The following is a 57,671-nucleotide window of genomic DNA, read 5'->3' on the forward strand; positions in this document are numbered from 1 at the left end:
CGCGTCGGACGGCAGCGACCTGTTCCGGCGGGACGCCACGTTCTGCGCCCAGCCCGGCGCCGGCGGGGTCCGGTTGGCGTCGGTCAACGAGCTGGGTGCCAGCGTGCGGCACTACGCGGAGGAGGTGTGGGTGGCGGTCAACGGCGGTGCTCACGTGTACGACAACCCGGTGTCCTACGACGCGGACGTGAGCTGGGCCGTGACCGCGCCCTGGGCGCCGTAGCGGGTCGGTGAGTCCTTTGTGGACCCGCACGGTGGTGCTGCTACCGTGCGGGTCCATGAAAGGTCCCGCCGTGCTCGGCACGGTGCTGCTGTGCGTCGTCGCGCCGATCGCCATCGGGTACGGGCTGACGGCGTTCACGCCGACGGGCAGTTGCGAGTACTCGGTGTCGGGGGTCTGCTCGTACGGCCGGGTGCCGATGATCGTGGCGGCGGGCGGCACCGCGCTGGTGTGGGCGGCGTCGGTGGTGTTGACGTGGGCCGGCACCCGCGGCCGGCCTCGGGTGTTCGTGCCCTACGCGGCGCTCGTGGTGATCGTGCTGTTGCTGTTCGCCGCCGGTCGCGTCGCCGGCGGGTAGACCGACAGGGCGAGCCACAGCAGCGCGCCGCCGATGACGACGTGCAGCGCGCTGGTCAGCGGGGTGTCCGGCAGCCGTGCGGCGAACGTGAAGACGGGCAGCGCGATGGCGTAGATCCACACCGGGATCGGCGGGTGGACGCGGGCCCTGATCATGCTGATCGCGAACAGCACGGTGCCGATGGCGAAGATCAGGGCGCTGGCCGACAGGACGGCCACGGTCGGCGCGGCGAGCACCGGTTCGTCGAGGTGGAACAGGACGATGTTCAACGCGTAGGCGGCCGCCCCGAACAGCCCGAGGCCCACGAAGTTCACCACGTACCCCACGACGCCCAACGTGGTCCTCGGCTGTTTCAGGTACAGCGCGGTGAGCAGCGGTGCGGCCAAGGCCGGCGACACCCCGATCACGAGGCTCGTGGCGGTCGTCTCCCCGACAAACCCCTCGACCGCTGCCGGCAGGGCGATGAACAGGCCCGACAGCGCGCCGCAGATGGCGCCGAATCGCAACAGAAACGTCATGCCGGGAACGCTAGGAGCGCGGCCGGCCCCACCGGGAGTGCCGACCGGCCACTTCCCGGGTGCCGATCGGCACGTGCCGCCCCCTGCCCCGGGTCTGGGGCGCGGAGGTGTTGGGCGGGATTGGTCTGGGCGGGAGGTGCGGGCGGTCGGGTGGTTGGGCGCGGCCTCGTTGTTCCAACCGACGTTTCGCATCGTCGATAACGACGTTTTCGGCATGGGTCTTTTCCGGATTCGCGAGATTCACCCGTTCGTGGAGACGTCCGGGGTTGAGCCCGTGGGTTCGGCGGATGGGGGTCCGGACCGCGATGTGCCACGTAGCCTGCGGGTGTGCGTCCTCTGTCGTGGTTGTCGCCCCTGCTGTGCGGGGCGGTGTTGGTGGCCGGTGGCTACGCGGGGGTCGCCGGGCTCGGGGAGACGCGGTGGGTGCCGTTCGTGCTCGGCCTCGCCGCCATCGTCTTCGTGGACGCGGTCGGATCGCGCTACCCGGCCGCCGCGGTCCTCTCCGTCCAAGCCCTGCTCGTCGTGCTGGTCGCGTTCTCCGACGGCTCCGGGATGGCGCGGGTGCTGTTCCTGCTCCTGCCGTTCGCCGCCTACTTCGCGTTCGGCCGGGTGGTCGCGGTGGGGGTCGGGGTGGCCAGTGCGGTCTTCCTGGTCGTCGCCTTCCAGCTCACCGTGCCGGGGTGGACGCGGTCCGTCGAGCACGTGTCCGACCTGCTGATGTTCGGCATCGGCCTGGTCCTCGCGCTGGCCATGGCGGAACTGTCGGCCGCCGCCGAGCGCAACCGGGTGGCACGTGACGTCCACGACGGCCTCGGCCACCACCTCACCGCCGTGTCGGTGCTGCTGGAGAAGGCTTCGGCGTTCCGCGACCGCGACCCGGAGACGGCCGACCGCGCGATCGAGGACGCCCGCGAGTCGGCGCGGCGGGCGTTGGAGGACGTGCGCACGTCGGTCCGCGCCCTGCGCGAGCCCTTCCGGTTGGCCGAGTCGCTGGCGCACCTCGCCCGCGGCCTGGGGGTGTCCGTCGCCTGCACGGGCGACGAGTCCCGCTACGCCCCCGGCGCCCTGCTGGCCCTCTACCGGGCCGCGCAGGAGGGCATCACCAACGCGATGCGCCACGCCGGAGGGTCACGGGTCACCGTCACCGTGCACTGCGGACCGCGTGAGGCACGGCTCGTCGTCGCCGACGACGGCCCGGGTTTCCCGCACGACCGCGAGGGCTTCGGGTTGCGCGGCATGCGGGAGCGGATCGCGCAGGCAGGGGGCTCCGTGCAGGTCGACGGCGACGCGGGCACCCGGCTCACCGTGGTCGTACCGAGGGCGACGCCATGAGCGACGTGCGCGTGGTCGTGGTGGACGACCAGCGGCTCATCCGGGAGAGCATCGCCGCCCTGCTCGACATCCAGGCGGGCATCGCGGTGGTCGGCACGGCCGGTGACGGCCAGGCCGCCGTCGACCTGGCCGTCGCGCAGGACCCGGACGTCGTCCTGATGGACGTGCGGATGCCGGTGCTGGACGGCATCGCCGCGCTCGCCCTCCTCCGCCGCCGCAACCCGCGCACCAGGGTCGTCATGCTCACCACGTTCGACGACGAGGAGTACGTGGTGCGCGCCCTGAAAGCGGGTGCGAGCGGCTACCTGCTCAAGGACCGGCCCGCCGCCGAACTCGCCGCCGCCGTCCGGCTCGCGCACTCGGGCGTGGTCCAGTTCGACCCGGCCGCGGCGGCCCGGCTGGCGACCGCGCTCGACCACGAACCCCCGCCGGGTCACGAACAACCGCCCGGTCCGGAACACCCGCCGGGCCACGAGCACCCGCCGGGCCACGAACGCCCGCCGGGGCTCGAAGGCCTCACCGACCGCGAGGTGGACGTGCTGCGGCTGGTCGCCACCGGCGCCACGAACCGGGAGATCGCCCGACGCCTGCACCTGAGCGAGGGCACGGTGAAGAACCACGTCTCCCGCATCCTCGGCCGGCTCGGCCTGCGCGACCGCACGCAGGCCGCCGTCCACGCCCGCGACCGCGGGCTGCGCTGACCTACACCGGGATCATCCCCATGAACAACAACAGGTTCGGCGACCCCGCGCCCGGGTTGGTGACCACACCCGCCGTGGCGTTGGCCCGCAGCGCGTTCGCCACGGCCACCGCCGAGTCACCCGGGAACCGGTGCCGCCACAGCGCCGCCACGCCCGCCGCGTGCGCCGACGCCGTGGAACCGCTGATGGTCGAGTACGCGGTGTCCGACGTGCCCCACGCCGAGGTGATGTTCACGCCCGGAGCCCACACGTCGATGCACGAGCCGTAGTTGGAGAAGCTCGCCTTCGCGTCGTTGGCGTCGGTCGCGCCCACGGTGGTGGCCAGCGGCGTGCTGCCGGGGGAGTAGTTGCACGCGTTGGCGTTCGAGCTGCCGGACACCACCGAGTAGTGCACGTCGGCGTTGATCGACCTGGTGATGGCGTCGTTGAACGGCTGGTTCAGCCCGCCGCCGAGGGGCATCAGCGCGACCGCCTTCCGGCCGCTCGCCGCCGCGTCGCGGGTCACCCAGTCGATCCCGGCGAGGATGTGCGAGTACGAGCCCGAGCCCTGGCAGTTGAGCACCCGCACGGACACCAGGGTCACGTCCTTGGCCACGCCGGTGGTGCGGCCGCCGACCGTGCCCGCCATGTGCGTGCCGTGGCCGTTGCAGTCGTTGCCGGGCGGTGTCATGCCGCCGACGGTGTCCAAGCCGGGCACGGCCGCGCCGTCGAACTCCTGGTGCGTGTACCGGATGCCGGTGCCGAAGACGTACGCCCGCACCGACGAGGCCGTGTTCGGGTAGGTGTAGTTGCGGTCCAGCGGCAGGTAGCGCTGGTCGATCCGGTCCAACCCCCACGACGGCGGGTTCGGCTGCACCGCGAGGGCCTGCGGCTCCAAGCGGACCCGCACGTCCTGCGCGACGTAGGCGACGCGCGGGTCGGCGGCGAGCCGGGCCGCCTGCGCGGCGCTCGCCCGGGTGGCGAACCCGGACAAGGCCGTCCGGTAGGTGAACGTGACACCCGGCGCGGCGGACCGGGCGGAGGCCAGGTCCTCATGCCGCTTGAGCACCACGATGTAGCTGCCCGCCACGGCGTCCGGGTGCCCTTGGTACAACACCGGGGCGGTGGCGTGAGCGGGTGTGGCGTGAGCGGGTGCGGCGACGAGCCCGGCTAACAGCGCGCTCGCCACCGCTATGCGTCCGATTCCCACAACTCCTCCAATTTCGTGCAGGGACTTGAACCACAGCACGACCACGCCCGCGACGACAGGTCCGATCAGAGTTCAACGATCAGTCGTCTGATGGTCAACTTTCAGTCTTCTCGGGGGTGAAGACTGCATTCGGTGGCCAATCGTTGGGCCGAATGGGTGAACGGGCGCGATATGGGCTAACACCTGATCGGGGGATCGCGACAGCAAGGCCACCGGCGCGCACACACAGGGGGTTTGCGCTCATGGTCAAGAAGAACAACGGTTTGCAGGCATCGCTGAGGCAGTTCGTGCGCACCAAGGGCGCCGATTACCTGCGTGACCCGAACGTGTCCTCGATCGGCATCGGCTACAAGGTCGCCGACGGCAAGCCGACCGACGAACTCGCCATCCAGTTCACCGTCCGGCAGAAGGCCGAGCCCGAGGCGCTGCGCGCGCTCGGCACCGCGCTGCTGCCCGGGACGATCGAGGTGGACGGCGTGGCCGTGCCCACCGACGTGCTGCAACGCGACTACCGGGTCGACTTCCACGTGGTGGAGGAGACCGTCAGCAACGTGCGCAAGACGCGCGTCGACCCCGTGGTGCCGGGGGTGAGCCTGGGTCACGTGCGCGTGTCCGCGGGCACCTTCGGCTGCGTCGTCTACGACCGGGTCGACGGCACCCCGTACGTGCTGAGCAACTGGCACGTCCTGCACGGACCGCACGGCGCCCTCGGTGAGGACGTGGTCCAGCCCGGCGTGCACGACGACAACCGCACCGACCGCAACCGGCTGGGCCGGCTCGTCCGGTCGCACCTGGGCGCGGCGGGCGACTGCGCCATCGCCACCATCGAGGACCGGCGGTTCGAGTCGGAGATCCTCGACCTCGGCGTGGCCGTGGACCGGCTCGGCGAGCCCGAGCTGGGCGACAAGGTCGTCAAGAGCGGCCGGACGACGGGCGTGACGCACGGCGTGGTCCGCCGCGTGGACACCCTCGTCAAGATCGACTACGGCCCCGGTGTCGGTCCGCGGCAGGTCGGCTGCTTCGAGATCGGGCCGGACCCGGCGCGCCCCGCCGCCGACGGCGAGATCAGCATGGGCGGCGACTCCGGCTCCGCGTGGGTGTTCAAGGCGTCCAACGGCAAGACCGGCAAGACCATGGCGGGCCTGCACTTCGCGGGCGAGGCCGGTGACAGCCCGGACGAGCACGCGCTGGCGTGCCTGCCCGGCTCGGTGTTCGAGAAGCTGGGCATCACGCTCAACCCGCCGCGGGAACTCCGGATGGCGGCGGCGCCGGTCGGGTTCGACGAGGACTTCCTCGGCACGCCGGTGGGCCTGCCGGAGCTGGGCGAGGCGGCGCGGGCCGACGCGGTCGAGCTGAACGGGTCCGTGGTGGTCGACTACACGCACTTCTCGCTGGCGCAGAGCAAGTCGCGCCGGTTCGCGTTCTGGGTGGCGTGGAACATCGACGGCGGCGACCTGAAGTCCATCAACCGCACCGGCATCCCGTTCGTGCTCGACCCGCGGCTCCCGGCGCGGTTCCAGGTCGGCGACGAGCTGTACCGGGGCAACCGCCTCGACCGCGGGCACGTGGCGCGGCGCGCGGACCTGCTGTGGGGTCCCAAGGCGGTGGCGGAGCAGGCGAACGTGGACTCGTTCTTCTTCACCAACATCACGCCCCAGATGGACGACTTCAACCAGAGCATGCGGCAGGGGCTGTGGGGTCGGCTGGAGGACGCGGTGCTGTCCGACGTGGACGTCGACGACCTGCGCGTGAGCGTCTACGGCGGCCCGGTGTTCCAGTCCGACGACCGCGTGTTCCGGGGCGTCGCGCTGCCGCGCGAGTACTGGAAGGTCATCGCGTTCGTCTCCGCCGGGACGCTGAAGGCGCGGGCGTTCGTGCTGACGCAGAACCTGAACCAGCTGGAGTCGCTGGACCTGGACGAGTTCCGGGTGTTCCAGGTGCGGTTGGGCGAGGTCGAGGAGAGGTGCGGCTTCACGTTCCCGGCGGCGCTGACTGCGGCGGACACGTTGGTCGTGCCCGAGTCGCTGGACGACCGCGCGCCGTTGGAGGCGTTGACCGACATCCAGTGGTGAGCGACGGGTCGCGGCCCGGGGCCGCCGGGCCGCGGGGCCTTCAGGCGACCGGCGCGTAGTCCTTGAGGACCACCGAGTCGTGCAGCCGCACGCCGTTGCCGTTCATCCTGGCCAGCGCCCGTCCCAGGGGCCGCGGCAGGCGGGGGAACAGTCGCATCGCCTGCCGCAGGACCCACAGCTCCCGCGTGCTCGCGGGGATGAGCCGCTTCGCCGTGCCCACCGCGAACGCCCGGCTGCGGCGCACGTAGTCGCCGATCTCGGCCTCGTACGCCGGGAACGCGACCGCCGGGTCGCCACCGGCCGCGGCCAGCTCGCCCGCCAGCACGTACGCGCCGACCACCGCGAGGCTCGTGCTGCCGCCGACCGCCGGACCGGGGCAGAACCCCGCGTCACCGACCAGGGTCACCCGGCCGCGCGACCACGTGTCCATGCGCAGCTGGGTGATCGAGTCGAAGTAGAACGTGCCGTCCAACCGCTCCAACCACCGCGGCACCTCGCCGCCCACGCCCGCGAACGCCTCGCGCAGCAGCTGCTTCTGCCGCGGCAGGTCCCGGTAGTGGTAGTCCAGCGGCCGCTCGGTGCGGAACAGGAACACCGCCCGCGCGTCCGGCAGGTGGTCGGCGCTGTAGATGGCGGCGATCCGGTCGACGTCGGAGTAGGCGATCGAGCTGTCCCGCAGGCCCAGGTAGTTCGGCAGCGACAGCACCGCCAGGTAGGCGCCGATGAACAGCTCCGGCACGTCGCCGAACACCAGCCGCCGCACGTTCGAGTGCAGTCCGTCCGCGCCGACGACCAGGTCGAACCTGCGCGGTGCGCCGTGCTCGAAGGTCACCTCGCCGTCGTCGCCGATGGACGTGATCGAGTCGCCGAACACGTACTCCACGTCGTCGCGCGTGGCGTCGTGGAACACCTCGGCTAGGTCGTCGCGCATGATCTCGACGTGCCGGTCGGACACGGCGCCGAACAGCCGGCCCAGGTCCACCTCGACCGGGCGCCTGCCCGGGGTGTGCACCACCATCCGGTCGGTGCCGGTGACCCGCTCCATGAGCCGGGGCAGCACGCCCATGCGTTCCACGACGTCCATCGCGGGCCGGAACAGGTCCACCGCGTGGCCGCCGGTCTTGCGCGGCTCGGGCGCCCGTTCGACCACCGTCACCTCGAACCCGTACCTGGCCAGCCAGTAGGCGAGCACCGGCCCGGCGACGCTGGCGCCGGAAATGAGAACCCCCATGACCATCCTCCTTACTTAACGGATGGTAAGTGCGTGGGCCGTCGTCGCGCAAGGGTCGACTGACCGGTCGTTAAGCTGGGCGGCATGGCCAGGGGATCCGACACGAAGGCGCGTGCCCAGGCGGTGGCGCGCGAGCTGTTCCTCCGGCAGGGCGTGCGGGCGACCAGCCTCCAGGAGATCGCGGACCGCCTCGGGGTCACCAAACCCGCGCTCTACTACCACTTCGCGTCACGCGAGGAGCTGGTGCGCAGCATCGTGCAGCCGTTGATCGACGACGGCGACGCGTTCGTGGCCGAGCTGGAGTCGCGCCCGCCGCAAGGGCCCCGGGCGTTGCTGGAGGGCTACTTCGACTTCCAGTTCAAGCACCGCGAGGTCGTCGCGCTGATGGTGCGCGAGCTGGTCGCGTTGGCCGACCTGGGCCTGGTCGACCGGGTGCTGGACTGGCGCCTGCGGCTGGCCGTGCTGCTGGTCGGCGACCAGCCGTCACTGGCGGACGCGACGCGTGCCACCGTGGCCCTGGGCGGCCTCGCCGACTGCGTGCTGGTGTTCGCCGACGAGCCGGTGGACGCCCTGCGCACGGCCGCCGTGGACGCCGCCCACGCCGTGTTGCGCTAGCCGCGGGCGGTTCGCTCGACGTACGTGCGGAGGTTGTTCAGGTGCAGCCGCCACCCCGCCCGGTGCTCCGCGGCCAGGGCCTCGCCACCCGGCAGCGCACCCCAGCCCGTGTGCCGCAGGCGGACCGCCGTCGTGCCTTCGGTCTCGGTGAGCCCCACCTCGACCCGCGTCGTCGCCGGCCAGTCCTCGTCCGCCCACGACAGCACCAGCAACCGGTCGGGGACGACCTCGGTGACCGTTCCGCTGGTGAGCACCTCCCGCCCGTCGCCGTCGGTCCAGGGCTCCTCGAACCGCCCGCCGACCGTGGCGTCGAGGTCCAGGTCACCCCACCAGCCGGCACGCAGCTCGGCGACGGCGATCGCCCGCCACACGTCCGCCGCCGGCTTGGCGATCGAGATGGATTCGTCGACTAACGGCTCGGGCTGCTGCTCGGTCACGAGCCCGGATCCTACTGACCACGGACGAAATCCGCTTCGGCGAAGTTGCGGCCCGTAACCACTTCACCCTGATGGGTGACGATCGTGCCGAGCACTGCCGAGCCGCTAGGCGTTCGCGCGGCGGAGGCGTTCGGCCGCCTGCGCGCGGACGGCCTCGCCGGACCACGGGGTGTCGCCGTGCAGGGCCTCCCAGCGGGCGTTGTGCGCCGCCGGCCACAGGCTGCCGGCCCACGCGAGCTCCTGCTCCTCCGAGGTGAACCGACGTCCCCGGAGGTCCTGGTAGGCGGCCAGGAACGCGGCGGAGCTCTCGATCGGCGCGAGGGTCGGCGGCGTGGTGCTCGGGAACGACCCGGAGGCCGCGCCCACCAGCGCCGCCTCCGGCTGCCACGCCAGGCTGTCCCAGTCGTGCACGGCCCACACGGCGCCGTCGCGCCAGCGGAGGTTCTGCGCCTCGAAGTCGGCGTGGCCCAGCACGCACGGCAGGTCGGTGGCCAGCAACCGCTTGCGGGCCCGTTCGGCCGTGTCGAGTACGTGCGCGGGCACGGCGGCCTGGTCCAGGTCGTCCAGCAGCGCGATCGCGGGCCACAACCCGGGATCCGCGTGGTCCCACCGCGCCCAGCGCGGATTCGGCAGCGGCGGCGCGACGGTCACGTCGGCCAGTTCGGCCATCAGCCGGGCGAACACCGCCGCGTAGCGCACCGCGACGTCCGGCGAGTCGCCACGCAGCAGCTCGCCGCCGGACCTCGACTCCTCGGCGTGCACGGCCAGCGCGCCGACACCGACCGCGGGCGTGAGTGGCCGGGCGCACGGGAAACCCCGTTGCGCCAACCGGGCCTGCGCGGCGACGCACGACGCGGCCCGACCGCCGTCCTCCCGCGCCTTCACCACGACGTCCCGCCCGCCGGCCAACCGCAGCCCGAACACCGCCGACATCTGCCGCAGCTCGAACAGCACGCCGACCGGCTCGTCACCCAGGTGCTCCGCGCACCAGGTCGGCAGCCAGTCCGGCAGGTCGTCCAACGGCACGGTGACGACTGTGCCAGGTGCGGTGGATCACCTCACCCCCCCCGGGCGGAATCCGGATGCGGCCGGTCCCGCGGTCGTCGTAACCTGGTCGTGTGATGCAGCCGCAGTTCTACCTCTGAGGGACGACGCCTCCGCCGGTACCGCGACACCGCGATACCGGACCTCGTCCTTCCTGCTCATCACTTCTCGTCGGAGGCAGTTCCTTCATGTCGTCCCACCTTTCGCCCGCCCTCGTGCGCGCGGCGCACGTCCGCATGTCCGATGTGCACGTCTCCTTCGGTGGCCGGCCCGTGCTCGCCGGGGTCGACCTCGTCGCCGCCGCCGGTGACCGGGTCGCCGTCGTCGGCGAGAACGGCCGCGGCAAGACCACCCTGCTCCGCGTGCTGGCGGGCGACCTGCCCGTCGACCGCGGCGAGGTGCACCGCGCGGGCTCGATCGGCGTGGCCGACCAGCAGATCCCGCTCGGCGCCACCGATACCGTCGGCGCCCTGATCGACCTCGAACTGGCCGCCGTGCGCGTCGCCCTGGCCCGCCTGGAGGCCGCCGCGGAGGCACTCGCCGACGGCCGTCCCGGCGCGGACGACGCCTACGCCGCCGCCCTCGCCGAGGCCGAGGCGCTCGACGCGTGGGACGCCGACCGGCGGGTCGAGGTCTCGTTGGCCGCGCTCGACGCCGTCGCCGACCGCACCCGTCCGCTCGGCACGCTCTCGGTCGGGCAGCGCCACCGGGTGCGGCTGGCCTGCCTGCTCGGCGCCGGGCACGCGGTGCTGCTGCTCGACGAGCCGACCAACCACCTCGACGCGGGCGGGCTCGACCACCTCACCGAGCGGCTGCGCGCCCACCCGGGCGTGGTCGTGCTGGTCAGCCACGACCGGGCGCTGCTGGCCGACGTGGCCACCACCGTGGTCGACCTCGACCCGTCCAGCGACGGCCGACCACGGGTGTACGGCGGCGGCCACGCCGAACAGGTCGAGGCACGCCGGGCCGAGCGCGCCCGCTGGGAGGCGCTGCACGCCGAGCAGGTTGCCGAGCGGCAACGCCTGGCCGACGACCTGCTCGCGGCGCGGAACCGGCTGCGCGACAACTGGCGGCCCGACAAGGGCCACGGCAAGCACACCCGCGCCACCCGCGCGCCCGGCCTGGTCCGGGCCGTGCACCGACGGCAGGAGGAGCTGACCGCGCACGTGGTGGCCGTCCCGCCGCCGCCGACCCGGTTCGCCATGCCAGACCTGCCCGAACACGGCGGTGCCACCCTGCTGCGGGTCGCGTCGGCGACCGTGGCCGGGCGGCTCGCGCGTCCGGTCGACCTGGCGCTGGAGGCCGGGGACCGACTGGTCGTCACCGGCCCCAACGGCGCCGGCAAGTCGACCCTGCTCGCCGTGCTGGCGGGCGACCTGACGCCGAGCACGGGCACTGTCACCCGCGCCCGTTCGGCGCGGGTCGGCTGGTTGGGCCAGGAGTCCGACCCTCCGGGCCGGCGCACCGCCGCGGAGCTGTACGACGCCCGGCCGGCTGGGTCTGGTCCGGAACTGGCCGAGTTGGGCCTGCTCGACGCCTACGACCGCCACCGGCCGGTGGCCGAACTGTCCGTCGGCGCCCGACGACGGCTGGACCTGGCCCTGGTACTGGCCGACCGCCCGCACGTGGTGCTGCTGGACGAGCCGACCAACCACCTGTCGGCCGCGCTCGTCGACGAGCTGACCGCCGCCCTCGCGACCACCCCGGCCGCCGTGGTGATCGCCACGCACGACCGGCAGCTGTTGCGCGACACGGCATCCTGGCCGCGACTGGCGTTGTGACGTCGTGCGCGTCAGGCCTCGGTGTTCTGGCTGATCCAGCTCTGGAGGTCGTCCGCCTGATCGTGCTCGCCGAGTTCGTGGAGGACTATCACCAGGTTCCGGGCAGTCAGCAAGGTGTCGGAGTGGGCGTCGCCCAGGACGCGGCGTTGCCGGGCGAGGGTGTCTTCGTTCAGCTCGCGTGCGGTTTGGTGCTCGTCCAGCGCGGTCAGGTCCCTCGCGAGGTTGGTTGCGGAGGTAAGGGTGTCGGGGTGGTCGTCGCCGAGGACGCGGCGGCTTCTGGCGAAGGTGTCTTCGTCGAGCTCGCGTGCGGCTTGGTGCTTGTCCAACGTGCGCAGCGAGACAGCGAGGTTGTTGGCGGAGCTGAGGGTGTCGGGGTGGTCGTCGCCGAGGACGCGGCGACGTCTGGTGAGGGTGTCCTCGTCCAGCTCGTACGCGGCTTGGAACTCGCCCAACCTGCGCAGGCAGATGGCGAGGTTGCTGGCAGAGGTGAGAGTTCTGAGGTGGTCCTCGCCGAAGGTGTTGCGGTGTTTGGTGAGGGTGTCCTCGTCCAGCGCGCGTGCGGCCTGGTATTCACCTAACGCGCGCAGCCGCAGTGCGAGGTTGTTGGCGGCGTTGAGGGTGTCCGGGTGGTCGTCGACGAGGTGGTCGCGGGCGAGTTGGTGTGCTCGTCGGGCGTGGGGGAGGGCTTGGTGTGGTTGTCCGCTGGCGGCCAGGTAGGTGGAGATGCTGTCCAGGAGCAGCGCCAAGCTGTGGTGATGGTCGGTGAGGAGCGGTTCACGGTCGGGTGCGGTGACGGTGAGCAGGTGGGGCAGCAGTCGTTGCCATTGCGGCCAGACCGCCGGGGTGTTCCACGCGTACGCGGGCTGATTGCGTCGTAACAGCAACAGCGCGGTCGCCGCCCAGCCCGGCGCCGCCGTCTGGTCCGGATCGGGGTCGGTGGTGCGGAGCAGGGCGGCGGGGATGCGGTGCAGTTGCAGGCTGTCGGCCTCGACTCGGATGAGTGCGCGATGGCGCAGCTCGCGCACCGTGTCGGTGATCGCTAACGGGTCCGCCGCGACCGACGCCAGTGTTTCGGGCAGGACGTCCGGCTGGTCGGTGATCAAAGCCAGCGGCACCGGTTCGGGGGCGAGCCAGGCGATCAGGGTGAGCAGCTGTAGTGCGGCGGGGTCGTGGTGGGCCAGGGCGTCGAAGGCAAGCGACCACGACGCGGCCACCGACACCCGCCCTCCGGGGCCGTTGCTGTCGTGGCCGCGGCGCAGCAGTTCGCGGGCACGGGTGCCCAGCAGGTCGAGGTAACGGTCGGGGGTGAGGGTGCGGTCGGCGAGGACGGCGGCGGCTTGGTCCAGCGCGGAGGGCAGGTGCCCCAGCGCCTCGCCGATCGCCTCGGCCTGTCCGTCGGTCAGGGAGGGCAGTTCAGACCGCAGGAAGTGGGTCGATTCCGCCGGGCTGAAGACGTCCAGCTCCAGCGTTGTGGCGACACCGTCCCAGCGGGGGTATCGGGAGGTGATCACCACTCGGGGTCGGCCGCCGGGCAGGAACGGCGCCACCGTGTCGGGGTGCTCGGCGTTGTCGAACACGAGCAGGATCCGGTCCCGTCGGCGCAGCTCGCCCAGCACCCGCGGCACGGCGGCCTCGACCGGGGCGCCGCGGTCGACCAGGCCTAATGCATGCCCGAGTCTGGTGAGCTGCTGGGGGATCAGGTCGGGGTCCTCGCTGGCGATCCACCACGCCACGTCGTAGCCCTCGGCGTGCCGGTGGGCGTACTCGATCGCGGTGCTGGTCTTGCCGATCCCGCCCATTCCCGCGATGGCCCGCACCACCACCGGCCCCGCGCCCGCCAACGCCGCGGTCAACCCGTCGAGCAGGTCGTGGCGGCCGGTGAAACCGTGCAGCCGGGCGGGCACGTTCCACACCCGCACCCCGCCCGCCGCGTTGCCGACCCCGGTCCCGGCCGGTTCGGCGATGGGCAGTTCGGTCAAGGCCTGGGCGACTGCGGTCTCCAGCTCCTCCGGGGTCCGCACCACCTTCACCGTCAAACCGCTGTCCATCAGCAGCCGGCGGCGGAACGCCTCCTGGCGCGCCCCGAACTCCGGGTCCCGGAACAGCACCCCCGGCCCGACCGCCTCCTCGTCCAGCAGGAACACCAGGCGCGGCCTGCCCAGCTCGGTGGCGACCTCGAACTCCAGCTCGGTGTAGGACACCTCGGGCCGGTCGCGCACCGGCGACCCGTACCGGAACCCCGCGAGCAGCACGTACACGTCGCACTCGGCCACCCGGCGACGGCACAGCTCGGCGGGCGGCAGGTCACCGGCGGTGAAGTACTCCATGTCCACCGGCGCGTCCCGCACCCGCTTCACGGCCCGCTCCGCCGCCGCCACGAACGACCCGTCCACCGGGAACCGCCGCAGCTCCGAGGTATGACCGATGAACACCCGCCGAGCCGGACCACCCACCAGCACACCCCGATCACCGCAACACCGTTACCCCCACATCGTCCCGCCGGGCGGGCGCGTTGCACCACGCAACACGCGGGGTGACACCGATCGCCGGCGGCGGAAGGGTGTCCTGCCGGCGGGACCGCGACGTCAACGGGGTCGGGACGCGGCGGGCGACCGGCTTCCCGCGGCCGGTTCGACCGTGTTCACCGCACGAGCGAAATCCTTCCCCTGGCGAGGATTGATCGCTTACTGTTCCGCTCGCCTGTGACCGATCACGGTCCGTTCTCTGGGGGGCTTCGAACATGCTCGGTGGAGATTCAGCGCGCCCGTCGACCGCGGATGCGCGCCGTCCCGGGTGGTCGAGACGGACGTTGTCCCTGTCCCTCGCCGCGTTGGTCGCGGTGTCGTTGGCGGTGGGGCTCACCTCCGACGCGGTCCGGAGCGGCGCGCCGCCGATCGCGCAGCCGGAGAAGCTGACCCCGCGCGTGGAGCTGGCCCTGCCGGCCCCGGCGCCGCCGGTGGCGGAACCCGTCGCGTCGGAGGTGGGTGACGCGTCGTGGCCGGTGGCGGGCCGGGCGTCGGTGGCCGCGGGTGCGGCCGCGCAGCGTGCGGGTGACCTGCCGGTGACGGTCGCCGCGGAGGGTGGCGGTGAGCAGCGGGTCGATGTCGAGGTGGCCGACCAGGACGTGGCGCGCAAGGCCGGTGTCACGGGTGTGGTCGTGGCCGTGACGCCCGCCGAGGAGGCCGACGGTCGGCTGTCGGTCGGGGTGGACTACTCGGCGTTCCGCAACGCGGCCGGTGGTGACTTCGGGTCCAGGCTGAAGCTCGACCGTCTCCCGGACTGTGCGCTGACCACGCCCGAGGTGCCGGAGTGCCAGGTCCTCACGCCGATGGCGTCGACGAACGACACCGCGAACAGGACCGTGCGGACCGATTTCGCCGCCGAGCCGGTGGTGCTCGCCGTGACCGCGGCGGGCGAGGGTCCGAACGGGACGTTCGAGGCGTCGTCGTTGTCGCCGTCGGGGACGTGGGCGGTGGCGGGCAACGCCGGTTCGTTCTCGTGGTCGTACCCGATCGCGTTGCCGCCGTCGTCCTACGGTGGGCCGACGGCGCCGTCGGTTGCCCTGTCCTATGCGTCGTCCAGTGTGGACGGTCGGACGATGGCAACGAACAACCAGGGCTCGTGGGTCGGGCAGGGTTGGGACTACGCACCTGGTTCGATCGAGCGCAGTTACCGCACCTGTGCGGAGGACAAGACGCTGCCGCAGGCGCAGCAGACCGGCGACCTGTGCTGGGCGGGGCAGATCGTCACCATGAACCTCGGTGGGCAGGCGACCGAGTTGGTGTACGAGCAGGCCACCAACACCTGGCGTGCGGCGCAGGACGGTGGTTCCCGGATCGAGTTGGTGCAGGGCGCGTCGAACGGTGTCGTGGACGGCGAGTACTGGAAGATCACCAACACCGCCGGCGTCAGCTACTACTTCGGCCGCAACCGGGGGCCGGGTTACACGAACCAGGAGCAGACGAACTCGGCGTGGACGGTGCCGGTGTACGGGCCGCGTTCGGGTGACAAGTGCTACAACCCGAGTGGCTTCGGGTCGTCGTGGTGCATGCAGGCGTGGCGGTGGAACCTGGACTTCGTCGAGGACACGCACGGCAACGTGACGTCGTACTACTACGCGCCGGAGACCAACCACTACGGCGCCAACAAGCTGACCACCGGTGTGGCCTACACGCGTGGTGGGACGCTGAAGCGGATCGATTACGGCCTGCGCACGGTGGGCGGGTCGATCTACGGTGCGGTGGCGCCGAACCAGGTCGTGTTCGACGTGGTCGAGCGCTGCCAGCCCAGCCCGACGTTCGACTGCTCGACGGCGAGGTTCGACTCGGTCAACGGCAAGCACTGGCCGGACGTGCCGCAGGACCAGGAGTGCAAGCAGGGCGCGGTGTGCAACAACCACTCGCCCTCGTACTGGTCCACCAAGCGGCTGACCACGATCACCACCCAGTACAACCAGGGCTCCGGTCCGGTGAAGGTCGACGAGTACCGCCTGGCGCAGCAGTTCCCGCACACCGACGACTCGGTGAAGGACCTGCTGCTGGCGTCGATCACGCGGACCGGGCACAAGGGCACCACGGCGACGGCGTTGCCGGCGGTGACGTTCGCCTACCAGGACTACGACAACCGGGTGGTCGGCTACCGGGACATGCCGGCGATGGCGCACAAGCGCCTGACCCAGGTCAACACCGAGACCGGTTCGGTGATCTCGGTGACCTACAGCGGCAAGGACTGCTCGGCGACGAGCGTGCCGACGGACGTGGCGTACAACACGCGCCGTTGCTATCCGGTGTACTGGACGTTGCCGCGCAACGAGGACCCGACGCTGGACTTCTTCCACAAGTACGTGGTGGACAAGGTCGAGGTGCAGGATCGCAACGCGGTGTCGCCGACCCAGGTGACCGCCTACAAGTACCTGGGCACGCCGGCGTGGCACTACGACGACTCCGAGCTCGTGCGGGCGGAGCACCGCAGCTACGGGCAGTACCGCGGCTACGGCCAGGTCGAGGTCCGCACCGGCAACCCCGGCCACACCTTCGACGGGGTGGCCGACAAGCAGACACTGGTGCGCACCAGCTACTTCCGGGGCATGGACGGCGACACCCTGCCTGCCAACGGCCGCCGCCCCGCGTCGGTGACCAACTCGCTGGGCGAGTCCCTGACCGACCACGCGAAGTTCGCCGACACCGCCTACGAGGTGGAGTCGTTCAACGGCGACGGCGGCGCACGTATCTCCACGAGCCTCACCGAACCGTCGGTCATCGGCACCACGGCGACCCGTGCCCGCACCGGGCTGCCCGCGCTGACCGCGGACATCGTGGGCGTGACGCGCAGCAGGGAGATCACCCACCTGGCGACGGGCGCCACCCGCACCGCCACCACGACCACCCGGTACGACAACACCGGCAGGCCGACCAACCGGACCGAGTCCGGTGACGGCGTCCCGGACGTGTGCACCCGGACCACGTACGCCGACAACACCACCACCTGGGTCCGCAACCGGGCCGCCGAAACCACCACCTCCCAACAGGCGTGCCCGGCCGACGGCGTGGCGCAGACGTCGATCCTCAACTCCACCCGCACCTACTACGACCAGCACACCGCTCTGGGGCAGGTGACCGCCGGCGACGACACGCGCGTCGACGCCGCCACCGTCAACACCAACGACGTGCTGACCTACGCCACCACCGGCACCGCTGCTCATGACCCCTCCGGGCGGACCACCAGCACGACGGACGCGTTGCAGCGCGCCACGACCACCGCCTACACCCCGGTCGACGGCGGCGTGCTCACCAAGACGGTCACCACCAACGCCAAGAGCCAGACCAGCACCGTCGAGATCGACCCGGCGCGCGGCAAGGCCACCGCCGCCATCGACGTCGGTTCACGTCGCAGCGACGCCGACTACGACGCGTTGGGTCGGCTGACCGCGGTGTGGAAACCGGGCCGGAGCAAGTCAGCCTCGCAGGAAGCTTCGGTCACCTACTCCTACCTGGTCCGCACCGACGGGCCACTCGCCGTCACCACGAAGACCTTGGTCGACTACGGCTCGGGCACGAACTACCTGACCCAGGTCGACCTGTTCGACGCGTTCGGTCAGCCCCGCCAGACGCAGTCCGACGCCGTGGGCGGGGGAACGGTCGGCAAGGACTCCTTCTACGACTCCCACGGCCGTGCGCGGCACACCTACAACCGGTGGGCCACGACCGGAGCGCCCGCCACGACGCTGGTCGGGTTGAGCAACGCGCAGGTCAACGACCGCACGGTCACCGACTTCGACGGCGCCGGCCGCCCCGTCCTGGCCACCTCGTACAAGGGCACCACCCTCACCCGGAAGACCAGGACCGTGCACGGCGGTGACCGGACGACGGTGTTCCCGCCGCACGGCGGCGTCACCCGGACCGTCGTCACCGACGTCCGCGGCCGCCAAACCCAGACGCACGACTACACCGCGCCGCCGACGATCACCGGCGACACCGTCACCGGCGGCACCTTCCAGACCTCCACCCGCGAGTACACGGCGTTGGGCGAGCTGAAGAAGATCACCGACCCGGTCGGCAACCAGTGGACGTTCAGCTACGACCTGCTGGGCCGCAAGACCGCGCAGACCGACCCCGACGCCGGCACCACCAGCACCACCTACGACCTGGCCGGGCAGATCCTCACCACCACCGACGCCCGCAAGCGGACGCTGGCCTTGACCCACGACGTGCTCGGCCGCCGGACCGCCGAGTACCTCGGTTCGACCAGTGGCACCAAGCTCGCCGAGTGGCGTTACGACGGGGCGCAGAACGGCGTGGGCCTGCCCTGGTACTCCACCCGCTACACGCCGGAGGGCGCCTACGACTCCGGCCCCAGCGTCTACAACGGCCAGGGACTCGTCAGCAAGACCGTGACCCGGATCCCCGTCGCCGAGACCGGCCTCAACGCCACCTACACGACCAGCTACGGCTACACCACCACCGGCCTGCAGACCTACGTCCAGCACGCCACCGCGGCCGGCGGCTTCCCCAACGGCGAGATCGTCTCCACGACGTACAACCGCTACGGCAAGCCGACGATGACCGCCGGGTACAACGCCTACGCCACCGAGTCGGTGTACACGCCGTTCGGTGAAGCGCGGCAGTTCATCCTCGGCCCGTCGAACAACACCGCCCAGCTGACCTACGACTACGACCTGCACACCCGGCGGCTCACCCAGACCAACCTGTCCACGCAGCAAGCCGACGCGCAGGTCGACGACACCCGCTACACCTACGACGCGGCGGGCAACGTCACCAAGACCGTCAACACCCAGGGCCCGGAAGGCCGCGCACCGGTCCGCACCCAGTGCTACTCCTACGACAGCCTGCGCCGACTGGACAACGCCTGGACCGCCACCGACGACTGCGCCGCCAGCCCCTCCACCACCCCAGGACACGCCAACATCGGCGGACCCGTCCCGTACTGGACGTCGTGGACCTTCAAGCCCAACGGCTTGCGCGAGAAGCAGACCCGGCACGCCCTGCCCGGCACCACGGGCGACACCACCACCGACTACGCCTACCCCGACGCCGGCACGGCCCGACCGCACAGCCTGACCCGCGCCACCACCAACGGTCCCGCCGGGCAGACGCTCAACACCTACGAGTACAACGAGACCGGCAGCACCACCCGCCGCGTCCTGCCCTCAGGCGAGCACATCCTCGACTGGAACCACGAGAACCGGCTCGAAACGGTCACCTCGCCCACCGGCATCACCAAGTACGTCTACGACGCCGACGGCAACCAGCTCATCCGCCGCGACCCCGACAAGACCACCCTCTACCTGCCGGGCCAGGAACTCACCCGCGACAACACCACCGGCACCGTCGTCGGCACCCGCTACTACACCCACAACGGCGTCAACATCGCGGTGCGGGTCGGCAACACCAACCCCACCTACCTCGTCTCGGACCTGCACAACACCACGTCCGTCGCGGTCGAGTCGGTCGGCTTCGCCGTCAGCCGCCGCACCATGGACCCGTACGGCAACCAGCTCAACCCGGTCGAAGGCAAGCCCTGGCCCGACCGCCACGGGTTCCTCGACAAGCCTGTCAGCGAGGCCACCGGCCTGACCGACATCGGCGCCCGCAAGTACGACGCCGCCACCGGCCGGTTCATCAGCGTCGACCCGATCCTCGACGTCGAGAACCCGCAGCAGTGGACCGGCTACGTCTACGCCGACAACAACCCCACCACCTACAGCGACCCCACCGGCCTCATCGCCAACTGCGGTCCCGACGGGGACGGCTGCAGCGCACCCGACTACGACAAGTGCTGCGGTTCGCCGTCGAACGACCCGGTGCTCGGTGGCGACGCCCCTGCGGGTCAATCCCCGAGCGTCGGCGTCATCGACGGTTACCAGGTGCCCGGAACACCCGGTGTCAACTTCAACCCCGATTTCCTGAGGTCCCGGCTGGCGGCGAACAAACCCTCGGGGAAGACCCCGGTCGTCAACGACTACGACGCGTTGTGGAGGACGGTCTTCGCCCTCCGCGCCGGTTGCGCCGAGGCCATCGCGGTGCAGAGCCCCGACTGCGACCTGGAGACGTACCACCGTCTAGAGGAAGATGAAGTGATCTTCGGCGAGGCCGCGGTGAGCAGCGCTCGCGGTGCAGCCGACATGGATGCGCTCATCGACGGGTTCGCCGTCGCCGGCGGGGCTGGTTTCGGCATGGGTAGTTTCGCGGCGCGATCCGGAGGCCGTGGGTCCGATTCTGGTTCCAGCCCTGATCGCGGTGGTTTCTCCGAAGACGGAAAATATCGGAACATCCTCAAGCTCGGTGGTGTGGACGTCAAGGTGCTCGGCAACGTCGAAGTGAAGGTCGACTCGTCGGGAGTCCGCACCATGGTCATCCGGGATCTGTCGGTGTTCGCCAGGGGCGGGGTCCAGCCAGGGGTGCGTGCGCTGGCCGAAGGGGTGAGGGCGGTCGTCGCGGAGGCCGGCGCCGTGCACAACGTGCAGTACGTGACTTTCGAAGGAACCCGCATCAACCACCGGGGTAACGTGCAGCGGGTTACTTACGACATCCGTGGCAACAGAATCGGAGGCGGGCGCAGGTGAGGCTTGAGGACTTCCTCGGGGTGGACGTCGATCTGGACGAGGTCGCCCGGTGGGCGCACGACGGTGACGACTTGGAAGTGATACTCACCCGGCTGCGCGACATGGGTTGTGACGTGTCGGGTTGTATCGCGGTGCTGGACGCAGCCGGAGTGGTGCCGCTGTCGGAGGCCAAGGCCGCAGTCGTCTTCTCGGAGACCTGGAAGGACGAGATGCCTCAGAACCGGGCTTTCCAGCAGCGGGTCGGTGAGTTCCTTGAAGGGGAAGCCGGGAGTGACGCGGACGCGACGTAGTCGGGTGCGGTAACGGGACTTCGGCAAGGACGCATTGACCGGTGGAGCGGTCACATCCGGGGTGCGCCGAGCTTCCAGTAGCCGCTGAACGTGACCGACCGGCGGTCCACGCCGCGGTCCTTCACCAGGTGTCGGCGGATGCCGGTGGCCAGGGCCGACTCGCCGCACACCCAGGCGTAGTCCGGCGCGGGGGAGGGGTTCTCGGTCAGGGCGCGGAGGATGTGGGAGCCCGGGGTGTCCGTGCCCCGGTACAGCCAGGTGACGGGGGCGTCGACGTCCGGTCGGTAGGTCTCGTCCGGCAGCTCGGCGAAGATCCGCGCGTCCGCCGGGACGCCCGCCTCCAGGATCGCGCACAGGGCGGGCAACGCGGTCTCGTCCGCGGCGAGCAGGATCGTGCCCTCCGACGGCGCGCGGTAGCCCGAGTTGCCCGCGCGGAAGCCCGCGGCCTGGCCCGGCGCGGAACGGGTGGCCCAGCGAGTGCCGGGGCCCGCGTCGCCGTGCAGCACGAAGTCCACGTCGATCTCCCCGAGCTCCGGCCGGTGCGCCCGCACGGTGTACCACCGCAGGTCCGGCTGGTCCTCGGCGGGCAGGGCGCGGATCGCGGTGCGGACGTTCACGCGGTCCGGGCTGGGCATCGTCAACGGCCTGCCGGGCGGCGGCATGAGCAGGCCGAAGCACTCGTCCGGACCGGTGACCCGGAACTCGGCGAACTCGTCCGCCCGGAACGTCACCCGCCGCACGTGCGGCGCGACGTCCGCCACCGCGCCCACCACCATCACGAACTGGTCGAACACGTCGCGCTGGTTGGCGGGCGCGGTGATCAGGCTCGCGGCCTTCGTGAGCACCTTCAACTGCAACTGGTCCAACGTCGAGTACCGGGGCATGCAGGTTAGGCTAAGCTAACGGCTACTCCACGGTCACGCTCTTGGCCAGGTTGCGCGGCCGGTCGACGTCGCGGCCCAGGGCGTGCGCGAGGTGGTAGGCGAACAGCTGCAACGGCACCGACAGGGTGATCGGGGCCAACGCGTCGTGCGCCTTCGGCACCCGGATGACGTCCGTGGCCAGACCCGCGGGCAGGTCGGCGTCGGTGACCGCGATGACCGGGCCGCCACGCGCCTTGATCTCCTCGATCGTGGCGGTGTTCTTGGCCAGCAACTCGTCGTCGGGCACCAGCACCACGGTCGGCATCTCGGGGTTGATCAGCGCCAACGGCCCGTGCTTCAGCTCGGAGGCCTGGTAGGCCTCGGCGTGCACGTACGAGATCTCCTTCAGCTTCTGCGCGCCCTCCCGCGCCGCCGGCCAACCCCGCACCCGGCCGACGAAGAACATGTGCCGCGCGTCGGCGTACTTGCGGGCGATCGCCGCGATGTCGTCCTCGGCGGCGAGGACCTGGGCGATCTGGTGTGGCAGCTCGGACAGCCCGGTCACGAGCCGTCGGCCTTCGGTGATGGACAGGTCGCGCACCCGACCCAGGTCGAGCGCCAGCATCGCCAGCGCGACGGCCATCGTGGTGAACGACTTCGTCGCCGCCACCGACACCTCCGGCCCGGCGTGCAGGAAGATCCCGTGGCCGCACTCGCGGGCGATCGTGCTGCCGACCGCGTTGACCACGCCGATGACGTGACCGCCCTTGCGCTTGAGCTCCTGCACGGCGGCGAGCGTGTCCAGCGTTTCACCCGACTGGCTGATCGCGACGTACAGCGTGTCCGGGTCGACCACGGGGTTGCGGTAGCGGAACTCCGACGCGGGCTCGGCGTCGGCCGGGATGCGGGCCAGCTCCTCGACCAGCTGTGCGCCCAACTGGCCCGCGTAGTAGGCCGAACCGCAGCCGAGCAGCTTGACCCGGCGGATGCGCTGGTAGTCCTGCGGGGTGAGGCCGACGCCGTCCAGCCGCGCCGAGGAGAACCGGTGGTCCAGCCGTCCGCGCAGGCACCGGTCCACCGCGTCGGGCTGCTCGCGCATCTCCTTGTACATGAAGTCCGGGTGCTCGCCCAGCTCGTACTCGGCGCTCGCGACGTCGATCGCCGTGGGGGAACGGGTGGTGCTGGTGGCACGGGAGTCCATGGTGGACGTGCGGTAGCCGTCGGCGGTGACCGTGGCGATCTCGTCGTCGTCCAGGTAGATCACCTGCTGGGTGAAGCGGACCAGCGCGGTGACGTCGGAGGCGATCAGCATCTCCTGCTCGCCGACACCGAGCACGACCGGGCTGCCCCGGCGCGCGGCGACCAGCTCGCCCGGCCGGTCGGCGTCCATCACGACCACCCCGTACGTGCCCTCCACCTGCGCCAGCGCTTCGCGCACGGCGTCTTCGAGGGTCGCCGCGGTGCTGCGGGCGACGAGGTGGGCGAGGACTTCGCTGTCGGTGTCGGAGGCCAGCTCGACGCCGTCGGCGACGAGGCGGGCGCGCAGCCGGTCGGAGTTCTCGAAGACGCCGTTGTGCACGATCGCGACGCGTGCGGCGGCGTCCACGTGCGGGTGGGCGTTGCGGTCGGTCGGCTCGCCGTGGGTGGCCCACCGGGTGTGCGCGATGCCCGACGCGCCCGCGGTGCCCTCGGGCACGGCCTTGCGCAGGTCGCCGACGCGTCCGGCGGTCTTGACGACCCGCAACCCGCCGCCGTCCGCGACCGCGATGCCCGCCGAGTCGTAACCCCGGTACTCAAGCCGGTGCAAGCCCTCCAGCAGCACGGGGACGGCGTCCCTCGGCCCCACGTAACCGACGATTCCACACATGATCGGGTGATCTCCTCTAGCCGTAGACCCAGCCGTGGACCTAGCCGTAGACGATTCGGCGCAGCTGGCGTTCGGTCAGCGGCGGCGCGGCCACCGGCCGCACGTCCAACTCCTCCCGCAGCAGCGCCCAGATCCTCGCGTTGCCCACCCCGTCGCGCCGCAGCTCGGCGTGCCGGCGCAGCACGTACTCCTCCGCCGTCTCGACGAAGTAGCCCATCACGTCGGACGCCACTCGTCGGGCGAGCGCGGGAGGCAACCCGGTGGTCCTGGTCACGTGCCGGACCAACTCGTCCGGCACCTCGTCGTCCACGGGCTCCAGCATGGCCACAGCCAACCACCGGACCAAATGCCGTGCCCGGATTCGGGCACGGTCGATACCCGGCGGGGTGAGGGCAACCGGTGCGCCCCGGGTCAGGCCGGCGGGGTGACCGTGATGACGACCTTGGCCCGGGCGTGTTCCAGTTCGAGGTAGCGGATCGCCTGCGGCGCCTCGGACAACGGGTACGTCCGGTCGATCACCGGGACCACCGCGCCCGACTCGGCCAGCCCGGCCAGCGTCGCCAGGTTCTCCCGGCTCGTCGTCGTGCTCAGCTGGACCAGCCGCTGGCGGACGAAGCGGGACATCAGCCCGGCCTTGATGCTCAGACCCATCGGCCCGACGAGGCTGCCGCCGTCCGACACACCGCCACCGCTGAGCACCAGGGTCCCCCCGGGCGTCAGAACCCGCCGGAGGTCGGCCAGCGAGCGGTTCGCCACGAGGTCGAAGACGACGTCGTAGCGCTGCCCCTGCCCGGCGAAGTCCTCCTTCGTGTAGTCCACGACGTGGTCCGCGCCGATCGACCGGAGCAGGTCGGCGTTCCTGGTGCTGCACACCGCGGTCACCTCGGCGCCGAACGACTTGGCGAGCTGCACGGCGAACGTGCCCACACCGCCCGAGGCGCCGTTGACCAGCATCCGCTGCCCCGGGCGGGCCCGGGCCAGGTCGCGCACGCCGATGAGGGCGGTGTTGCCCGCCGCCGGGATCGCCGCCGCCTGCTCGAACGTCAGGCCCGCCGGTTTGCGCTCCACCAGGTCCTCCGGCGGGCACGCGTACTCGGCGAACGCCCCGTCGGCGTAGCCGAGGTCGCCGAACACCTCGTCACCGGCCCGGAACCGGGTCACGCCCCGGCCGACCGCCTCCACGCGACCGGCGAAGTCACGGCCGCGGATCCGCCGCTTGGGGCCGGACCAGCCGAACGCCACCGGCATCGCCAGCCGCGCCAGGCGCGGGTCGCCGCGCATGATGTGCCAGTCGGCCGCGTTGACCGAAGCCGCGTGCACCCGCACCAGCACCTCGTTGTCGGCGGGCGTCGGCTTGTCCACCTCCTCCAGCCGTAAGAGCTCGGACGGGCCGTAGCGGTCCTGGACGATCGCCTTCATCGGGGCCTCCGTGACGTGCGGGCTGAGCGGCCGGCCTGCCGGCAGCGACGGCGCTGGCGGCGACGGTAGAGCACCGACCGCCGTGCGGACATCAGGGACGTTCCCTAAGGGGTACAGGGACTTCGCCGCACGGGAGGCAGGCGCCCTCAGCCGACGCGGGCCGTGATCCAGCGGGTCAGGGTGTCGAGGTAGCCGGGCGCCAGGCCGCCGTCGACGAGGACGCGGTGGTTGGCGCCCGGGAACACCTCGACGGTCAACGTCGCCCGCCGATCGCGGTCGGGGTGGGTGGCGGCGGCGGTGAACAGCTCGACGCTCTCGGCGACCGGGACCAGTTCGTCCGCACCACCGAAGATCGCCAGTTGCGGGCAGCGCAGGCGCAGCGCGTCCGGGATCGGGTCGTGGTCCAGCTTGCGCTTGACGCACTCCCAGAGGCGTTCGTCCACATCGGCCCAGAACTCGGCGAACCCGGGCGGCGTCCCGGCGGCTCGGACCTGCCGGTTCGCCTCGGCCAGGTCGGCGTCGCGTCGACCGGCCTCGACCACGCGGTCGTACGCGGCCAGAGCGGCGGCGACACCCTCGTCGGTGACGCCTTCCGTCCCGCTCAGCCACGTGGCCAACGCGTAGCGGTCCTGGACGCCGTAGGTCATGCCCGGGGTGCCGTTGGTGACCACCCACGGCACGTCGTCGCGCAGGGTCGCCGCGCGCAGGACCACCCCGCCGCCCTCGCTGTGGCCGAACAGCCCGGTGACCGAGGCTCGCACGCCGGGCTGAGCGCGCAGGAAGTCCAGCGCGGCGGCCGCGTCGGCGGCCAGGTCGGCCGGCGTCGAGTCGCGCCAGTCACCGGATGAGCCGCCGACCCCGCGCTTGTCGTAGGACAGCACGGCGATCCCGGCGTCCACCAGGTGCGCGCGGATCGCCGGGAAGTGGTTGCCGTTGTGCCGATCGGACGGTCCCGAACCGCCGACCATGACCACGCCGGGCACCGGTGCGCCGGTGTCGGGCACGGTCAGCGCACCGGCCAACGTCACTCCCGCACCGGCGAAGGTGATGTCGCGAGGGTTCCCCATGAGACCGAGTATCACCCGGCCGTGGTCGTGGCGGGCGGGGGCACGACCACGGTTTTATGGTCGGGCCCGGGAGGTCGACGTGGTCGAACGGGTCGAGGTCGGGCGCGGTGCGCGTCGTGCCGTCGTCGCGGTGATCATGCTCGGGATGCTGCTCGCCGCGCTCGACCAAACGATCGTGGCGACCGCGCTGCCCACCATCGTCAGCGACCTCGGCGGCGGCGGGCACCTGTCCTGGGTGGTCACGTCCTACCTGCTCGCCGAGACCATCATGACCGCTCTGATCGGCAAGTTCGGCGACCTGTTCGGCCGCAAGCGGGCGTTCCTGGTCAGCGTCGCGCTGTTCCTGGTCGGCTCGTTCCTGTGCGGCTGGGCCGACTCGATGACCTGGCTCATCCTGGCCCGCGCGGTGCAGGGGCTCGGCGCGGGTGGGCTCATGGTCACCTCGGCCGCGGTCATCGCCGACGTGGTGCCGCTGTCCGAGCGCGGCAAGTACCAGGGGTTCATCGGCGCGGTGTTCGGCGTCGCCACGGTCGTCGGCCCGCTGCTCGGCGGCCTGTTCGTGGACCACCTGAGCTGGCGCTGGGCGTTCTACGTCAACCTGCCGCTCGGCGTGGTGGTGCTGGCCGTGGGTGCGTTCGCGCTGCCCGGCGTGCGCGGCGCCGGTCGGCCGAAGATCGACTACCTGGGCATCCTGCTCATCGGCCTGGCCGCGACCGGCCTCACCCTGGTCACCAGTTGGGGTGGCGTCGAGTACCCGTGGGCGTCGCCGACGATCATCGTGATGGCGGTCGGGTCGGTGATCGCGCTCGCGCTGTTCGTGGTCGTCGAGAACCGTGCCGCCGAACCGATGCTGCCCATGCGCCTGTTCCGCGGTCGTGTGTTCACCGTGTGCACGGTGCTCAGCTTCGTGGTCGGGTTCGCCATGCTCGGCGGCGTCACGTTCCTGCCGACCTACCTGCAGTACGTGCACGGCGCGTCGGCGACCGAGTCGGGGCTGGAGATGCTGCCGCTGGTGGTCGGCCTGCTGATCGCCTCCGTCACGACCGGCAACGTGATCAGCAAGACCGGCCGCTACCGGGTTTTCCCGCTGGTCGGCAGCCTGCTCATGGTCGGCGGGCTGCTCCTGCTGTCCCGGCTGGACCCGCAGACGTCGTTCTGGCAGGCGTCGGGGTACATGCTCGTGCTCGGCCTGGGCGTCGGCATGTGCATGCCGGTGGCGATGGTGGTCGTGCAGAGCACCAGCAGCTACGAGGACTTGGGCGTGGCGACGTCCGGTGTGAGCTTCCTGCGCACGTTGGGCAGTTCGTTCGGCGTAGCGGTCTTCGGCACGGTGTACGCGAGCAACCTGCCGGGCAACCTCGCCGCCGCCCTCCCGCCCGGTGTCGACCCGGCCGCGGCGGCGAACGTGCAGGCCCTGCACGCCCTGCCCGAGCAGCTCAAGGCCCCGATCATCGCCGCCTACGCGGACACCCTGCACCTGGTGTTCCTGTCCGCCGCGCCGGTCGCCGCGGTCGCGTTCCTGGTCGCCCTGTTCCTCGAGGAAGTCCCACTGCGCGACACCGCCCGCGCGGCGGCGACCGAGGTGGGCGACAACTTCGCCGCGCCGCACACGTCGACCTCGGAGCAGGAGCTGGAGAAGCTCGTCGCGCTCATCGTCAGCCGCGAACGCCGCGACCCCACACCGGACGTCCTGCGAGACTCGGACGTCCCGCTCACGCACGCGCAGGCGTGGTTGGTGGTCAAGGTGTTCCGGCAGAGCGTGGACCACGGCGACGCCACCCTGGACCGGCTGGCCGAGGCCACCAGCGTGCCGGCGGGCGTCTTCGAACCGGTGGCACGCCAACTCCAGACCCGGGGCTACGTCACGGAGTCCGACGGCCACTACCGCTTCACGCCCCAGGGCACCGAGGTGTTCACCGCCCTGGTCACCGCCTGGCGCCGCTGGCTGCTGGTCAAGCTCACCGACTGGCACTGCGACGACGCGGAGTTCACCGACGCGGTCGACCGCGTCGCCACCGACCTGACCACGAGCGGCCGCGCCCTGACCCGCCACCCGGCCGCCGTGGGCTGACCGCAATTTGCGGTTGTTCCGGTGCGGACCTTCGCGGGTATTGCGTAACTCCAGCGGGTACCACACCATCACTGTTCACCGGTTCGTGTGCTCGCTGATCTGCCTCGAACGGGTCTGGTCGGTCTGCCGGAGTGACGCGGAAGGACAGGCTCGTGGGATTCGCACCGGGGCACCAAGCTGTGCGGCTACGGATCCAGCGGGACGTCGTGGACGCGTTGGAAGGCACCGCGGCTCTGCGGACCGAAGGCGGCAGGCAATTGCTGGTCGACATGCTTTCCGACGTCTTCGCCGGCGCCGTGTTCCTCCGGGCGCAATTCGCCAGTCGGGTGCAGTTGGTCGACCTGGTCAGGCACTGCTGCGCACTCCCCGGAGGACTCCACTCACTCGCCGCGGGTGTCGCCGTGCTCGAACCCGGGGCGGTCACGCTCCCGACGCTGCTGCTTTCGGCCGACGAGTGGGAGGCCTTGAGCGCCCTGCCGATCGAGGACTGGCAGGAACTGCGAGCCTCGCTGCTCCTCGTGCGCCTCGCCACCGACGAGCACGCTGAGCGCATCCGGCTCCGAGGGCTGCTGCGCTTGTGCACCGAGTCACGGATGGACGAGCTTCCCGACCACTGCCGATCGGTGTGGGAGACATTCCTGCACCTGGCAGGCGTGAACAGCGCTCCAGCCTCGCCTCCGCCCGCGTTGCTCTTCCTCGGTCGCGTGGCCGACGAGGTCCGGGATCCGGTGCTGGGCGCAGAACTGCGGAACTGGGTCCGGCGCTGGTCCGACTCGCTCGGCTTGAGGTCGCCGGAGTCCCGGCACGCCGAGCCCTGGCGCGACATGGGCGAGGTCGTGGTCTCCGTCGATGTCGACCTGGTGATCCAGTTCGATCCCGACCCCACTGATCGTGACCGCTTCCTGGTGTCCCACTGGCGCAATTGGGGCACGCCCGGCCAGCACTCCGCCCGGCGTGGCGACACGATCGTCGATCGTGCCGACCTCGAACGCGAGGTCGACCGGTTGATCTCCGAACTGGAGGTGGAGTTGGGCAGTTCGGCCGAAGCGTCCGACGCCGGCCAGATCTTCCTCGTCTTCGTCGTGCCCTGGGAGATGTTGAACGTGCCGGTCGAGTTCTGGCGCAAGGCCTCGATGTCCGAGGACGCCGTTCCGCTGGCGGTGGACCACCCCGTCGTGCTCAGCAGCCTGGAGCGGGTGCGCGCCGCGCGTCACCGCTTGGCCTGGAAGCAGCGGTGGCGCTTGTTGTCCAGCCGCCCGTCCGCCTGCCGCGCCTACTGGAGCAGGCCGAGCGGAGGCGAGTACTTCACCCGGCTCGCGGCAGACCTGAGCGACGACCACATCGCCTCCCTGGTGCTCAGCGAACCACCCGCGAACCTCGCCGGGGTCGCGTGGCGGGAGATGGCCATGGCTTTCCGGGCTGGAATACCCGCGATCATCTGGGATCGTGAGGATTGCGCGGATGACGGTTTCCGTGCGGCCATCGCCGCCGTGCACGCCGACGGCGACGAGCTCGCCGGACTGCCTCGGCGCATTGCGGCTTTGCGACGGGATGCGCTGCGCGTGGATCCGGATCAACGCCATGCCGGACGTAGTCTTGCAGTACTGTGGGACGACCCTGACCGACTTCCGGAGTCCGCAAGCGCCTGGTGAGGCCCAGAGAGGGTATTTGGATGGGGTTTGAAAGCGTGGCCGACGAACCGGCCGAGTTATCGTCGGGCGGGCGCGGTGCGGTACCCGATTGGTGGATATACCGAGGTGCCGGACGAGCGTTGACCACCGAAGAACGCGATTCGAAGTGGCCCCAGCCGCCAACGTGGCGCAGATTCACCGGTGGCCCTGACCTGCCCGTTCCCGAGTTCGACGCGGTCGAAGCCCGGCGTCGTCTGGGGCACCACATGTTCAATTCCCTCGACTACGGGGTACTGGAGAAAATCAATTCGGCGGTTCTGCTCGCCCGGCCGCTGGTGGTGGTCGGTAAACCAGGCGTGGGCAAGTCCAGCCTGGCCTACTCGATCGCGCGTGAACTCGGGTTGGGGCGAGTGCTCCGATGGGGTATCACCAGTCGATCGACGGTCAAGTCCGGGCACTACGAGTACGACGCGGTCGGGCGCGTGCACGCCATGAGCCTGAAGGACAAGAACAACGACGACATCGGGAACTTCGTCCAACTCGGACCACTCGGCACGGCCCTGCTCCCGTACCGGCTGCCCAGGGTCCTGCTGATCGACGAGATGGACAAATCCGACGTTCACTTGGTGAACGACCTGCTCGGCTCGCTCGAAGAGGGCGAATTCAGGATCCCGGAACTGGAACGCTTCCACGAACCGGTCGTGGTGGTGCGGACCGCCGACCCCGGTGCCCGAGCGCCGATCACGGGCGGCCGGGTGGTGTGCCACGCCTTCCCGCTGATCATCATCACGAGCAACGGCGACCAGGATTTCCCTCCGGCCTTCCTCCGGCGCTGCCTGTACGTCGAACTCCCCGAGCCCGGCGTCGAGCAGTTGGCGGACATGGTCGCCGCGCACTTCCCCGACGAGGCGGAAGAGCTGGTGGCCGGCCTGGCTGGTCAGTTCGACGCCGTTCGCGCCGAACACGGCGGTCACCTCGCCGTGGACCTCCTGCTCAACGCCGTGCACGTGATCCGCGCCCAGGCGCCGTCCGCTCTGGACCGGCACCAGGCGGAGGCGATGGTGCGCGCCATCGTGAACCGGCTGTCGGTCGGATGACGACCGCCACCGCTTCCGCCGAGCCGGGGATGACTATCTGTCGGAGTGTCTATGGATGGCAGGGAAGCGGGCCCTCCCGGGCTCACCGCCCGTGAGATCGCGGATGCGTTGTGGCTGCTGACCGGGGGGCGAGCAGGCGGCCCGGTCGCAGCGACGGGCGCGGAGGACGCGGGACCGCGGAAAGTTCGGCGGCGTGCCCGGTCCGCCGACGAGGTTCCACCACGACGCCCCGAGGACACGCAGGCCGACCCGCCCGGGCCCGAGATGACGACGACGAGCGGCACGGCGGCCGTCGATTTCGACGCCGCACCGCTGGTGGGCGGTTCGGGCAAGCACGGGGCACCGCGGCTCGACCAAGTCACTTCAGCCCGAGTTGTGCAGCACGCCTTGCGATCCTTCCGGCAAGAGACCCCGTCGGTCGACGAGTGGGAGTTCGACGAGGAGGCCACGGCCGTCGGCGCGGTGCTCGACCAGCGGTGGCTGCCGGTCTACCGGCCCGCCGCGGAATTGCGCTGGGACGCCGTCCTGGTGGTCGACGACAGCCCTTCGATGGCGTTGTGGCGGACGACCGTGGACTCGTTCGCGCGGACCCTGGTCAAACAGGCGGTGTTCCGCAACGTGCACCTTCGGAGGTTCGGCGAGGACCCCAGCGGCAGGATCGTCGTTCGTGGCACGGGCGCCCGAGCGACCCCCAGGGGCGTCTCGGAGGTGGTGGACCCGGCTGGGCGACGCATCGTGCTGGTCATGACCGATGGCGTGAGCCCGATGTGGCGATCCGGCAACGCCTTCGGCGCACTGCGGACCTGGGGTTCGGCTCATCCGGTGGCGCTCGTCCACGTCCTTTCCTGGCCGATCGTGCAGCGGATGGGGATCGAGATCCACCGGCTGAGGGTGAAGTCACCGGTGCCTGGCGCGTCGAACTCGCGGCTGGACTGGGTGCCGCAATCCCCCGCGCCGGGCGTGTTCGACGACCTCGAAGACGCCATGCCCGTCTGCGTGCTGGGACTGGGACCGGTCGACGTCGAGCGGTGGGCACGGATGACCACCTCCGCCACGACCTGGGCCGACCTGGCCGCGATCCTGATCCCGCGAGCGCCCGTCAAGTCGGGTCCACTGGACGCGGAGCGCGCACCGGCGGTGCTCGTCGGCGCTTTCCGGGCCACCGCGTCGCCCGAGGCGTTCGAACTCGCCACCCACCTCGCGGCGGCGCCGCTCGACCTCGGAGTGATGTCCTTCCTGCGTGCTCGTCTGGTGACCGTCTCGAGAACCGAGCACCTCACGGAGTTCCTGGGCAGCCCCTTGGTGGTGGACGCGAAGCCCTCGGCGGGAACCGGCGAATCCGAACGGGTGATATTCGAGTTCGCGCCCGGTGTGCGCGAGGAGTTGCTCGCGTTCAGCCGCCGGACGTCGACACTGCGTGTCCGTGCCGCCGTCCACCACCACTTGGCCGACGAACTGCCCGTGTTCCGTCGGATCCTCGACGGCAGTTCCGGCGAGGAAGCGCCCGGTACGCGTTTGCTCGCGCGGCAGTTCTTCCAGGCTGAACTCGCGGCGACCCGAGCGTTGTCGGGACCTTATGCCGCGGCCGCCGCGGAGATCGGCCGGCTGCTCGACGGAGACCTCCTCCGCGAGCACGGCGCCTCGCGGTCGCCGGTAGCGACCGAAGGTGTGGGTGCGACCTCGGATCGGACCGGGACGCCACCGGAGTCGCTTCCTCGGGATGGCCGCTCGTCGCTCTCCGCCGAAGAAACTACTGCGGATGATCGACTTGGTCGTCAAGTTTCCTCTGCTCACCTGCCCGCGCTGATTTTCGGTGGAGTGCCTCCGCGCAATCCGAGATTCACGGGACGAGACGACCTGTTGCGGTCACTCGACGAGCGACTGATGCCGGGAATCGTCACCGCCGCCCAACCCGAGGTACTGCACGGCGTGGGTGGCGTCGGAAAGTCGCACCTCGCGGTCGAGTACCTCTACCGCAACCGGGCGAAGTTCGACGTGATCTGGTGGATATCGGCCGAGCGCACCGTCAAGATCGTGAACTCGCTCGTGGAACTGGGTGTGCGACTCGGTCTCGATGTGGGCGCCGAATCCAAATTCGCCGTGCAGTCGGTCCTCGGCGCACTTGAAGGTCAGCCCCAGTACAACGTTCCATCGAACTGGTTGGTGGTTTTCGACAACGCAACCAATCCTGAAGTGGTGGGGCCGTACCTGCCTATCGGCGGGCCCGGTCGCATCCTGGTCACTTCACGTGATCCTCAATGGTTGGATGCGGCACGCTGTCTCGACGTCTCAGTCTTCCAGCGCGTCGAGAGCGTGCAGTTCCTGCGAGGCCGCGACCCTGATCTCAGTGAGGAGGACGCCGATCGCCTGGCGCGGACATTGGGCGACCTGCCGCTCGCCGTTGCGCAAGCGGCGGCTTGGCGTGTCGAGACGGGCATGCCGGCTGATGAGTACCTTGACTTGCTCGCCGAGAAACAACGGGAACTGCATGATGTCGTCTCCACCCTCGACTACCCTCAGTCGGTCGCGGCGATGTGGGACCTGTCGCTCAACGAGCTCAAGCGCAAGAACCTCTCGGCGCTGAGGTTGCTCCAGGTGTGCGCCTTCCTGGCGCCGGAGCCGATCAACCGCACGATGTTCACCCACAGCCGCAACATCACCGGCGTGCCGAACGAGCTGTCCCGGGTGCTGCGCGACCGTTTGCGGCTCAACGAGGCCATCCGCGACGCGAACCGCTTCGCGTTGGTGCGCGTGGACCACCGTGCGAACTCCATCGAACTGCACCGCCTCGTGCAAGCCGTGCTCATCAGCCAGATGAGCGAGGACGAACGCGTGACCATGCGCAACGCCGCACACCTGGTGCTCGGCGAGAACGACCCGGAGGCACCGGAAGAGCCGGACAACTGGCCGGTATACGTGGATTTGAGCGCGCACCTGGCCGCGTCCGACGCCTATGAGAGCGATGTCGAGTCGCTCCGTTCGCTGCTCTACAACCAGGTGCAGTTCTTCTACCGGTGGGGTGATCACAAGCGCAGCGCCGAGCGGTCCGAGCAGATCTACCGGACCTGGTTGGAGCGACTGGGGGAGGACCACCCGGAGACCCTGAGGATGGGCCGCTGGTACGGCTTCATGCTGTGGGTGCAGGGTCGGTACGCCGAGGCCACCCCCCTAAACGTGGATTTGCTGGAACGGCACCGCCGCACCTTCGGCGAGGAGCACGAGGACACCATCCTGGCCATGGGTCAGGTCGCGGCGGACAAGCGGGCGGAGGGCGACTTCGTCGGTGCGCTGGAGCTGTCGAAGCGCAGCTACGACATCTGCGTCCGCTACCTCGGCGACGAGGACCCGGTGACCCTGAACGCGGCGCACAACCTGGGCGTGAACCTCCGTCTCATCGGTGACTTCACCTCCGCACTCAAGCTCGACGCCGACACGTGGGACCGCAGGGTCCAGATCTACGGCCAGGAGCACGAGGTGCCTCTCTACACCCAGGTGGGCCTCACCCTCGACAAGCGGGAGCTCGGCAACTACCGGGAGGCGGCCGCCGAGCACGAGGAGGTCGTGCGCATGTACGAACGGCTCAGCGTGGGGCGACCGCTCAACCCGACCTGGCTCCGCGCCATGCGCCACCTCGCTGTGATGCGCCGCAAGGCAGGGGACCACAGGGGCGCGATGAGTGCGGCGGAGACGGCGTACGACGGCCTGCGGCGGCGGTACGACCTCGACCACCCCGAAACGCTGGCCGCCGCGTTGGCCCGTTCCATCGAGCTGAGGCACCTGGGCCGTCTGGAGCAGGCCGCGCAACTCTCCCAGGTCACGCTGACCCGGTACGGAAGGACGTTGGGGCCGCACCACCCACACGCCCTGTCTGCGGCCGTCAATGTGGCGATCGTGCGTCGTTTGATGGGGGACTTGGACGGCGCACGCCGACAGGACGAGGCGGCCTTGGACGGCTTTCTCGCCCGGCTGGGCGACGACCACCCCGCCACCTTGATCACCCGGATCAACCTGGCCAGTGATTTGCACGCGGTGGGTGAGGTAGAAGCTGCCCACGACGCCGATGCCGAGACGCTGAGCCGTGCGACCGCGGTCTTCGGCCCGGATCACCCCACGACGCTGGCCTGCCGTGCGAACCTCGCGCAGGACCTGCGTTCGCTCGGTCGAACGGACGAAGCGGACCTGCTGCGGAGGCGAACTGTGGACCTCATGCGTGCACGGCTCGGGAGCAGCCACCCTGCAGTGATCGAACTCGGCGATCCAGACGCACGGGCGAACTGCGACATCGACCCGATGCCGCTCTAGTCGTCCCCTCCCAGCCATGCGGCGAGGCGCTCGACGTCCGGCATGTCGCCGGCCGCGATGATCGCTTCTCGCACCGCGCGGACCAGGTGCGGGTGTTCGAGCAACGCCCGGGAAGCCGGACCGGGGGACAGGTGGCGCACCGCGAGTCCGAAACCGGACCACGCGCCCGGCCGGGTCGATCCCGCGTCGAGTTCCGCCGCGTACAGCACGTGCGCCCGCTCGTGCTCTCCCGCGACGAGGGCGAAATCCGCCTCCGTCAGATCCGCGGCCACTTCCCGCACGTGTTGCGAGGAGCCTGATCGCATCGCCTCGAACTCCGCGCGGCCGGTGAGCAGGACCCGGATGAGGATCGCCTTGGCGTCCAACCTGGGCGGCTTGGCGGCGCCGACCACGACCGGGCGATGGTCGGAGGTCGGCGCGGGCTCACCCGCGAACCAGCGTTCGGCGCACTCCAGCACGTGCGCCCGCGGCGGGTAGAGGTGGGTGGCGCGCCAGGCCGCGCGGTGGTCCAGCGCGGCCGTCTCGGCGGCCGAGAGCAGTTCGGCCGGCACCGCCAGGTCCAGCAACGCCGTCAGTCGTTCCGCGAGGACGCCCGCGAACCTCTTGCCCGGCTCGGTCAGCGATGGGTGACCGCGGAGCGCCTCGAGCGCCTCCCCGACCTGTCCCCGCAACAGGGCGAAGTCGAAGTGCATCAGGGCGGCGTCCACGCCGGTCGAGTGCCCGCGTTGCCGCGCCAAGAACTCGACGACGGACAGGAAGGCGTTCACCCCCTGGTACAGACCGGCGACCGGACGGGCGTCGTCGCGCCACGGCGCGTAGCAGGTGGCGGCCGAATCGACGCTGGTCAAGGGCGCCAACTGGCCGATCGCGTTCAGCTTGCTGTGCTGGTACTCGTGCACCATCGTCATCGCCAGGTGCGCGGCGTCGTGCGGTTCGGAGATGATCGCGGCGCCGTAGCCGTCACCGACCGAGCCGCTGTGCGACCGGAAGCGGAAGACCGTCGAGCGGGGGGTGATCATCGACAAGCCGCCCGCCAGCTCCCGTGCCTGGTGCGGGTGGTGCCGCTCCAGGAGCGTCCACGCTTCGGTGAAGATCGACTGCCACCGCGCCACCGCCGCACCGGACAGGGGCGCGGGGCGTTCGGGGATCGCCAGTCCTCGGTACGGCCCGGTGTCGTCCAGGTGGACGCGCGGCGCGGTGGAACCGACGTCACCTCGGAGGATGTGATCCGGCTGCCACTCGACCGGGTGGGCATCGCCCGAGCTGGTCTTCACCGTCAATCCCGACGCATCCGACACCAGCGTGCAGTGACCCCACTCGGCGTTATCGGGCACTCGTGCCGTGCCCAGGCCGGGAAGCACCGCGACGCCCTCCCACAGGGGGATTCCGAGCGTGAAGCGCAGCCCTGCGGCCACGCCGCCCGCGGCGGCCAAGAGGTGCAGTTGGCCGATGTGGAACCACATGGGTGCCGGGTCGGTCCCCCTGCCCCGCATGCGGCGCAGGAGGTGCGCCGACCAGACGCCGACCTGCGGACGTGACAACAGGTCCGCCACCGCCTCGGGTCGGGCGCGCTCGGCCGCGACCAGGAGCTCCCACGCCTCGTCCACCGGGGGTAATGGACTGCTCGTCGAGCGGTGTTCGCGGGCGTGGTGCAGCACCAGTCGCAGGGCGAGCAGCCGTCTCGTCCTCCCGACGCCGCGCAGCAGGGCCGTGCTGCCGTCGTCGGGTCGGCCGGAGGCCAAGGCGTCCAGTTGGGCCAGGGTGATCCCGTGGTTGAGCAGCGGTATCCCGCTCGCGGGGTTCGAGCCTGGCACCTCGTGATCGCCTTTCGCCGTGGTCGTGGAGCTCGCCGGTCAGGAGTCGTGGCCACCCAGGCTGCTGCTGGCGTGGTCCAACTGCCTGAGGAAGCGCTCGTTCGACGAGGAGAGGGCCTCGGCGTCGAATGCGTCCAGCTCGTCGAGAGGAACGTCTGTCAGGTCGACCAGACCGGAGTCGATCCGGATTGCCGATTCATCCACTGGCTGGCCTCCCTAGACGGCCACGAATAGGGCGGTTTTGACGCCGCGAGGGACGACTTCCGAGAGCATGGCTGAGTGTAAAGTCACGGGTTCGAGGGGGAAGGTGCGGGCGGCACTCCGTGACGTCAGCGGCAACTACGCGCCGCCGGTCCGCTGTGTCAACAGGGTGTCGAGTTCGGCCATGGCGGAGGTGCCGTCGGCGTAGAAGCGGACCGCTTCCTGCAGCGCCTTGAGCCCGTTCGGGTAGTGCGCGCACGTCCGGACGATGCTGACCGCGTCCGGTCGATCCGAGCTGTGTCGGGGGACGGAAGCGGCGAAGGGCAGCTCACGCAGCACCAGGTCTCGTCCTTCCCGGGTGTCGAAGCCGGGGGCGCGCAGCAGGACGGCGACGATCGGGCCCAGGTCGGCCAGGGTGAGGGGCGCCTGCCGGGAACGGGAGGTCGACCGCTCGGCGGCGACGGGTTCCCCGTCCACCAGGCGCACCCACACCTGCGCGTGCACCTCTTTCACGTCGGCATCGGCCTGCCGGTACGCGTCCGGGCGCGCGGCGGGCTGGTGGCGGACCACGGACTGGTAGAACGGGTCCGAGACGATCAGCACCAGCGTGGCGGCCGTGGACTCGCGCAATGCCCGCTTGGCTTCGGCCGCGTCCAGGATGCGGTAGGTGAAGATCATCTCGGCGCTGGTCTTGCCGTGCCCGTCGTAGTGCACCTCGCCCGCGTGCACGGCCATCCGCAGGCGCAGGCGCGCCCCGGCGGCGTGCACGTGGTTGTGCTCGCGCAGCGCGGCCACCAGTCGTTCGGGCAGTCGGTCGACCAGGATGCCCTTGGGGGTGTCGGCGGGCAGCAGCACCATCACGCTGTCCCCGACGTCGTCCGAGGCCTGGTCGTCCCATGGCAGGCCGCAGTCGGCGAAGGCCGTCGTCAGCACCTCGTACAGGCCGTCACGCACGGCGGTGCGCTGCCTCGACGTCCTGGTCTCGGCCCCGTAGCCCTCGACGTCGACCACGACGAACGAACGATGGTGCCCCGCTGATCCCATAGGACCTCCCCGAGACGGTTCTAGCCCAGGAGGACCACCGGGTGGGAGTGCCACCACTCGAAATGACCAATCTCCCGGTTGCGCGTGGCCCCGGTTCGGGTATGGAGTCGGGTGTGGACGGGTACTGGTGGACGATCGCGCTGGTCGCGGTGCTGGTGTTGCTGAACGCGCTGTTCGCGGGCAGCGAGATGGCGTTGATCAGCCTGCGCGAGGGGCAGTTGCGGTCGCTGGAGCGGGACGACAGGGCGTCGGCGAAGACGCTGGTGCGGCTGGCCCGCGACCCGAACCGGTTCCTGGCCACCATCCAGATCGGCATCACCCTGGCCGGGTTCCTGGCCTCGGCGACCGCGGCGGTGTCGTTGGCCGCGCCGTTGGTGCCGCTGCTGTCGTTCCTCGGCGACGGGGCGAACGCGGTGGCGATCGCCCTGGTCACGGTCGCGCTGACGTTCCTGACCCTGGTGTTCGGCGAACTCGCGCCGAAGCGGCTGGCGATGCAGTACGCGTTGCGCTGGGCGCTGCTGGTGGCACGGCCGCTGCACGTGCTGTCGGCCGCCTCACGGCCGGCGGTGTGGCTGTTGAGCGCCTCCACCAACGTGGTGGTCCGGGTGTTCGGCGGCAAACCGGACGCGGAGTCGGAGCAGATGTCGTCCGAGGAGCTGCGCGAGCTGGTCTCCGCCCAACGGGGCCTCAACGCCGAGCAGCGCATGATCATCACCGGCGCGCTGGAGATCGACGAACGCCGGTTGCGCGAGGTGCTGGTGCCAAGGCGCGCGGTGGTCACGCTGGACGCCGCGCTGGACGTCGCCTCGGCCCGCGCCGAGCTGGCCGCCTCCGGCCACTCCCGCGCGCCCGTCGCGCGCGGCGGGCACCTGGACGACGTCGTGGGCGTCGTGCACCTGCGCGACCTGCTCGAAGACCAGTCCCGGCTGATCGACGTGGCCCGGCCGCCGGTGGTGTTCCCCGACTCGGTGCGGGTGTCCGACGCGCTGCGCCGGTTCAAGGCCGAACGCGAGCAGCTCGGCCTGGTCGTGGACGAGCACGGCGCGGTCGACGGCATCATCACGCTCGAAGACCTGTTGGAGGAGATCGTCGGCGAGATCCTGGACGAGACCGACCGCGACGTGATGGCGGTGCGCAACGCCGCGGACGGCTCGCTGGTGCTGCCCGGCACCTTCCCCATGCACGACCTGATCGACCTGGGGATCGAACTGCCCGACGCGCCCGAGGGCGACTACGCCACCATCGCGGGCCTGGTGCTGGTGGTGCTCGGCCGCATCCCCGAGGGTCCCGGTGACCGGATCACCGTGTCCGGCTGGACCGTCGAGGTGCTCAAGGTCGAGCACCACGCCATCACCTCCGTGCGCCTGCGGAAGGGGTGACTACCGGCCCGCCGCCGCGACCCAGGCCTCCAGGCCCGCCGCGTCGTGCGGCAGCGCGGAGGACAGCACCCGGTTGCCGTCCTCGGTCACCACGACGTTCTCCTCCAGCCGCACGCCGATGCCCCGCAGCTCCGGCGGCACGGTCTCGTCGTTCGGGTGGAAGTACAGGCCCGGCTCGACGGCCAGCGCCATGCCGACCTCCAGCGCGCCCTCGTGGTAGGCGGTGGCCCGGGAGTTGGCGCAGTCGTGCACGTCCAGCCCGATGAAGTGCCCCACGCCGCACGTGATGTAGCGGCGGTGGTGCTGGCCGTCCGGGTCGAGCGACTCCTGCACCGACACCGGCAGCAGGCCCCAGTCGTGCAGGCCCTCGGCGAGCACCCGCATGGCCTCCTGGTGGAAGTCCCGGTACGCCGCGCCGGGCCGCACGACCGCCAGCGCCGCCACCGACGCCCGCTCGATCAGCTCGTGCACCTGCCGCTGCGCCGGGCTGTAGGCGCCGGAGACCGGCAACGTCCGGGTGATGTCGGCGGTGTACAGCGTGTCCAGCTCCACACCGGCGTCCAGCAGCAGCACGGCGTCCTCGGGCACGGGGCCGTCGTTGCGCACCCAGTGCAGCACCGGCGCGTGCGGCCCGGCCGCCACGATCGAGGCGTAACCGGGCCCGTTGCCGGCGGTGCGGGCGCGCCGGTCGAACGTGCCCTGCAACCACCGCTCGCCCCCGCCCTTGACCGCGGCCTGCAACTCGGCTGCGACGTCGGCGAAACCGAGGACGGTGGCGTCGACGGCGGCCTGGAGCTGACCGACCTCCCAGTCGTCCTTGATCCGGCGCAGCTCGGCCAGCACGGTCCGCAGCTCGGCGGTGTGGTCGGCGCCCGCCACCGCGTCCAGCAGCGGGTCGACGCCCCAGGTCGCGTGCACGGCGGGCAGCCTGCCGCGCAGCGCCGACGGCAGCTCGTGCAGCGGGCGGCAGCGCACGCCCAGCGCCTCGGTCCACTCCGCCAGGCCCGGCACCGGGCCGATCCACAGCTCGCCGTCCCGGGCGTTGGCGAAGAAGTCCGGCTCGTCCGGCCCGGCGGGCGGGCGCAGGAACAGCTCCGCGTCGTGACCACCGGCGACCGGGTTCATCACCAGCACCGCGCCTTCCGCGGCGCAGCCGGTCAACCAGGAGAAGTCGCTGTCGGGCCGGAAGCCGTAGTCGGTGTCGTTGGACCGCACCGGCGCCCAGCCGGCGGCCACCGCGATGCGCGTGCCGGGCAGTGCGGCGCTGAGCCGGTCGCGGTGCGCGGCGGCGGCCTGGGCGGCGCCGGGCGTGACGCGCGCGGCGCGGTCGGCCGGGCCCCAGCCGTGCTGGACGAACTCGCGGAACCCGGAGGCGTCGACAAGCTTGCTCGGGTCGCGGCGGGCGGGTTTGGTCACCGTGGGCAGCCTTTCGGGTCGGGGCCGTGAACGCGCCCGGTCCGATCGGGGCACGGGCGTCACGGAGGATGCTCTCACCAGCCCAGGTATCGCCCAACCGGGTGTCTCCCGCCCTGAAACGGCCTACCTCCCGTGGGCGATCCGGTAGTTAACACCCACGGCTACCTACGGCAGGGGAAAACCATGCGTCCCGAGGATGTCGTCGAACTGCGGGTGCACGGGGTGTCCGGCACCCCGCCGGAAGCGATGCTCGGGGACCCGTTCCCCACCCCGGTGGCCGGTGACGACGTCGCCCGGTTCCTGCGGGCGGGCAGGCCGGCGCGGGCGTCGTCCAGCGGGCGCACCCGCACCGTGGAGGCGTTCCACTGGGGGCGGTTCACCTCGGGCGGCGCGAGCCGGGCGCTGTGGCTGCTGCTGATCCCGTTCGCGCTGCTCAACCTGGCCCGGTACGCGCTGCTGGGCGCGGGGCGGTTCGCCGAGGCGGTGTTGCGGCTGCTCGGGCTGGTGCTGACGTGCATGCTGGTCACGGCCACCGCTTACGTGTCGCTGGAGCTGCTGGTGCGGCAGTGCGCGGGCACGGCGGCGTGCCGGGCGGAGCACCTGGCGTTCTTCGCCGGCTGGCCGTTCGGGGCGTTGCTGCTGGTGGGCGCGGTCCCGCCGGGGCTGGTGATCACCGTGCTGTGGTGGTTCGGCCGGCAGACGTTCCTGTACGAGCCCAAGGGCACGCACCACGCGTGGGAGACCCGCACGGGCAGCCTGGGCGACTACGCGTTCTGGCACACGTCGCCGCGCACGCCCGTGCTGCGTGACGCGCACGTGGCGGCGGCGTGCGTGGTGGTGGGGGTGCTGTACGCGGGAGCGCTGCGGACCGCCCAGCCGGACCGGCCGCCGGACGTGCTGTCGTGGGCGGTGATCGGGCTGGGCGCGGTGGTGCTGCTGTGGGCCGTCGGGTGCGTGGCGATGTCACCGGACCGGCGGGAGGTGAACTCGCGGCTGCTCAAGTGGGTGGCGGCGGCGTACCTGCTGCTCGCGGTCGGGGTCGCGACCGCGTTGCTGTGGCGGCTGCCGACCGACGCCGCCGGGTCGGTGACGCCGTTGGCGGGGTTCGAGGCGGTGACCAACATCCTGTCGGCGTTGGCGATGCTGCTGCTGGTCGTGCTGCTCGGGGCGTGCGTGCGCATGCGGCACTCCGCGCGTGGTGTCGAGTTGATGGTGGCGGACAAGCGGTTCCGGCCGATGTGGCACGGCTACGGGACCGTGGTGATCGCGGCGGTGGCGACCACGTTGGCGGTCGGGTTCAGCGGCGGGTTGGCCTACCGGGTGGTGGACTGGGTCGGCGACCCGGTGCCGGAGGCGGGGCGGCCGGGGCTGGTGCTGAGCACGAGCTACCTGGTCGGCGCGGGGTTGTGGGGTGTGCTGGCGATCGCGTTCCCGCTGCTGGTGGCGCCGATCGTGGCGGCCATGGTGCGGCAGGTGTCGAGCGCGCTGGTGCTCGGCGCCGGGTCGGTGGCCGCGGTGGTGGCGGTGGTGCTGCGGTGGACGTCCGCGCCGGTGTGGGTGTTCTGGCTCGTGGCTGCGGTATCCGGTCTACTGTATGCAATCGGCACGGTATCCTGTATGCGTCATACGATCGGCGTGGCCGTCCGGGACGGCGTGGTGGCCGACTACCACCCGGGACGCCCGGATCGGCCCGGCATCGGCAAGGTCGCGCTCACCCAGCGGCTGGCGTCGGCGAAGTACCGCTACCACTGGCTGCTCGGCGCGATCGCGCTGCTCGGCGGCGTGCTGGTGGCGGCGGGCGGCGGTCTCGCGCTGGCCCGGCTCGTGCACCCGGACTGGCGGGCCGCGCCGCCGCCGGGACTGGCCGACTGGCTGTCGACCCTCCCGGCGCAGGAGTTGGGCGCGTTGGGCAGCCTCGTGGTGTCCGGTCTCGTGCTGCTCCTGTTGTTGTTGGGTGTGCGGACGTGGCAGAGCCCGCGGATGCGCACGGCGGTCGGCATCGTGTGGGACCTGGTGGCGTTCTGGCCCCGGATGGCGCACCCGATCTGTCCGCCGCCCTACGGCGGTCGCGCCACCATCGAGCTGACCTCCCGCGCGGTCCGGCTGGCCGGGCACCACGACGTGGGCGCGGTCGTGCTGTCGGGGCACAGCCAGGGCAGCGTGGTGTGCTTCGCCGCGTTGTCGTTGCTGCGCCGCGAGAGCGAGCGACCCGACCCCGCCGACGGCGAGCGGTACATCAGGCAGGCGGACGCCCTCGCGGCGGTGCGCCGGGTCGGCCTGGTCACCTACGGCTCGCAGTTGCAGTGGGCGTACTCGCGGCTGTTCCCGCACTACCTCGGCCACGCCGAACTCGTCCGCCTGCACGAGGATCTCGGCGACCGCTGGTGGAACGTGCACCGGTTGACCGACCCGCTGGGCGGTCCGGTGCAGGTGTGGCCGGAGACGGCGGAGGAGCGGGTGTTCGCCGACCCGAAGCTGTGGGGCGTGCGCTGCGGCAACGACGTGCGGCTGCGCGACCCGGAGTTCCTCGACCCCGACCCGGACATGGTCGCCTCACCGTTGCGCGGGCACAGCGACTACTACGACGACCCGGTGTTCGACGAGGTGGTGGCCCGGGTGGCGGACGCCGTAGCGGCGCCGCGCACCACCGTGGTGATCGGCGACCTCACCTTGTCGGGCGATCCGGTCAACTAGTCCTGGAGCACGGACCGGCCGACGCGGCGCGAACCGCGTCGGTCGAGGCCGGTGAGCTTGTCCGGGTTGGTGATCGAGTAGACACAGCCGACCACGTCGCCGCGGACCTCCAGCACCAGCACGGCGAACGGGGCGTCGTCGACGAACAGCAGCACCGCCGGGTCGCCGTGCACGCGGCGCAACCGCAGGTCCGTGGTGCTTGGGACGTCCTTCGCGACGGCGATCGGCAACCGCGCCACTGGTCCCTGCCGTGCACCGGCTCCGGGCTTGTGGCGAGGCCCCTTGCCGCCGCCGTCGGTCCACAGCGTCACGTCCGGCGCGAGCACCCACAGCAGCCCTTCGAGGTCACCGCCCAGGGCGGCGGCCACGAACCGCTCGGGCACCGCCTGCCGGGTGCGCGGGTCCACGGTGAACCGGGGCCGGCGGGCCTGCACGTGCGCCCGCGCCCGGTGCGCGAGCTGCCGGACGGCCGTCGGACCGCGCCCCAGGATGGCCGCGACTTCCGGGTACGCGTACCCGAACACCTCGTGCAGCACGAACACCGCGTTCGGCGGGGGTGAGGGTCTCCAGCACCACCAGCACGGCTATCGAGAACTCCTCGCCGCGCACCACTTCGTCCGCCGTGTCGCCCACGAGCGGTTCGGGCAACCACTGGCCGGGTAGGTGCCGCGACCGCTCTTCTCCCGGCGGCGCAACGCGTGGTTGCCGCGATCCGCACCAGGTAGGCGCGCGGGTTCTCGACGTCCTCCCGCGGCGCCCAGGACAACCACGTCTCTTGGAGCACGTCCTCGGTGTCGGCGACCGTGCCGAGCGTCCCGTAGCCGATGGAGAACAGCAGTTCCCGGTGCTCGACGAAACGCCTCCGTGCCGCCCATGGCCCTCCCTCGTGGCCACCCTAAGAGCGATGTGGACGGTGGGCTGTGACTTGATGTGACGTGGACCTCAGCTCGTCACGGTCACCCGGTCGCGATCCCTCTTGGTCGGCGACGAACCCGCTGGAGGGAGACACATGCGAACCCTGATCCGTGACGTGCGCGTGTTTGACGGCCACCGCGTCGTGCCGCGTGCCGACGTGCTGGTCGACGGCCCGCTGATCGCCGAGCCCGGTGGCCGGTGCGACGTCGAGGTGGACGGCCGGGGCAAGACCCTGCTGCCGGGCCTTGTCGACGGGCACACGCACACGTTCGACGGCAGCTTGGCGCAAGCCCTGGCGGCCGGTGTGACGACCGAGCTGGACATGTTCTGCCTGGCGAGCAACCTGGCACGGCAGCGCGAGCTGGCCGCGTCCCGCGACGACGTCGCCGACCTGCGCAGCGCGAGCCTGCTCGCCACCGCGCCCGGCGGGCACCCGAGCCAACTGCTGACGTCCGTCGGCGAGGAGTTCGGCGACGCCGCGCAATCATTCGAGACCGTCGCCGACGTGGCGGCTGCACGGGCGTTCGTCGCGGCACGGGTGGCGGAAGGCGTGGACTAACGGCTTGACGCACGTGTGGTGCGCCGCGGGTGACGACCTGGTCGGCTGGGTCGTGCAACGGGGCGTCTTCGTGGTCGGCACGCTCGTGTACTTCGAGTCGATCACAGGCCGGGCGCCCACCGTGGACCACGCGTCGCACGGCAGCTTCGAGCACGCCATGCGCGCGGCACATGTGCTGCACGAGGCCGGCGCGCCGATCGTGACGGGAACGAACGCCAACCCGTGGGCACCGCAGCACGGCGGGGCCATGCACCGCGAACTGCAACTGCTCACCGACGCCGGCCTGACCCCGTCGGCAGCCCTGGCCTCGGCCACCAGCGCGCCCGCCGTCCACTTCGGACTGACCGACCACGGCCGCGTCGCGCCGGGACTGCGCGCGGACCTGCTGCTGGTGGACGGCGACCCGGCCACCGACATCACGGCGATCGGCGCGGTGGTCGACGTGTGGCGGCGCGGAGTCAGACTCGCCTGACCTTGACCCCTTTGCCCGCTCCCAGGACGCGATGACAGTCCTCGTCGACGTACACGGTGATCCGCCTGTCACCCAGCTCGGACAGATCGATTTCCTGCTGTTGCCCACCGGTCAGGATCTGCAGCACCGATACGCGGGGAAGGGTCCTGATCTGTTCGAGCCACCCCGGCGGCACCGGCATCGTGGTCCGGAGGGTGGTGAAGGATTCCATCGCGGCGATCGGGGACAAATCCGTCACCGTGCAGTTGTGCAGTGATAAGCATTGCAGCGCCGGGAAGCGGGTCAGTTCACCGAGGTCATCGACGTCCAGGACGTTGCGCAATTTGAGTTCGACAAGGTGCGGGAAGACTTCGGCGAGTCGAGGCAAGCCGCCGTCGAGACCCAGCGGTTTGCGGCCGCCCATGTGGCCGAGCCCGAGGTCTTGCAGCTCGCCGAGCCGACTGAGCGGGCTGAGGTCGATGCCGGCCGGGTAGTCGTAGAGCGACAGTCGGCTCAACAGCCCGAGATCCGCCAGTGCGGTCGTGTCGCCGATGGCAGCCAGGTTGCACACGCCCAGCGAAGACAGTCGGCGCATCGATCGGAAGTCCGACATCTCGGTCGGCTGCTTGGCTCGTGGGTAGAAGTACAGTTCCTCCACCGCCGGGTCGTCGAGAGTGGACAGGTCGATCGACAGGCTCGAGCTCAACAGGAGCGAGCGGAGTTCCTCGTTGCCCGACAACGGGGTGATGTCATCGAACCGGCCGCCCAAGGACACCTCGACGAGATGTGGCAGATCGGCGAGCGGCTCCAGGTTGGTCACGTCTTCCAAGTCCACCCGAAGTGCGGCGAGATTGCGCAGCTTCGGGATGTGGGCGAGGAGGTTCTGGTCCTCGACCGTGATGCTCCCGTTCAGCAGCGGTGCGTCGGACAGGACGCGGTCGGCGTACTCGCCGGGGTCGAAGTAGGGCCACGCCCTGATCAGCTCGCGCTGCACCTGGCGGCGCGGGTCTTGGGCGAACCGTTCGAGCACCGGCCAGGCGCCGGGGCCGTTGATCAACGCGGCGGTGCGCGCCGTCGCCGCCGCGGTGGCTTCCGACAGGTCCCTCGGATCCAGCAACAGCCGCGGCAGCAGGACTTCGCCGCCGGCGGCCAGGGAACGGGCCTCCACGGTTCGGCGCGGTGGCAGGAGCTCGGCCAGGCAGCGTTCCACGCGTTCGGCGAGGTCCGGTGTCAAAGAGGGATTGGCCTCCATCGCCGCCGCGGCCAGGAGGTGGAGTCGGCGGCGGCGTCGTGGCTCGGCGTCGGCGCGGTCCAGCAATCCGGTGAGCAGTTCGGCGCGCAGCGGGGCGTTCGCGAGCCCCGCCGCCATCACCACGACGTCCCGCCACTGGTCCAAGTGCGCCTGCTGCACCAACAGGCCGATGTCGCCCTGGTCGGCGGCCTCCTCCGCGGTCAAGAACTCCTGGAAGCTGCGGTGCACGAAGTCGATCCGGCCGGTCACCGGTTCCCGCACGACGCCGCTGCGGTGGACGAGGTGGTCGAGCACGGTGTCCGCGTCGTGCGGCACGCGTGGCATCGCGGCGAGCCGTTCGGCCAGGCGCCGGACCGCTTCCTCGCGGCTCAGCTCGGACCGGCCGTTGATCGACAGGCGCCAGGCGACGTGGCGCAGCAGGTGCCGGCGGTCCTGACCGGCCAGCTCGGTCGCGCCGGGGATGTGACGTTCGGCGTCACGGCGGTCCAACAGCAGCGTCAACGCCGTCCGGTACAGCTCCAGCCGGTCACGGGGCAGGAACGTGCGGCGGTCGAGGTTGAGGGCGCAGAGCATCGCGCACAGCAGGGGACTGGTGGCCAACGCGCGCAGATGCGGATTGGCGTCCAACCGGCTCAGCAACGCGCCCTCGTGCCGGGGCAGGTCGGCTTCGTCGCACGGCAGGCCGCCCGCATCCCGTGCGGCCTGGTGCCAGTGGCGGATCAACGCGCGGACGTCGGCGGCGCTCATCCGCTCCAGGAACGCCGACCTGAAGCCCTCCGCCTTCAGCCAGACCGCCGTCGCCGCGCCGGGTCGTGACGTCAGCACCCAGCGGACCTCCGGGAACGCCCGGCTCAGCCTGGCCAGCCACCCGCGCACCGCACCGCGTTCGGCCGCCGGGAGTTCGTCCACACCGTCCACGAGCACCAGCGCGCGCCCGGACTCCAGTTGCCGATGCACGAAACCGGGCGGCATCACTGCGGCCAACGGTTGCGCGGTGTCCTCCACGAACCCCTCGGGACCGGGCAAGCCGCGCCCGGCGTGACCGCGCAGCTTGATCAGGAACGGCACGCAGCCGTTGAGGTCCGCCAGCTCGCCCCGGAACGCCCCACGTGCCGCGTTGATCGCCAACCAGCGCAACAACGTCGACTTGCCCGAACCCGCCTCACCACGGATCAGGATGCGCTCGTTGGCGGCCAAAGCGCGCTCCACCCGCACCGCGCCGTCCTGCCCGTCATGCGTGCCGTCCCGCCACCGCGCCACCTCGTCGGCCACGTGCGCACGCCGTTGCGCTCCGCTGACCGACAGGCTGATGTACGCGACGCTCAACGTGGTGCGCGGGCGGAAGCGGCGCACGTCCACGCCGAACAGCTCGATGTCGTCCAGCGTCTCGCTCACCAGGCGCAGGTAGCGGTTGCGGAACTCGGCGTCGTTGGCGGTGCCCTGCGGAGCCATCAACGTCGGCGCGGGCAGCCGGGCGAGCACGTGACCGACCTGTTCGGACAAACCGGACACTCGGCCCAGCAGTTCGGCGCTCGCCCGTGCGGCGAACGGCGTCAGGTGTACGACGAGCTGGACGAAGCACGCGCAGCACTCGTCCAGCAGCACGGCGTAGAACCACGAGGCCGCCTCGCTGAGCCCGGCGCCAGCCGGCAACTCGGCGCGCAGGCGTCGGGCCAACTTCGCCGGGTCGACGTCCACCTCGAACAGCCCGGCGTCGGACAGGTCGGCACCTTCGAACGCGGACACCACCTCGGCCATCGCGGCGAGCCGTTCGTGCTCGGGCAGTCCCGGCACCTCCTGCCGGCACAGCGGTAACAACCGTTCGGAGACCACGTCCACCAACGCCTCCACCTCGCGGTTGAACCGCCGCCGCTGGAAGTCGTCGGTCAGCCGAGCCCCGACGAGGTCCACCAGCGGCTTCGTGCGCTCGGCTCGGCCCTTGCGCTGGGTCAGCCACAACTTCATCGCCGACCCGACCAGCGTGCCGCCCACTCGCAGGACCACCGGCTCCACGGATCCCTCCTCCACCTCGACACCCTGTGTATCGCGTGGGCACGTGATCCGCATCGTCGGTTCGCGCGCACGTGATCGCACGTGTGGTGGGCCGACCGCCGGCAGAAGGCCCGGCTTGACGTGGCTTTGCCCAGCCTGCGACGTCTGTGAGGGGCCGGCCCGTGTCAAATCGAGCCGGACTCGGGAGCGCAACGGTGACGGGGGTAGGTTGCGGTGGTCAGTTCGATCGACCGGGAAGCTCCGATGATCCAAGTCCTCGCGACCGCGTTGACGGTCGTGGCGCTCGTCGCCGCCCTGTGGGCGTTGGTGCTGGTCGTCACCGACCGGCCCATCACGTTGGCCACCAAGCCCACCCTCGGTCTCGCCGCGGTGGTCGTGCACCTTGAGGCTGGGTTGCTCGTGCAGGCGGTGCTGGCCACCGTCAACGTGATCGGCGCCGACGGCGGCGGGATGAACCGGGCCACCTTCTTCGGGTACCTGATCGCGGTGGTCGTCGTGCTGCCGGTCGGCGCGTTCTGGGCGTTGGGCGACCGGTCGCGGTGGGGTGCGGGGGTGTTGGCCGTGGCGTGCCTGAGCGTGCCGGTGATGATCCTGCGCCTGAACCAGATCTGGGCACTCCATGGCTGAGCGGTCCCGGGAGCTGGCGGAGGCGACCCGGTCCGGTCCCGGTCGGATGCTGATCGCGGTCTACGGGATCTTCGCCGTGGCCGCCACGGCCCGGTCGGCGGTGCAGATCGCCACCCACTTCGAGCGGGCGCCGCTGGCGTACGCGCTGTCGGCGTTCGCGGCCGTCGTGTACGTCGTGGCCACCGCCGCGCTGGCCGGCGCGGTGCCGCGGCGGGTCGCGTACCTCGCGTGCGGCGTGGAGCTGGCCGGGGTGGTCGTCGTCGGCGCGGCGAGCCTGGTGTTCGCGGACGCCTTCCCGGACGCCACCGTGTGGTCGGACTTCGGCGGCGGCTACGGGTTCATCCCGCTGGTGCTGCCCGTGCTCGGCCTGCTGTGGCTGCGCCGCACGGGACTGCGCCGGACGGGACTGCGGAACTCCGAACTGGACCGTTGAACTCGGCGGCACCCTGTCTCGTAGTGCAGTCGGACCGTCGGGACCCACACCCGGTGGACTGATCCGTGGTGGCGGCCGAGACCAAGGGCGTCCGGCAGGGCACGTCGCCGTGGGTGGCGGAGGCCGGGGAGGGTTCCCCGGCCTCCGTGACGAAGATCACCAGGCTGTGCCGATCTTGCTGTGGGCACGATCCGCGCAGGTCAAAGGCCGTCCGGGCGGCGTGGAATCAGCCCATGTCTGAGCCCGTTCTCAGGTTGCGTGTGCCAGCGTTCGCACATCCGCCCGCAGCACCCGCGCAGTGGTTCGACCGTCGATTCCCCCGACGGTCGTCCGATCGTCGGCTCCGCCGACGTGGCGCTCCGGCGGGTCCGCTCACCAAGGAGATTCCCACGATGTCCGTGCTGGCTCGGCTGAGCCTGGCCAACCGAAGTCTCGTCGGGCTGCTCAGCCTGCTCGTGATCGGTTTCGGTGTGTTCACGCTGCCCTCGATCAAGCAGCAGCTGTTCCCGTCCATCGAGCTGCCCGCCGCGGTGGTCATCGCGCCGTTCCCCGGCGCGTCGCCGGACCTGGTGGACAGCCAGGTCGCCGAGCCGATCCAGTCGGCCGTGCGCGGCGTCGACGGCGTCGAGCAGGTGCTCACCCGCTCCGCCGAGAGCTCGGCGACCGTGCAGGTGATGTTCACCTACGGCACCGACATCGACGCCGCCGTGGCCCAGTTGCAGCAGGCGGTGAACCGGCTCCAGCCCCGCCTGCCGCAGGGCGTCGAGCCGACCGTCGCCCAGGGCAGCACCGACGACATCCCGGTCATCGCGCTCGCCGCGACCTCCGGTGACGACGACATCGCCGCCGCGACCCGGCTGCGCGCCGAGGTCGTGCCCGGCCTGGAGGCCATCCCCGGCGTGCGGGAGGCGACGGTCGGCGGTGAGCGCGACCGCCAGGTCACCGTCACCGTCGACTACACCCGCCTCGGCGCGGCCCGGGTCGACCCGCAGGCCCTGACCACGGCCCTGACCACCGCGGGCGCGGTCACGCCCGCGGGCACCGTCCCGCAGGCCGACAAGACGCTGACCGTGCAGGTCGGCAGCCCGGTCGGCACCGTGGACGACCTGCGCGCCCTGCCGCTCGCCTCGCCCGGCGGCCCGGTGCGGCTGGGCGACGTGGCCAAGGTCGAGTCCACGCCCGCCGCGGCGACCGTCCTGACCCGCACCAACGGTGAGGCGACGCTCGGCATCAGCGTCACCATGACCTCCGACGGCAACGCGGTCGAGATCTCCCAGCAGGTCCGCGACAAGCTCGGCGAGTGGGGCGAGGCGGCCGGCTCCACGCTCACCGTCGCGTTCGACCAGGGCCCGCAGGTGCAGAAGGCGATCAGCGGCCTGACCACCGAGGGCCTGCTCGGCCTGCTGTTCGCGGTGCTGGTGATCCTGCTGTTCCTGCTGTCGGTGCGGTCCACGCTGGTGACGGCGGTGTCGATCCCGCTGTCCGTGGTGGTGGCGCTGATCGCGCTCTACACCGGCGACCTGTCGCTGAACCTGCTCACCCTGGGCGCGCTGACGATCGCCGTCGGCCGGGTGGTGGACGACTCGATCGTGGTGCTGGAGAACATCAAACGGCACCTCGGCTACGGCGAGGAGAAGCAACGCGCGGTGCTGGACGGCACGCGTGAGGTGGCGGGCGCGGTGACCGCGTCCACGCTGACCACGGTCGCGGTGTTCCTGCCGATCGCGTTCGTCGGCGGCATCGCGGGGGAGCTGTTCGGGCCGTTCTCCATCACGGTCACGGTGGCGTTGCTGGCGTCGCTGCTGGTGTCGTTGACGATCGTGCCGGTGCTGGCGTTCTGGTTCCTCAAGCGCCCGGCCGTGCCGACCGACCCCGAGGAAGCCGCGAAGGCGCGCGAGGCCGCGCTGGAGAAGGAGAAGCGCAGCCCGTTGCAGCGCGCTTACGTGCCCGTGCTCAAGTTCGCCACCACACGGCGTTGGGTGACGTTGCTGATCGCGGTGCTGATCTTCGGCGGCACGCTCGGCCTGGCCGGCTCGCTGGAGACCAACTTCATCGACAACGCGGGCGGCACCGCGTTGCAGGGCACCCAGAAGCTGCCGCCCGGCAGCAGCCTCGCCGCCCGCGACGACGCGGCGCGCAAGCTCGAAGGGGTGCTCGCGGAGACCGACGAGGTGGAGACCTACCAGGTCACCGTCGGCACGGACAACAGCCTGGCCGCGTTCGGCTTCGGCGGTGACGGCGACACCCGCGTGCGCGCCACCGTGCGCGAGGGCACGGACCTGGAAGCGTTGCAGGACCGGCTGACCGAGCAGCTGGCCAGCACGTCCGGCGCGGGCGAGGTGGCGTTCGGCGCGGCCGCGTCCGGCTTCGGCTCGGACACGATCGACGTGCTGGTCACCGCGCCCGACGCGGCCGCGCTGCGGGACGCGGCCGACCGCGTGCAGCAGGCCGTCACCGGCACGCCCGGCGTCGGCGAGGTCACCAACGACCTGTCGGTGAGCGCGCCGCGCGTGCAGGTGACGGTCGACCAGGCCGCCGCCGCGGCCCGCGGGCTCGGCAGCCAGACCATCGGCCAGTTCGCGGCGCAGGCGCTGCGCGGCGTGCCGGTGGCCCAGCTGCCGATCGACGGCCGGTCCCAGCAGGTCCTGCTGCGCACGGGCAGCGCGCCGGCCGACGTCGACGCGTTGCGCGCGTTGCCGCTGCCGGGCGGCATCACGCTCGGCCAGGTCGCCGAGGTGGCCGTGGTGGACGGTCCGGTGCAGGTGCGGCGCACCGACGGCGCGCGCAGCGCCACCGTGTCGGCCAAGGCCACCGGCTCGGACCTGGGCGCGGTGACGGCCGAGCTGACCTCCCGGCTGGACGCCCTCGACCTGCCGGCCGGCGCCTCGCACAGCATCGGCGGCGTCAGCGCCGACCAGGCCGAGACGTTCGCCGACCTGGGTCTGGCCATGCTCGCGGCCATCGCGATCGTGTTCCTGATCATGGTGGCGACGTTCCGCAGCCTGGTGCAGCCGCTGATCCTGCTGGTGTCCATCCCGTTCGCGGCGACCGGCGCGATCGGCCTGCTGCTGCTCACCGGCACCCCGCTCGGCCTGCCCGCGTTGATCGGCATGCTGATGCTCGTCGGGATCGTGGTGACCAACGCGATCGTGTTGATCGACCTGGTCAACCAGTACCGGCGGGACGGGATGCCGGTGCGGGAGGCGGTGGTCGAGGGCGGACGGCGGCGGCTGCGGCCGATCCTGATGACCGCCGCGGCCACGATCTTCGCGCTGCTGCCGATGGCGCTGGGCATCACCGGCGAGGGCGCGTTCATCGGCAAGCCGCTGGCGATCGTGGTGATCGGCGGCCTGATCAGCTCCACCCTGCTCACCCTGGTGCTGGTGCCCACGCTGTACTCGATGGTCGAGGGCCGCAAGGAGCGCCGGTCGGCGCGCCGGTCCGCGCGGCCCGTGGAGGAACGGGAACCGGTCACCGTCTGAGTGCCTCGCGCGAAGGCCCCGTCGTCCCTTGTGGCGGCGGGGCCTTCGTTTTCCCGGTCGCACCCCTTTGTACCGGTCGGCGACGGTTGTTCTCGGGGGCTGCCGGCAATACCTGGCATAAGGGTGGTATCACGGGGGCGCGCGGACCGATCGGAATTATTTCGTGCTGCTCAGACCCCGTTTCTTCGAAATTGCGCTGCGTGATGCCGAAGGCGGCAATGTTGGCGGCCATTGCGGTGCTCGGGAACGTGGATACGTTGTCGGTCGATGGACGTTCCTGCGAAAACACACATTCCCTCCTCGGACGACAACTGGGTGACCCGTCGGCGCCTTTCGGTGTTTCGGTTGTCCCGCCGCTCGGATTCCGGCGCACGGGGGCGGGCGTGACGGTGATCGCGGCACCGCCGCGCAACGCAGTGGTGCCGGTCGCGTTCACGGCGTACGGCGCGTTGTGGGGTCCGTACCTGGCCGCCCTGCCCGAGGTGCGGGCGGCGACCGGTGCGACCACCGGGCAGCTGGGGCTGGCGCTGCTGGTCGGCGCGGTGGCCGCGCTGCCCGCGATGGCGTGGGTGGGCCGCCTGCTGGACCGCTTCGGCCGGGTGGTCGTGGCCTCCGTGCTCGTGCTGTTCGCGGTGACGGCCGTGCTGCCGACGACGGCCGGCTCGGTGCCCGGCCTGGTCGTGTCGATCGCGTTGTTCGGATTCGGCTCCGGCGCCTGCAACGTCGTGGTGGTGGCGCTCGCCTCGGCCGAGGAGGCCCGGACCGGGGCGCGGGTGATGAACCGGGCGCACGCGTTGTTCAGCGTCGGGGTCCTGGTGTTCAGCGCCCTGACGGGACTGGTCGCGACGGCCGGCGTGCCCGCGCGTGCGGTGTCGGTGGTGCTCGCGATCGGCCTGGTCGGCTGGGTGTGGGCGGTGCGCGACTCGTTCCCGGAGCACGTGGGCCGCCACGAGCGGAGAGCCCGCCGCGAACGGACGCCGGGCGCCCGCCGCCCGCGGGTCCGCCCCGTGCCGCTGCTGGTGCTGCTGGCCGGTCTGGCGATGCTGGTCGAGAGCGGTGTGCAGCAGTGGAGCGCGGTGTTCCTGTCCGACGTCCTGGACGCGGCGCCGCCCTGGTCGGCGGCCGCACCGGGGGTGTTCGCCGGGATGATGGCCGCGGGCCGCCTGGGCGGGCACTGGCTGTCCGTCCGCGCCGCGGACCGGACGCTGCTCCAGGCGGCCGGGCTGGTCTCCGGCGTCGGGGTGCTGCTGATCGCCACGGCCGCCGAGCCGCTCATCGCGCTGGCCGGCACGGCGCTGGTCGGAGCCGCGATCTCGGTCGCCACACCCATCACCTACGGGCTGGCCGGGCGCGGCGCGCCACCCGGTGAGAGCGGCGCGCTCATCGGCGCGACCGCCTCGTTGGCCAACCTGGGCCTGCTCCTGGGGCCCGCCCTGGTCGGCCAGATCGCCGACCGAAGCGACCTCCGCACCGCGATGGTGGTCCTCGCACCGGTCTGCCTCGTGGTGTGCCTGCTCGGTCGTCGCACGGCAACTGTCCCGGTACTCGCTGAGGAGAGGAAGTCACCATGACCACGGTCAGCACCGCCCACGGCCTCGGGGGAGCGGAGTTCGTCGACGGCGCGCACCAGCGGCAGCTGATCGGCACCACCGCGGTCCCGGTCGACCCCGCGGTGGTGCCCGTGCACGGCCCGGACGGCGGCCAGTGGCTCGTGACCGGCTACCCCGAGACGCGGGACTTCCTGCGGGACGGGCGGTTCAGCCGGGCCGAGGCCGCCGAGGCGTGCCACCCGCGCGGCCCCGCACTGCAGATGTCGATCACCGAGATGGACCCGCCGCGGCACACCCGGATCCGCAACATCATCGGCGGCGCGTTCTCCGCCAGACGCGTCGAGCGCCTGCGCCCCACCATCGAGCGGATCGCCGAGCGGCTGCTGCACCAGGCCGTCCGGTCCGGTCCGGTGACGGACCTGATCGCGGACTTCTGCGCACCGCTGACCTTCACCGCCCACTGCGAACTGCTCGGCGTGCCCACCGCCCGCCGCGAGTCGATCGGCCTCAGCTCCCTGCGCCGGCTCGGCACGCCCGGCGCCGCCGACCCGACCGAGACCTACCACGCGGAACTGCTGCTGCACGCCGAGGTCACCGACCTGCTGGCCGACCCCGACCTGCCGCCCGGCCTGCTGGCCGACCTCGTCGCCGCGCACCACGACCGCGGCCTGCTCACCGACACCGAGCTGACCGGCCTCGCGGCGTCCCTGTTCTTCGACGGCCACGCGCTGGCCGCCGCCCAGATCGGCAACGCCGTGCTCTGCCTGCTGACCCGCCCCGCCCTGCTGGCGTCGCTGCGCGCGAACCCCTCGCTGCTCGACGGCGTCATCGAGGAGTCGTTCCGCTACAGCCCCTCGGTCACCCTGAGCATGGCCCGCGTCGCCACCGAGGACGTCACCCTCGGCGAGGCCTGTATCAGGGCCGGCGATCGGGTCACCGCGGCCCTTCCGCTGGCCAACCGCGACGCCGCGGCCTTCGAGCGCCCGCAGGTGTTCGAGCCCGACCGGGGTGCCAACCGGCACCTCTCGCTCGGCTACGGCACGCACCACTGCATCGGGGCGCACCTCGCCCGCGTCGAGGTGCGCGCCGCGCTCGGCGCACTGCTGCGCGACGACGTCCACCTGGAGCTCGCCGTGCCGGCCGAGGAACTCGCCTGGTACGCCTCGCCGACCATCCGCGGTCTCACCACCCTGCCGGTCCACCTGTCCGAGCGCCCCCGCGCCCCACGGACGCACGACACCGGACCAGGGGCCTAGGACCGGCTCCCCGCTCGGCCACCCCCGCTCGGCCACCCCCGCTCGGCCACCCCTGCCCGGCTGCTCCTGCTCAGGCGCCCGGCTCGTACGCCAGGTTCGGCCGCAGCCACCGCTCGACCTCCGCCAGCGGCATGCCGCGCCGGCGGGCGTAGTCGACCACCTGGTCCCGACCGATCCGGCCGACGGTGAAGTAGCGCGCACCCGGGTTGGCGAAGATCACGCCGCTGACGCTCGCCGCCGGGGTCATGGCGAACGAGTCGGTCAACGCCAGGCCCACCCGCTCGGCCCCCAGCAGCGCGAACAGGTCCTGCTTCTCGCTGTGGTCCGGGCTCGCCGGGTAGCCGAACGCGGGCCGGATGCCGCGGAACCGCTCGGCGTGCAGGTCCTCCAGCGCCGGGTCGGCGTCCGGCTCGAACCAGTCGCGCCGCGCCCGCAGGTGGACGTGCTCGGCGAACGCCTCGGCCAGCCGGTCGGCCAACGCCTTCACCATGATCGACTTGTAGTCGTCCTGCTCGCGCTCGTACCGCCCGGACAGCTCCTCGGCGCCGTGGATCGCGACCGCGAACCCACCCAGGTGGTCGCCCGCCGGCGCGACGTAGTCGGCCAGGCAGCGGTTCGGCCTGCTCTGCGGCTTGGTCGTCTGCTGGCGCAGCATCGGCAGCCGCCTGCCGTCCACCACGATGTCGTCACCCTCGGCGTGCGCGGGCCAGAAGCCGTACACGCCCTTCGCCCGCAACGAGCCGTCGGCGATGATCTGGTCGAGCATCGCGTTCGCGTCGTCGAACAGCTCCTGCGCGGCCGGGTTGGTCGTCAGGATCTTCGGGAACTTGCCCTTGAGCTCCCAGGCCAGGAAGAAGAACGTCCAGTCGATCATCTCACGCAGCTCGGCCAGCGACGGCTCCACCACGCGCAGCCCGGTGAACGCGGGCGTCGGCAACTCCTCGAACGACACCACCTCGGCGTTCGCCCGCGCCTGCTCGACGGTCAGCAACGGCGTGCTCTGCCGGTTCTCGTGCTCCTCGCGCAACCGCTGCTGCTCGACCCGCGTCGCCGCGCCCAACTCCTCGGCGCGGTCCTCGTCCAGCAGCGCCGACACCACGCCCGCCACCCGTGACGCGTCCAGCACGTGCACCGTCGTCTGGTCGTACGCGGGCGCGATGCGCACGGCCGTGTGCTGGCGGGACGTCGTCGCGCCACCGATCAGCAGCGGCAGCTTCATCCCGCGCCGCTGCATCTCCGCCGCCACGGACACCATCTCGTCCAGCGACGGCGTGATCAGCCCGGACAGGCCGACCGCGTCCGCGCCCTCGGCGATCGCGGTGTCCAGGATCTTCGCCGCGGGCACCATCACGCCCAGGTCGACCACGTCGTAGTTGTTGCAGCCCAGCACCACGCCGA

At 71.4% G+C, this 57,671-nt stretch carries 40 protein-coding genes and 1 pseudogene (2 of these 41 only partly in view); 22 read left to right on the forward strand and 19 right to left on the reverse strand.

Annotated features, from left to right (window positions below; all coding sequences use genetic code 11):
* Both ACYVLT_RS15855 and ACYVLT_RS15860 read left to right on the forward strand, forming a co-directional pair.
* On the forward strand, positions 1–223 hold the final stretch of the coding sequence (locus ACYVLT_RS15855) for an AbfB domain-containing protein (RefSeq protein WP_461120937.1). It extends 2,501 nt beyond the left edge of the window; the window shows 223 of its 2,724 coding nt (coding positions 2,502–2,724); its start codon lies beyond the left edge, outside the window; it ends in the stop codon at positions 221–223.
* A gap of 55 nt (positions 224–278) precedes the next feature.
* On the forward strand, positions 279–578 hold the full coding sequence (locus ACYVLT_RS15860; protein WP_461120938.1) for a hypothetical protein: 300 nt from the start codon (positions 279–281) through the stop codon (positions 576–578).
* Here the strand turns inward: ACYVLT_RS15860 and ACYVLT_RS15865 are convergent.
* Positions 515–1,096, reverse strand: coding sequence for a hypothetical protein (locus tag ACYVLT_RS15865; protein WP_461120939.1), 582 nt, complete (start codon positions 1,094–1,096; stop codon positions 515–517). The genes ACYVLT_RS15860 and ACYVLT_RS15865 overlap by 64 nt on opposite strands.
* 327 nt (positions 1,097–1,423) lie before the next feature.
* Here ACYVLT_RS15865 and ACYVLT_RS15870 point away from each other — a divergent pair, with 327 nt between their 5' ends.
* Positions 1,424–2,428 (forward strand): sensor histidine kinase, encoded by a 1,005-nt coding sequence (locus tag ACYVLT_RS15870; protein WP_461120940.1) that lies wholly within the window; start codon positions 1,424–1,426, stop codon positions 2,426–2,428.
* On the forward strand, positions 2,425–3,129 hold the full coding sequence (locus ACYVLT_RS15875) for a response regulator transcription factor (RefSeq protein WP_461120941.1): 705 nt from the start codon (positions 2,425–2,427) through the stop codon (positions 3,127–3,129). The genes ACYVLT_RS15870 and ACYVLT_RS15875 overlap by 4 nt, the downstream gene beginning before the upstream one ends.
* A 1-nt stretch (position 3,130) precedes the next feature.
* Here ACYVLT_RS15875 and ACYVLT_RS15880 read toward each other — a convergent pair whose 3' ends face one another.
* A complete protein-coding gene (locus tag ACYVLT_RS15880; RefSeq protein ID WP_461120942.1) occupies positions 3,131–4,318 on the reverse strand; it encodes a S8 family peptidase in 1,188 nt (395 codons plus the stop codon).
* A 242-nt stretch (positions 4,319–4,560) separates the two neighbouring features.
* Between ACYVLT_RS15880 and ACYVLT_RS15885 the strand changes: the two genes are divergently transcribed.
* Positions 4,561–6,390 (forward strand): DNA/RNA non-specific endonuclease, encoded by a 1,830-nt coding sequence (locus ACYVLT_RS15885; protein WP_461120943.1) that lies wholly within the window; start codon positions 4,561–4,563, stop codon positions 6,388–6,390.
* 40 nt (positions 6,391–6,430) lie between these two features.
* On the opposite strand, the gene ACYVLT_RS15890 is transcribed toward ACYVLT_RS15885, so the two are convergent.
* Positions 6,431–7,621 (reverse strand): FAD-dependent monooxygenase, encoded by a 1,191-nt coding sequence (locus tag ACYVLT_RS15890; protein WP_461120944.1) that lies wholly within the window; start codon positions 7,619–7,621, stop codon positions 6,431–6,433.
* Positions 7,622–7,705: 84 nt separating this feature from the next.
* Between ACYVLT_RS15890 and ACYVLT_RS15895 the strand changes: the two genes are divergently transcribed.
* Positions 7,706–8,236, forward strand: coding sequence for a TetR/AcrR family transcriptional regulator (locus ACYVLT_RS15895; protein WP_461120945.1), 531 nt, complete (start codon positions 7,706–7,708; stop codon positions 8,234–8,236).
* Here ACYVLT_RS15895 and ACYVLT_RS15900 read toward each other — a convergent pair.
* Both ACYVLT_RS15900 and ACYVLT_RS15905 read right to left on the reverse strand, forming a co-directional pair.
* Entirely contained in the window at positions 8,233–8,673 is a 441-nt protein-coding gene (locus ACYVLT_RS15900; RefSeq protein ID WP_461120946.1) for an SRPBCC family protein, read from the reverse strand. The two genes, ACYVLT_RS15895 and ACYVLT_RS15900, sit on opposite strands and share 4 nt — an antisense overlap.
* Positions 8,674–8,778: 105 nt before the next feature.
* The gene (locus ACYVLT_RS15905; protein WP_461120947.1) at positions 8,779–9,699 is read right to left on the reverse strand and encodes a phosphotransferase; all 921 of its coding nucleotides are present in this window, start codon (positions 9,697–9,699) and stop codon (positions 8,779–8,781) included.
* A 206-nt stretch (positions 9,700–9,905) separates the two neighbouring features.
* On the opposite strand from ACYVLT_RS15905, the gene ACYVLT_RS15910 reads away from it, so the two are divergent.
* Positions 9,906–11,498, forward strand: a complete 1,593-nt coding sequence (locus ACYVLT_RS15910; protein ID WP_461120948.1) for an ATP-binding cassette domain-containing protein — start codon at positions 9,906–9,908, stop codon at positions 11,496–11,498.
* Between the two features lie 11 nt (positions 11,499–11,509).
* On the opposite strand, the gene fxsT (ACYVLT_RS15915) is transcribed toward ACYVLT_RS15910, so the two are convergent.
* Complete coding sequence (gene fxsT / locus ACYVLT_RS15915) at positions 11,510–13,951, reverse strand: FxSxx-COOH system tetratricopeptide repeat protein (protein ID WP_461120949.1); 2,442 nt, start codon at positions 13,949–13,951, stop codon at positions 11,510–11,512.
* A gap of 356 nt (positions 13,952–14,307) precedes the next feature.
* Between fxsT (ACYVLT_RS15915) and ACYVLT_RS15920 the strand changes: the two genes are divergently transcribed.
* Positions 14,308–20,580 (forward strand): RHS repeat-associated core domain-containing protein, encoded by a 6,273-nt coding sequence (locus ACYVLT_RS15920; protein WP_461120950.1) that lies wholly within the window; start codon positions 14,308–14,310, stop codon positions 20,578–20,580.
* Between the two features lie 20 nt (positions 20,581–20,600).
* Positions 20,601–20,870 carry a hypothetical protein gene (locus tag ACYVLT_RS15925; RefSeq protein WP_461120951.1) on the forward strand — a complete coding sequence of 90 codons (270 nt, stop codon included), beginning with the start codon at positions 20,601–20,603 and terminating at the stop codon, positions 20,868–20,870.
* A gap of 50 nt (positions 20,871–20,920) precedes the next feature.
* On the opposite strand, the gene ACYVLT_RS15930 is transcribed toward ACYVLT_RS15925, so the two are convergent.
* The 5 genes from ACYVLT_RS15930 to ACYVLT_RS15950 all read right to left on the reverse strand — a co-directional run bounded on the left by ACYVLT_RS15930 (position 20,921) and on the right by ACYVLT_RS15950 (position 26,086).
* The gene (locus tag ACYVLT_RS15930; RefSeq protein WP_461120952.1) at positions 20,921–21,754 is read right to left on the reverse strand and encodes a siderophore-interacting protein; all 834 of its coding nucleotides are present in this window, start codon (positions 21,752–21,754) and stop codon (positions 20,921–20,923) included.
* A 22-nt stretch (positions 21,755–21,776) separates the two neighbouring features.
* On the reverse strand, positions 21,777–23,600 hold the full coding sequence (glmS, locus tag ACYVLT_RS15935) for a glutamine--fructose-6-phosphate transaminase (isomerizing) (protein WP_461120953.1): 1,824 nt from the start codon (positions 23,598–23,600) through the stop codon (positions 21,777–21,779).
* A 40-nt stretch (positions 23,601–23,640) separates the two neighbouring features.
* On the reverse strand, positions 23,641–23,922 hold the full coding sequence (locus tag ACYVLT_RS15940) for a hypothetical protein (RefSeq protein ID WP_461120954.1): 282 nt from the start codon (positions 23,920–23,922) through the stop codon (positions 23,641–23,643).
* Between the two features lie 89 nt (positions 23,923–24,011).
* Complete coding sequence (locus tag ACYVLT_RS15945; RefSeq protein WP_461120955.1) at positions 24,012–25,019, reverse strand: NAD(P)-dependent alcohol dehydrogenase; 1,008 nt, start codon at positions 25,017–25,019, stop codon at positions 24,012–24,014.
* Between the two features lie 146 nt (positions 25,020–25,165).
* A complete protein-coding gene (locus ACYVLT_RS15950) occupies positions 25,166–26,086 on the reverse strand; it encodes an alpha/beta hydrolase family protein (RefSeq protein WP_461120956.1) in 921 nt (306 codons plus the stop codon).
* 136 nt (positions 26,087–26,222) lie between these two features.
* On the opposite strand from ACYVLT_RS15950, the gene ACYVLT_RS15955 reads away from it, so the two are divergent.
* From ACYVLT_RS15955 to fxsT (ACYVLT_RS15970), 4 genes are all read left to right on the forward strand, one after another.
* Entirely contained in the window at positions 26,223–28,157 is a 1,935-nt protein-coding gene (locus ACYVLT_RS15955; protein ID WP_461121137.1) for an MDR family MFS transporter, read from the forward strand.
* Between the two features lie 206 nt (positions 28,158–28,363).
* Entirely contained in the window at positions 28,364–29,809 is a 1,446-nt protein-coding gene (locus ACYVLT_RS15960; RefSeq protein ID WP_461120957.1) for a VMAP-C domain-containing protein, read from the forward strand.
* Positions 29,810–29,928: 119 nt separating this feature from the next.
* Positions 29,929–30,885: an AAA family ATPase gene (locus ACYVLT_RS15965; protein WP_461120958.1), complete on the forward strand. Its 957-nt coding sequence runs from the start codon at positions 29,929–29,931 to the stop codon at positions 30,883–30,885.
* Between the two features lie 51 nt (positions 30,886–30,936).
* Positions 30,937–35,187, forward strand: a complete 4,251-nt coding sequence (fxsT, locus tag ACYVLT_RS15970; RefSeq protein WP_461120959.1) for an FxSxx-COOH system tetratricopeptide repeat protein — start codon at positions 30,937–30,939, stop codon at positions 35,185–35,187.
* Here fxsT (ACYVLT_RS15970) and ACYVLT_RS15975 read toward each other — a convergent pair.
* From ACYVLT_RS15975 to ACYVLT_RS15985, 3 genes are all read right to left on the reverse strand, one after another.
* Positions 35,184–37,001, reverse strand: coding sequence for an HEXXH motif domain-containing protein (locus ACYVLT_RS15975; protein WP_461120960.1), 1,818 nt, complete (start codon positions 36,999–37,001; stop codon positions 35,184–35,186). The genes fxsT (ACYVLT_RS15970) and ACYVLT_RS15975 overlap by 4 nt on opposite strands.
* A gap of 39 nt (positions 37,002–37,040) precedes the next feature.
* The gene (locus ACYVLT_RS15980; protein WP_461120961.1) at positions 37,041–37,205 is read right to left on the reverse strand and encodes a hypothetical protein; all 165 of its coding nucleotides are present in this window, start codon (positions 37,203–37,205) and stop codon (positions 37,041–37,043) included.
* Positions 37,206–37,340: 135 nt separating this feature from the next.
* Positions 37,341–38,246 (reverse strand): effector-associated domain 2-containing protein, encoded by a 906-nt coding sequence (locus ACYVLT_RS15985; protein ID WP_461120962.1) that lies wholly within the window; start codon positions 38,244–38,246, stop codon positions 37,341–37,343.
* A 113-nt stretch (positions 38,247–38,359) separates the two neighbouring features.
* Here ACYVLT_RS15985 and ACYVLT_RS15990 point away from each other — a divergent pair, with 113 nt between their 5' ends.
* On the forward strand, positions 38,360–39,625 hold the full coding sequence (locus tag ACYVLT_RS15990) for a hemolysin family protein (RefSeq protein ID WP_461120963.1): 1,266 nt from the start codon (positions 38,360–38,362) through the stop codon (positions 39,623–39,625).
* On the opposite strand, the gene ACYVLT_RS15995 is transcribed toward ACYVLT_RS15990, so the two are convergent.
* Positions 39,626–41,041: an aminopeptidase P family protein gene (locus tag ACYVLT_RS15995; protein WP_461120964.1), complete on the reverse strand. Its 1,416-nt coding sequence runs from the start codon at positions 41,039–41,041 to the stop codon at positions 39,626–39,628.
* Between the two features lie 183 nt (positions 41,042–41,224).
* Between ACYVLT_RS15995 and ACYVLT_RS16000 the strand changes: the two genes are divergently transcribed.
* Positions 41,225–43,735: a hypothetical protein gene (locus ACYVLT_RS16000; protein WP_461120965.1), complete on the forward strand. Its 2,511-nt coding sequence runs from the start codon at positions 41,225–41,227 to the stop codon at positions 43,733–43,735.
* On the opposite strand, the gene ACYVLT_RS16005 is transcribed toward ACYVLT_RS16000, so the two are convergent.
* Together ACYVLT_RS16005 and ACYVLT_RS16010 are read right to left on the reverse strand one after the other, a co-directional pair.
* Positions 43,732–44,271 (reverse strand): sigma factor-like helix-turn-helix DNA-binding protein, encoded by a 540-nt coding sequence (locus tag ACYVLT_RS16005; RefSeq protein ID WP_461120966.1) that lies wholly within the window; start codon positions 44,269–44,271, stop codon positions 43,732–43,734. The genes ACYVLT_RS16000 and ACYVLT_RS16005 overlap by 4 nt on opposite strands.
* Before the next feature lie 230 nt (positions 44,272–44,501).
* Positions 44,502–44,573: pseudogene (locus ACYVLT_RS16010) on the reverse strand (hypothetical protein); the annotation flags it as partial.
* Positions 44,574–44,744: 171 nt separating this feature from the next.
* Between ACYVLT_RS16010 and ACYVLT_RS16015 the strand changes: the two are divergent.
* The gene (locus ACYVLT_RS16015; RefSeq protein WP_461120967.1) at positions 44,745–45,209 is read left to right on the forward strand and encodes a hypothetical protein; all 465 of its coding nucleotides are present in this window, start codon (positions 44,745–44,747) and stop codon (positions 45,207–45,209) included.
* A 13-nt stretch (positions 45,210–45,222) separates the two neighbouring features.
* Positions 45,223–45,681 carry an amidohydrolase family protein gene (locus ACYVLT_RS16020; RefSeq protein WP_461121138.1) on the forward strand — a complete coding sequence of 153 codons (459 nt, stop codon included), beginning with the start codon at positions 45,223–45,225 and terminating at the stop codon, positions 45,679–45,681.
* Here the strand turns inward: ACYVLT_RS16020 and ACYVLT_RS16025 are convergent.
* Positions 45,668–48,925: an NACHT N-terminal Helical domain 1-containing protein gene (locus ACYVLT_RS16025; RefSeq protein ID WP_461120968.1), complete on the reverse strand. Its 3,258-nt coding sequence runs from the start codon at positions 48,923–48,925 to the stop codon at positions 45,668–45,670. The genes ACYVLT_RS16020 and ACYVLT_RS16025 overlap by 14 nt on opposite strands.
* 243 nt (positions 48,926–49,168) lie before the next feature.
* Here ACYVLT_RS16025 and ACYVLT_RS16030 point away from each other — a divergent pair, with 243 nt between their 5' ends.
* The 5 genes from ACYVLT_RS16030 to ACYVLT_RS16050 all read left to right on the forward strand — a co-directional run bounded on the left by ACYVLT_RS16030 (position 49,169) and on the right by ACYVLT_RS16050 (position 56,273).
* Positions 49,169–49,552, forward strand: coding sequence for a hypothetical protein (locus ACYVLT_RS16030; protein WP_461120969.1), 384 nt, complete (start codon positions 49,169–49,171; stop codon positions 49,550–49,552).
* Positions 49,545–49,985, forward strand: coding sequence for a hypothetical protein (locus tag ACYVLT_RS16035; RefSeq protein ID WP_461120970.1), 441 nt, complete (start codon positions 49,545–49,547; stop codon positions 49,983–49,985). Before ACYVLT_RS16030 ends, ACYVLT_RS16035 begins: the two co-directional genes overlap by 8 nt.
* 392 nt (positions 49,986–50,377) lie before the next feature.
* Entirely contained in the window at positions 50,378–53,467 is a 3,090-nt protein-coding gene (locus ACYVLT_RS16040) for an efflux RND transporter permease subunit (protein ID WP_461120971.1), read from the forward strand.
* 383 nt (positions 53,468–53,850) lie between these two features.
* The gene (locus tag ACYVLT_RS16045) at positions 53,851–55,038 is read left to right on the forward strand and encodes an MFS transporter (protein WP_461120972.1); all 1,188 of its coding nucleotides are present in this window, start codon (positions 53,851–53,853) and stop codon (positions 55,036–55,038) included.
* The gene (locus tag ACYVLT_RS16050) at positions 55,035–56,273 is read left to right on the forward strand and encodes a cytochrome P450 (protein WP_461120973.1); all 1,239 of its coding nucleotides are present in this window, start codon (positions 55,035–55,037) and stop codon (positions 56,271–56,273) included. The genes ACYVLT_RS16045 and ACYVLT_RS16050 overlap by 4 nt, the downstream gene beginning before the upstream one ends.
* Positions 56,274–56,343: 70 nt before the next feature.
* Here the strand turns inward: ACYVLT_RS16050 and metH are convergent, their stop codons facing one another.
* Positions 56,344–57,671 carry the end of a methionine synthase gene (gene metH, locus ACYVLT_RS16055; RefSeq protein WP_461120974.1) on the reverse strand. It continues 2,260 nt past the right edge of the window, so the window shows 1,328 of its 3,588 coding nt (coding positions 2,261–3,588); its start codon lies off the right edge, out of view; it ends in the stop codon at positions 56,344–56,346.

The organism is Saccharothrix stipae (genome assembly GCF_054781895.1).

Excerpts from the sequence above, each read along its gene's own strand:
- ACYVLT_RS15860 (WP_461120938.1), top strand. The coding sequence starts at position 279 with ATGAAAGGTCCCGCCGTGCTCGGCACGGTGCTGCTGTGCGTCGTCGCG.
- ACYVLT_RS15865 (WP_461120939.1), bottom strand. The coding sequence starts at position 1,096 with ATGACGTTTCTGTTGCGATTCGGCGCCATCTGCGGCGCGCTGTCGGGC.
- ACYVLT_RS15875 (WP_461120941.1), top strand. The coding sequence starts at position 2,425 with ATGAGCGACGTGCGCGTGGTCGTGGTGGACGACCAGCGGCTCATCCGG.
- ACYVLT_RS15885 (WP_461120943.1), top strand. The coding sequence starts at position 4,561 with ATGGTCAAGAAGAACAACGGTTTGCAGGCATCGCTGAGGCAGTTCGTG.
- ACYVLT_RS15890 (WP_461120944.1), bottom strand. The coding sequence starts at position 7,621 with ATGGGGGTTCTCATTTCCGGCGCCAGCGTCGCCGGGCCGGTGCTCGCC.
- ACYVLT_RS15895 (WP_461120945.1), top strand. The coding sequence starts at position 7,706 with ATGGCCAGGGGATCCGACACGAAGGCGCGTGCCCAGGCGGTGGCGCGC.
- ACYVLT_RS15910 (WP_461120948.1), top strand. The coding sequence starts at position 9,906 with ATGTCGTCCCACCTTTCGCCCGCCCTCGTGCGCGCGGCGCACGTCCGC.
- ACYVLT_RS15930 (WP_461120952.1), bottom strand. The coding sequence starts at position 21,754 with ATGCCCCGGTACTCGACGTTGGACCAGTTGCAGTTGAAGGTGCTCACG.
- glmS (WP_461120953.1), bottom strand. The coding sequence starts at position 23,600 with ATGTGTGGAATCGTCGGTTACGTGGGGCCGAGGGACGCCGTCCCCGTG.
- ACYVLT_RS15940 (WP_461120954.1), bottom strand. The coding sequence starts at position 23,922 with ATGCTGGAGCCCGTGGACGACGAGGTGCCGGACGAGTTGGTCCGGCAC.
- ACYVLT_RS15945 (WP_461120955.1), bottom strand. The coding sequence starts at position 25,019 with ATGAAGGCGATCGTCCAGGACCGCTACGGCCCGTCCGAGCTCTTACGG.
- ACYVLT_RS15950 (WP_461120956.1), bottom strand. The coding sequence starts at position 26,086 with ATGGGGAACCCTCGCGACATCACCTTCGCCGGTGCGGGAGTGACGTTG.
- ACYVLT_RS15955 (WP_461121137.1), top strand. The coding sequence starts at position 26,223 with ATGCTCGGGATGCTGCTCGCCGCGCTCGACCAAACGATCGTGGCGACC.
- fxsT (WP_461120959.1), top strand. The coding sequence starts at position 30,937 with ATGGATGGCAGGGAAGCGGGCCCTCCCGGGCTCACCGCCCGTGAGATC.
- ACYVLT_RS15985 (WP_461120962.1), bottom strand. The coding sequence starts at position 38,246 with ATGGGATCAGCGGGGCACCATCGTTCGTTCGTCGTGGTCGACGTCGAG.
- ACYVLT_RS16000 (WP_461120965.1), top strand. The coding sequence starts at position 41,225 with ATGCGTCCCGAGGATGTCGTCGAACTGCGGGTGCACGGGGTGTCCGGC.
- ACYVLT_RS16015 (WP_461120967.1), top strand. The coding sequence starts at position 44,745 with ATGCGAACCCTGATCCGTGACGTGCGCGTGTTTGACGGCCACCGCGTC.
- ACYVLT_RS16030 (WP_461120969.1), top strand. The coding sequence starts at position 49,169 with ATGATCCAAGTCCTCGCGACCGCGTTGACGGTCGTGGCGCTCGTCGCC.
- ACYVLT_RS16035 (WP_461120970.1), top strand. The coding sequence starts at position 49,545 with ATGGCTGAGCGGTCCCGGGAGCTGGCGGAGGCGACCCGGTCCGGTCCC.
- ACYVLT_RS16040 (WP_461120971.1), top strand. The coding sequence starts at position 50,378 with ATGTCCGTGCTGGCTCGGCTGAGCCTGGCCAACCGAAGTCTCGTCGGG.
- ACYVLT_RS16050 (WP_461120973.1), top strand. The coding sequence starts at position 55,035 with ATGACCACGGTCAGCACCGCCCACGGCCTCGGGGGAGCGGAGTTCGTC.